The organism is Streptomyces sp. NPDC090088 (genome assembly GCF_044747345.1).
In the GTDB taxonomy this organism is placed as follows: Bacteria; Actinomycetota; Actinomycetes; order Streptomycetales; family Streptomycetaceae; genus Streptomyces.
The window spans coordinates 514,679-571,751 of the sequence record NZ_JBIVDZ010000006.1 but is presented as its reverse complement, the minus strand read 5'-3'; the positions used below and the strand labels follow the sequence as shown (position 1 = coordinate 571,751).

Annotated in this window: 49 protein-coding genes, 1 tRNA gene and 1 pseudogene; 22 read left to right on the top strand and 29 right to left on the bottom strand. The window is 71.4% G+C overall.

Translation table 11 applies throughout. From position 1 onward, the window contains the following. Window positions 1-93 precede the first annotated feature (93 nt). Window positions 94-1,425 (bottom strand): sensor histidine kinase, encoded by a 1,332-nt coding sequence (locus ACIPSJ_RS30440; protein WP_401350835.1) that lies wholly within the window; start codon window positions 1,423-1,425, stop codon window positions 94-96. 304 nt (window positions 1,426-1,729) lie between these two features. Here ACIPSJ_RS30440 and ACIPSJ_RS30435 point away from each other — a divergent pair. The 6 genes from ACIPSJ_RS30435 (at window position 1,730) to ACIPSJ_RS30410 (ending at window position 6,541) form a co-directional block, all read left to right on the top strand. After that, window positions 1,730-1,801: transfer RNA gene (locus ACIPSJ_RS30435), tRNA-Gln, on the top strand. A gap of 116 nt (window positions 1,802-1,917) precedes the next feature. After that, the gene (gene glmU, locus ACIPSJ_RS30430; protein ID WP_401350834.1) at window positions 1,918-3,366 is read left to right on the top strand and encodes a bifunctional UDP-N-acetylglucosamine diphosphorylase/glucosamine-1-phosphate N-acetyltransferase GlmU; all 1,449 of its coding nucleotides are present in this window, start codon (window positions 1,918-1,920) and stop codon (window positions 3,364-3,366) included. A 141-nt stretch (window positions 3,367-3,507) separates the two neighbouring features. Further along, on the top strand, window positions 3,508-4,488 hold the full coding sequence (locus tag ACIPSJ_RS30425) for a ribose-phosphate diphosphokinase (protein ID WP_355716178.1): 981 nt from the start codon (window positions 3,508-3,510) through the stop codon (window positions 4,486-4,488). 199 nt (window positions 4,489-4,687) lie between these two features. Then, complete coding sequence (locus ACIPSJ_RS30420; protein WP_359212846.1) at window positions 4,688-5,284, top strand: 50S ribosomal protein L25/general stress protein Ctc; 597 nt, start codon at window positions 4,688-4,690, stop codon at window positions 5,282-5,284. 74 nt (window positions 5,285-5,358) lie between these two features. After that, window positions 5,359-5,976 carry an aminoacyl-tRNA hydrolase gene (gene pth, locus ACIPSJ_RS30415; protein ID WP_401350831.1) on the top strand — a complete coding sequence of 206 codons (618 nt, stop codon included), beginning with the start codon at window positions 5,359-5,361 and terminating at the stop codon, window positions 5,974-5,976. A gap of 64 nt (window positions 5,977-6,040) precedes the next feature. After that, complete coding sequence (locus ACIPSJ_RS30410) at window positions 6,041-6,541, top strand: hypothetical protein (RefSeq protein ID WP_359212840.1); 501 nt, start codon at window positions 6,041-6,043, stop codon at window positions 6,539-6,541. Between the two features lie 56 nt (window positions 6,542-6,597). Here ACIPSJ_RS30410 and ppc read toward each other — a convergent pair whose 3' ends face one another. Continuing rightward, entirely contained in the window at window positions 6,598-9,348 is a 2,751-nt protein-coding gene (gene ppc, locus ACIPSJ_RS30405) for a phosphoenolpyruvate carboxylase (protein ID WP_401350830.1), read from the bottom strand. A gap of 308 nt (window positions 9,349-9,656) precedes the next feature. Here ppc and ACIPSJ_RS30400 point away from each other — a divergent pair, with 308 nt between their 5' ends. Both ACIPSJ_RS30400 and ACIPSJ_RS30395 read left to right on the top strand, forming a co-directional pair. Then, window positions 9,657-10,670, top strand: a complete 1,014-nt coding sequence (locus ACIPSJ_RS30400) for an acyl-CoA desaturase (protein ID WP_401350828.1) — start codon at window positions 9,657-9,659, stop codon at window positions 10,668-10,670. Continuing rightward, window positions 10,667-11,344, top strand: coding sequence for a TetR family transcriptional regulator (locus ACIPSJ_RS30395; RefSeq protein WP_401350826.1), 678 nt, complete (start codon window positions 10,667-10,669; stop codon window positions 11,342-11,344). The genes ACIPSJ_RS30400 and ACIPSJ_RS30395 overlap by 4 nt, the downstream gene beginning before the upstream one ends. On the opposite strand, the gene ACIPSJ_RS30390 is transcribed toward ACIPSJ_RS30395, so the two are convergent. Then, window positions 11,341-11,703 (bottom strand): VOC family protein, encoded by a 363-nt coding sequence (locus ACIPSJ_RS30390; RefSeq protein WP_401350825.1) that lies wholly within the window; start codon window positions 11,701-11,703, stop codon window positions 11,341-11,343. The two genes, ACIPSJ_RS30395 and ACIPSJ_RS30390, sit on opposite strands and share 4 nt — an antisense overlap. Continuing rightward, window positions 11,703-12,518 carry a trans-aconitate 2-methyltransferase gene (locus tag ACIPSJ_RS30385; RefSeq protein WP_401350824.1) on the bottom strand — a complete coding sequence of 272 codons (816 nt, stop codon included), beginning with the start codon at window positions 12,516-12,518 and terminating at the stop codon, window positions 11,703-11,705. The genes ACIPSJ_RS30390 and ACIPSJ_RS30385 overlap by 1 nt, the downstream gene beginning before the upstream one ends. A gap of 89 nt (window positions 12,519-12,607) precedes the next feature. On the opposite strand from ACIPSJ_RS30385, the gene ACIPSJ_RS30380 reads away from it, so the two are divergent. Then, complete coding sequence (locus tag ACIPSJ_RS30380; RefSeq protein WP_359212824.1) at window positions 12,608-13,105, top strand: MarR family transcriptional regulator; 498 nt, start codon at window positions 12,608-12,610, stop codon at window positions 13,103-13,105. Window positions 13,106-13,202: 97 nt separating this feature from the next. Here ACIPSJ_RS30380 and ACIPSJ_RS30375 read toward each other — a convergent pair whose 3' ends face one another. Beyond that, entirely contained in the window at window positions 13,203-13,976 is a 774-nt protein-coding gene (locus ACIPSJ_RS30375) for a response regulator transcription factor (protein ID WP_355708682.1), read from the bottom strand. Between the two features lie 261 nt (window positions 13,977-14,237). Here ACIPSJ_RS30375 and ACIPSJ_RS30370 point away from each other — a divergent pair, with 261 nt between their 5' ends. Next, window positions 14,238-14,696, top strand: a complete 459-nt coding sequence (locus tag ACIPSJ_RS30370) for a GNAT family N-acetyltransferase (protein ID WP_359213121.1) — start codon at window positions 14,238-14,240, stop codon at window positions 14,694-14,696. Between the two features lie 3 nt (window positions 14,697-14,699). On the opposite strand, the gene galK is transcribed toward ACIPSJ_RS30370, so the two are convergent. From galK to galT, 3 genes are read right to left on the bottom strand one after another with little or no spacing between them, the layout of a single operon-like run. Continuing rightward, window positions 14,700-15,854 carry a galactokinase gene (gene galK / locus ACIPSJ_RS30365; RefSeq protein ID WP_401350822.1) on the bottom strand — a complete coding sequence of 385 codons (1,155 nt, stop codon included), beginning with the start codon at window positions 15,852-15,854 and terminating at the stop codon, window positions 14,700-14,702. Continuing rightward, window positions 15,855-16,823, bottom strand: coding sequence for a UDP-glucose 4-epimerase GalE (gene galE, locus ACIPSJ_RS30360; protein WP_359212817.1), 969 nt, complete (start codon window positions 16,821-16,823; stop codon window positions 15,855-15,857). It abuts the gene before it with no gap. After that, a complete protein-coding gene (galT, locus tag ACIPSJ_RS30355) occupies window positions 16,823-17,881 on the bottom strand; it encodes a galactose-1-phosphate uridylyltransferase (RefSeq protein ID WP_401350820.1) in 1,059 nt (352 codons plus the stop codon). The genes galE and galT overlap by 1 nt, the downstream gene beginning before the upstream one ends. Before the next feature lie 136 nt (window positions 17,882-18,017). Here galT and ACIPSJ_RS30350 point away from each other — a divergent pair, with 136 nt between their 5' ends. Together ACIPSJ_RS30350 and ACIPSJ_RS30345 are read left to right on the top strand one after the other, a co-directional pair. Continuing rightward, on the top strand, window positions 18,018-19,754 hold the full coding sequence (locus tag ACIPSJ_RS30350; RefSeq protein ID WP_401350818.1) for a sodium:solute symporter family protein: 1,737 nt from the start codon (window positions 18,018-18,020) through the stop codon (window positions 19,752-19,754). 27 nt (window positions 19,755-19,781) lie between these two features. After that, window positions 19,782-20,108: a hypothetical protein gene (locus tag ACIPSJ_RS30345; protein ID WP_401350817.1), complete on the top strand. Its 327-nt coding sequence runs from the start codon at window positions 19,782-19,784 to the stop codon at window positions 20,106-20,108. A 79-nt stretch (window positions 20,109-20,187) separates the two neighbouring features. Here ACIPSJ_RS30345 and ACIPSJ_RS30340 read toward each other — a convergent pair whose 3' ends face one another. The 10 genes from ACIPSJ_RS30340 to rsmI all read right to left on the bottom strand — a co-directional run bounded on the left by ACIPSJ_RS30340 (window position 20,188) and on the right by rsmI (window position 33,392). Further along, entirely contained in the window at window positions 20,188-20,880 is a 693-nt protein-coding gene (locus tag ACIPSJ_RS30340) for a response regulator transcription factor (RefSeq protein WP_359212808.1), read from the bottom strand. Between the two features lie 202 nt (window positions 20,881-21,082). Continuing rightward, window positions 21,083-22,831: a PQQ-binding-like beta-propeller repeat protein gene (locus ACIPSJ_RS30335; protein WP_401350815.1), complete on the bottom strand. Its 1,749-nt coding sequence runs from the start codon at window positions 22,829-22,831 to the stop codon at window positions 21,083-21,085. An 81-nt stretch (window positions 22,832-22,912) separates the two neighbouring features. Beyond that, complete coding sequence (locus ACIPSJ_RS30330) at window positions 22,913-24,733, bottom strand: hypothetical protein (RefSeq protein WP_401350814.1); 1,821 nt, start codon at window positions 24,731-24,733, stop codon at window positions 22,913-22,915. Window positions 24,734-25,111: 378 nt separating this feature from the next. Next, the gene (locus ACIPSJ_RS30325) at window positions 25,112-26,914 is read right to left on the bottom strand and encodes an ABC-F family ATP-binding cassette domain-containing protein (protein WP_359212800.1); all 1,803 of its coding nucleotides are present in this window, start codon (window positions 26,912-26,914) and stop codon (window positions 25,112-25,114) included. Window positions 26,915-27,227: 313 nt separating this feature from the next. Further along, complete coding sequence (locus ACIPSJ_RS30320) at window positions 27,228-28,142, bottom strand: 4-(cytidine 5'-diphospho)-2-C-methyl-D-erythritol kinase (RefSeq protein ID WP_401350812.1); 915 nt, start codon at window positions 28,140-28,142, stop codon at window positions 27,228-27,230. Further along, window positions 28,139-29,017 carry a 16S rRNA (adenine(1518)-N(6)/adenine(1519)-N(6))-dimethyltransferase RsmA gene (rsmA, locus tag ACIPSJ_RS30315; protein ID WP_359212795.1) on the bottom strand — a complete coding sequence of 293 codons (879 nt, stop codon included), beginning with the start codon at window positions 29,015-29,017 and terminating at the stop codon, window positions 28,139-28,141. The genes ACIPSJ_RS30320 and rsmA overlap by 4 nt, the downstream gene beginning before the upstream one ends. A 62-nt stretch (window positions 29,018-29,079) precedes the next feature. After that, a complete protein-coding gene (locus ACIPSJ_RS30310) occupies window positions 29,080-30,627 on the bottom strand; it encodes a ubiquitin-like domain-containing protein (protein ID WP_401350810.1) in 1,548 nt (515 codons plus the stop codon). 157 nt (window positions 30,628-30,784) lie between these two features. Beyond that, entirely contained in the window at window positions 30,785-31,699 is a 915-nt protein-coding gene (locus ACIPSJ_RS30305) for a TatD family hydrolase (protein ID WP_359212789.1), read from the bottom strand. A 47-nt stretch (window positions 31,700-31,746) separates the two neighbouring features. Continuing rightward, window positions 31,747-32,172: a hypothetical protein gene (locus ACIPSJ_RS30300; RefSeq protein ID WP_401350808.1), complete on the bottom strand. Its 426-nt coding sequence runs from the start codon at window positions 32,170-32,172 to the stop codon at window positions 31,747-31,749. A gap of 371 nt (window positions 32,173-32,543) precedes the next feature. Beyond that, entirely contained in the window at window positions 32,544-33,392 is an 849-nt protein-coding gene (rsmI, locus tag ACIPSJ_RS30295; RefSeq protein ID WP_359212783.1) for a 16S rRNA (cytidine(1402)-2'-O)-methyltransferase, read from the bottom strand. A 133-nt stretch (window positions 33,393-33,525) separates the two neighbouring features. On the opposite strand from rsmI, the gene ACIPSJ_RS30290 reads away from it, so the two are divergent. From ACIPSJ_RS30290 to ACIPSJ_RS30280, 3 genes are all read left to right on the top strand, one after another. Further along, complete coding sequence (locus ACIPSJ_RS30290) at window positions 33,526-35,316, top strand: dolichyl-phosphate-mannose--protein mannosyltransferase (protein WP_401350806.1); 1,791 nt, start codon at window positions 33,526-33,528, stop codon at window positions 35,314-35,316. Window positions 35,317-35,459: 143 nt separating this feature from the next. After that, window positions 35,460-37,073: a penicillin-binding transpeptidase domain-containing protein gene (locus ACIPSJ_RS30285; protein ID WP_401350804.1), complete on the top strand. Its 1,614-nt coding sequence runs from the start codon at window positions 35,460-35,462 to the stop codon at window positions 37,071-37,073. A gap of 103 nt (window positions 37,074-37,176) precedes the next feature. Beyond that, window positions 37,177-38,847, top strand: a complete 1,671-nt coding sequence (locus tag ACIPSJ_RS30280; protein WP_401350802.1) for a penicillin-binding transpeptidase domain-containing protein — start codon at window positions 37,177-37,179, stop codon at window positions 38,845-38,847. Between the two features lie 22 nt (window positions 38,848-38,869). On the opposite strand, the gene ACIPSJ_RS30275 is transcribed toward ACIPSJ_RS30280, so the two are convergent. Next, window positions 38,870-39,217 carry an SsgA family sporulation/cell division regulator gene (locus tag ACIPSJ_RS30275; protein ID WP_355708643.1) on the bottom strand — a complete coding sequence of 116 codons (348 nt, stop codon included), beginning with the start codon at window positions 39,215-39,217 and terminating at the stop codon, window positions 38,870-38,872. Window positions 39,218-39,391: 174 nt separating this feature from the next. On the opposite strand from ACIPSJ_RS30275, the gene ACIPSJ_RS30270 reads away from it, so the two are divergent. From ACIPSJ_RS30270 to ACIPSJ_RS30245, 6 genes are all read left to right on the top strand, one after another. Further along, entirely contained in the window at window positions 39,392-40,420 is a 1,029-nt protein-coding gene (locus tag ACIPSJ_RS30270; RefSeq protein WP_401350801.1) for an energy-coupling factor ABC transporter permease, read from the top strand. Window position 40,421: 1 nt separating this feature from the next. Continuing rightward, the gene (gene cbiQ, locus ACIPSJ_RS30265) at window positions 40,422-41,213 is read left to right on the top strand and encodes a cobalt ECF transporter T component CbiQ (RefSeq protein WP_401350799.1); all 792 of its coding nucleotides are present in this window, start codon (window positions 40,422-40,424) and stop codon (window positions 41,211-41,213) included. Continuing rightward, a complete protein-coding gene (locus ACIPSJ_RS30260) occupies window positions 41,201-41,968 on the top strand; it encodes an energy-coupling factor ABC transporter ATP-binding protein (protein ID WP_401350797.1) in 768 nt (255 codons plus the stop codon). The genes cbiQ and ACIPSJ_RS30260 overlap by 13 nt, the downstream gene beginning before the upstream one ends. 53 nt (window positions 41,969-42,021) lie before the next feature. After that, the gene (locus tag ACIPSJ_RS30255) at window positions 42,022-42,498 is read left to right on the top strand and encodes a MarR family transcriptional regulator (protein ID WP_355708635.1); all 477 of its coding nucleotides are present in this window, start codon (window positions 42,022-42,024) and stop codon (window positions 42,496-42,498) included. Between the two features lie 175 nt (window positions 42,499-42,673). Further along, a complete protein-coding gene (locus tag ACIPSJ_RS30250) occupies window positions 42,674-43,078 on the top strand; it encodes an organic hydroperoxide resistance protein (RefSeq protein ID WP_393539214.1) in 405 nt (134 codons plus the stop codon). 103 nt (window positions 43,079-43,181) lie between these two features. Further along, a complete protein-coding gene (locus ACIPSJ_RS30245) occupies window positions 43,182-44,351 on the top strand; it encodes a serine hydrolase domain-containing protein (protein WP_401350975.1) in 1,170 nt (389 codons plus the stop codon). A gap of 40 nt (window positions 44,352-44,391) precedes the next feature. Here ACIPSJ_RS30245 and ACIPSJ_RS30240 read toward each other — a convergent pair whose 3' ends face one another. The 10 genes from ACIPSJ_RS30240 to ACIPSJ_RS30195 form a co-directional block, all read right to left on the bottom strand. Then, window positions 44,392-44,667, bottom strand: a complete 276-nt coding sequence (locus ACIPSJ_RS30240; RefSeq protein WP_089102439.1) for a DUF1876 domain-containing protein — start codon at window positions 44,665-44,667, stop codon at window positions 44,392-44,394. 92 nt (window positions 44,668-44,759) lie between these two features. Next, window positions 44,760-45,641: an NAD(P)-dependent oxidoreductase gene (locus ACIPSJ_RS30235; RefSeq protein ID WP_359212757.1), complete on the bottom strand. Its 882-nt coding sequence runs from the start codon at window positions 45,639-45,641 to the stop codon at window positions 44,760-44,762. A 131-nt stretch (window positions 45,642-45,772) separates the two neighbouring features. Beyond that, window positions 45,773-48,526 carry an alkaline phosphatase family protein gene (locus ACIPSJ_RS30230; RefSeq protein WP_401350796.1) on the bottom strand — a complete coding sequence of 918 codons (2,754 nt, stop codon included), beginning with the start codon at window positions 48,524-48,526 and terminating at the stop codon, window positions 45,773-45,775. A gap of 13 nt (window positions 48,527-48,539) precedes the next feature. Beyond that, window positions 48,540-49,901 (bottom strand): ABC transporter permease, encoded by a 1,362-nt coding sequence (locus ACIPSJ_RS30225; RefSeq protein WP_401350795.1) that lies wholly within the window; start codon window positions 49,899-49,901, stop codon window positions 48,540-48,542. Then, window positions 49,898-50,026 (bottom strand): hypothetical protein, encoded by a 129-nt coding sequence (locus tag ACIPSJ_RS30220; RefSeq protein ID WP_401350794.1) that lies wholly within the window; start codon window positions 50,024-50,026, stop codon window positions 49,898-49,900. Before ACIPSJ_RS30220 ends, ACIPSJ_RS30225 begins: the two co-directional genes overlap by 4 nt. Beyond that, window positions 50,023-50,964, bottom strand: coding sequence for an ABC transporter ATP-binding protein (locus tag ACIPSJ_RS30215; RefSeq protein WP_359213112.1), 942 nt, complete (start codon window positions 50,962-50,964; stop codon window positions 50,023-50,025). The genes ACIPSJ_RS30220 and ACIPSJ_RS30215 overlap by 4 nt, the downstream gene beginning before the upstream one ends. 172 nt (window positions 50,965-51,136) lie before the next feature. Beyond that, on the bottom strand, window positions 51,137-51,982 hold the full coding sequence (locus ACIPSJ_RS30210; protein WP_359212746.1) for an EamA family transporter: 846 nt from the start codon (window positions 51,980-51,982) through the stop codon (window positions 51,137-51,139). Continuing rightward, window positions 51,979-52,500, bottom strand: a complete 522-nt coding sequence (locus ACIPSJ_RS30205) for a YbaK/EbsC family protein (protein ID WP_401350792.1) — start codon at window positions 52,498-52,500, stop codon at window positions 51,979-51,981. Before ACIPSJ_RS30205 ends, ACIPSJ_RS30210 begins: the two co-directional genes overlap by 4 nt. Window positions 52,501-52,637: 137 nt before the next feature. Continuing rightward, a complete protein-coding gene (locus ACIPSJ_RS30200; protein ID WP_401350791.1) occupies window positions 52,638-54,884 on the bottom strand; it encodes an MMPL family transporter in 2,247 nt (748 codons plus the stop codon). 124 nt (window positions 54,885-55,008) lie between these two features. After that, window positions 55,009-55,608, bottom strand: a complete 600-nt coding sequence (locus ACIPSJ_RS30195) for a TetR/AcrR family transcriptional regulator (protein ID WP_401350789.1) — start codon at window positions 55,606-55,608, stop codon at window positions 55,009-55,011. 167 nt (window positions 55,609-55,775) lie between these two features. Here ACIPSJ_RS30195 and ACIPSJ_RS30190 point away from each other — a divergent pair. Then, window positions 55,776-57,073 (top strand): annotated as a pseudogene (locus ACIPSJ_RS30190) (peptidase S41); the annotation flags it as partial.

Genomic DNA, 57,073 nt, shown 5'->3' with positions numbered 1-57,073 from the left:
CACGTGACGATCCACGGCTGACCACTCACGCCTGACCGGACCGGCGGCCCACGCCCCACCGGACCGGCGGCCCACGCCCCACCGGACCGGTTTTCAGGCCGCCGGGATCACCGCCGACACCCGGAAGCCCCCGGCGTCCGTCGGCCCCGACACGAACACCCCGCCGAGCCCCAGCACCCGCTCACGCATCCCCACCAGACCGTTCCCGCCCGACGGCAGCCCCGCCGACGCGGCCGACGCGGGCTCCGGCGGCGGTTCGTTCTCCACCTGCATGGCGATCTCGGCCACCCGGTGCGCCAGCCGTACATGCGTCTTCGCGCCCGCCGCGTGCTTGTGCACGTTCGTCAGCGCCTCCTGCACCACCCGGAACGCGGTCTGCTCGATCTCCACCGTGTACGAGCGGACCTCCCCCTCCACCGACAGATCCACCACCATCCCGGCCGCCGCCGACTGCCCGATCAGCACGTCCAGCTCCGACAGCCAGGGCCCGTCCTCCTCGACCACCCGCGAGGCGGCCGCCGCGGCCGCCACCCCGACCGCCGCCAACGGCACCGCGGCGGACGCCGGAGCGGACGCCGAGGCCGGGGCCGTACGACCGGCCATCCCCTCGCCCGAGCGCAGCACGCCCAGCATCTCGCGCAGTTCCGTCAGCGCCTGGCGCCCCATGTCGCCGACGAGCGCCGCGTTGCGCACCGCCTTCTCCGGGTCCTTGCGCGCCACCGCCTGCAGCGCCGCCGCGTGCACCACCATCAGGGACACCCGGTGCGCCACGACGTCGTGCATCTCCCGCGCGATCCGGGTCCGTTCCTCGCCCCGCGCCCACTCGGCGCGTTCCTCGGCCCGCTCCGCGAGCAGCTGGAGCTCCCGCTCCAGGCTGTCCGCCCGCTCCCGCAGGCTCTCCATCAGCCGGCGCCGCGCCCCCACGTACAGGCCGAGCAGCACCGGAGGGGCGGTCAGCCCCAGCGAGGTGGTCACCGCCGCGAAGGGCACGAACCAGTCGCCGAGCGTCAGATCCCCGCGGGCCATGTCCTGCTTCACCCGCACGAACGTCACGATCAGCATCCCGACCAGCGACATGCCCGCCAGCGCCACGATGATCCGGCGCGGCAGCTCCGCCGCGGCCAGCGTGTACAGGCCGACGATGCCCATCAGGAAGCCCATCTGGGCCGGCGTGATCGCGATCGAGACCAGGACGACGGCGATCGGCCACTTCCGCCGCAGCAGGAGCACGGATCCGGCCAGCAGCCCGAACACGATCCCCGCCGACAGCGGGACCCCCGCGTCCCGCGCGAACGGGATCCCCTCCGCGCCGCACTCCAGCGCCGACACCAGGGCGAGCGCCCCGTCCAGAACCGCACTGCGCCACCGCGACCACCACCACGGCCCGGTCAAGGCCGTCGCGTGGTCTGCCCCCGTCGTGGTCATGCGTCCAGCCTACGGGCGTGGGGGTGGGCTTTTCCGGTGAGTTTCGTCTACTGGCCTACACCACACTCCGTAACCGAACAACACCGAAACCCACCGGTATCCCTCGAACCGCCGAACCCCGCACGTTCGACCCCGGAATCGGCCATTCCACTCGGGAGTCCCGGGAGTTGGGAGGGAAGGGGGACGCGGCGGCCGCCGTCCCGCTGTGTACGGATCTGTACCGTCGCATCGAGGGCACCCGGTACGGCATAGTAGGGAGCGCCACTCGGCGGCCTGGCTGAATGTCCGGTTCCGTCACTCTTATTCCCCCGTGGTGTAATTGGCAGCACCGTGGCTTTTGGTGCCATTTGTCCGGGTTCGAGTCCTGGCGGGGGAGCAACACCCGGTCCGGGCCCTGACAGCACCGTCAGGGCCCGCTCCCATGTCCCCCACGAAACGCCCCGGTATCCTGCGGATGTCACCCCCACCATCCAAAAGCCGAAGGGCAACTCCGTGAGCGCCATTCGCCCGGCAGCCGTCGTCGTTCTCGCAGCGGGTGAGGGCACCCGTATGAAGTCGGCCACACCCAAGGTCCTGCACGACATCTGTGGCCGTTCCCTGGTGGGTCATGTGCTCGCCGCCTCCCGTGAGTTGGACCCCGAGAACCTGGTCGTCGTCGTCGGGCACGCGCGTGAGCAGGTCGCCGCGCATCTCGGCGAGGTCGACGCCGACGTCCGCACCGCCGTGCAGGAGCAGCAGAACGGCACCGGGCACGCCGTGCGGATGGCGCTGGAGGAGCTGGGCGGCGCGGTCGACGGCACCGTGGTCGTGGTCTGCGGGGACACCCCGCTGCTGACCGGGGAGACGCTGAAGGCGCTCGCCGGGACGCATCACGCCGACGGCAACGCCGTGACCGTGCTGACCGCGGAGGTCCCGGACGCGACGGGGTACGGCCGGATCGTGCGCGACGACGCCTCGGGGGCCGTGACGGCCATCGTCGAGCACAAGGACGCCTCCGCGGAGCAGCGGGCGATCCGGGAGATCAACTCCGGCGTGTTCGCCTTCGACGGGCAGCTGCTCTCGGACGCGCTGGGCAAGGTGCGGACCGACAACAGCCAGGGCGAGGAGTACCTGACCGACGTGCTCGGCATCCTGCGGGAGGCCGGGCACCGGGTGGGGGCCTCCGTGGCCGTCGACCACCGGGAGATCGCCGGCATCAACAACCGGGTGCAGCTGGCGGAGGCCCGCCGGATCCTCAACGACCGGCTGCTGGAGCGGGCCATGCTCGCCGGCGTGACGGTCGTGGACCCGGCGACGACCTGGATCGACGTGACGGTGACCTTCGAGCAGGACGCCGTGGTGCACCCGGCGACGCAGCTGCACGGCGCCACGCATCTGGGGCAGGGCGCGGAGGTCGGGCCGAACAGCCGGCTGAAGGACACCCGGGTCGGCGCCGGGGCGCGGGTCGACAACACGGTGGCCGATTCCGCCCATATCGGTCCGGACGCGACCGTGGGACCGTATGCCTACCTGCGGCCGGGGACCCGGCTGGGGGCGAAGGGCAAGATCGGCACGTACGTCGAGACGAAGAACGCCACGATCGGGGAGGGGACGAAGGTTCCGCACCTCTCCTACGTGGGCGACGCGACGATCGGCGACTACTCGAACATCGGTGCGGCCAGCGTGTTCGTGAACTACGACGGCGAGAACAAGCACCACACCACCGTCGGGTCGCACTGCAAGACGGGTTCGGACAACATGTTTGTGGCGCCTGTCACGGTCGGGGACGGTGCGTACACCGCCGCCGGGTCCGTGATCACGAAGGATGTGCCGCCCGGTTCGCTGGCCGTGGCCCGCGGTCAGCAGCGGAATATCGAGGGTTGGGTGGCCCGGAAGCGTCCGGGGAGCGCGGCGGCGAAGGCCGCCGAGGCGGCGTCCCGGCAGGGCGCGAGCGAGGACTGACCGGAAACAGGTGCGCCGAAGACGTCGTACCGTGATAAGTGCACACCCGCACCTAACCAGCTGATTCGGCCTCTCGCGCCCAGCCGAGAGGTCGCTGGACAGCCTGCTGTACGGCTGACACACCTCTGAGGAGACAGTGCTGTGACCGGGATCAAGACGACCGGCGAGAAGAAGATGATGTTCTTCTCCGGCCGCGCCCACCCCGAGCTTGCCGAGGAGGTCGCCCACCAGCTGGGTGTCGGGGTCGTCCCGACGAAGGCCTTCGACTTCGCGAACGGCGAGATCTACGTCCGGTACCAGGAGTCGGCGCGTGGAGCCGACTGCTTCGTGATCCAGAGCCACACGGCTCCGATCAACCAGTGGATCATGGAGCAGCTGATCATGATCGACGCGCTGAAGCGCGCGTCGGCACGGTCCATCACCGTCATCGTGCCGTTCTACGGTTACGCGCGGCAGGACAAGAAGCACCGGGGCCGTGAACCGATCTCGGCGCGTCTCATCGCCGATCTGATGAAGACGGCGGGCGCGGACCGGATTCTCACGGTCGACCTGCACACGGACCAGATCCAGGGCTTCTTCGACGGCCCGGTGGACCACCTGTTCGCGCTTCCGCTGCTCGCGGACTACGTGGGCCGGAAGGCGGACAGGGACAAGCTGACGATCGTGTCCCCGGACGCCGGCCGGGTGCGGGTGGCGGACCGTTGGTGCGACCGGCTCGGTGCGCCGCTGGCGATCGTGCACAAGCGGCGCGACAAGGACGTGGCGAACCAGGTGACCGTCCACGAGGTCGTGGGTGAGGTCAAGGGGCGCGTGTGTGTCCTGGTCGACGACATGATCGACACCGGTGGCACCATCTGCGCGGCGGCCGACGCGCTGTTCGCACACGGCGCCGAGGACGTCATCGTGACCGCCACGCACGGCGTGCTCTCCGGCCCTGCGGCGGACCGGCTGAAGAACTCGCGGGTGAGCGAGGTCGTGCTGACGAACACGCTGCCGACGCCGGGTGAGCTGAGCCGGGATCTGGACAAGATCACGGTGCTGTCGATCGCGCCGACGATCGCGAGCGCGGTGCGCGAGGTGTTCGAGGACGGTTCGGTGACGAGCCTGTTCGACGAGCAGTGAGCTGTAAAAACGCTTCTGCATGATCATCAGCGCCCGGCGGGCAGCGATGATCGATTTCTCCGTGGCCTCCCGCGCCGAGTAGACTTCCCCAGTTGCTCGGCGAGGGAGGCCACGCCTCCGTTATCGACGCGCTCTTCGTAGCAGGCCGTTCGTGGCCGGGTGACCACGTCCGTACCTACCTCTACGAGGAGTGATCAACATGGCCGAAGTTAAGATCGCCGCCGAGTCGCGCACCGAGTTCGGCAAGGGCGCCGCGCGCCGCATCCGCCGTGACAGCAAGGTCCCCGGTGTCCTCTACGGCCACGGCTCGGACCCGCTGCACCTCACCCTCCCGGGCCACGACCTGCTGCTCGCGCTGCGCACGCCGAACGTCCTGATCTCCCTGGACATCGACGGCAAGACCAACGAGCTGGCGATCCCGAAGTCCGTGCAGCGCGACCCGATCAAGGGCTACCTGGAGCACGTCGACCTGCTGCTGGTCAAGCGCGGCGAGAAGGTCACGGTCGAGATCCCGGTGCACACCGAGGGCGAGCTGGCCGCCGGCGGCAACCTGCTGGAGCACGTGCTCAACGCGCTTCCGGTCGAGGCCGAGGCCACCCACATCCCCGAGGCCGTCACCGTCTCCGTCGAGGGCCTGGAGGCCGGCGCCTCCGTCCTCGCCAAGGACATCACCCTGCCGTCCGGCGTGACCCTGGCCGTCGAGGAGGACGCCGTCGTCCTCCAGGTCCTGGCCGCGCAGGCCGAGGAGGCCCCGGAGGGCGAGGCCGCCGAGGGCGACCAGGCCGCGGAGGCCTGATCCTCACCTTCGTTTCATCGTTCGTCAGCCGCTGCTTCCTCCCGGGAGCGGCGGCTGGCGCGTATCAAGGAGACATGGACGTGACCACCCCCGCAGGGGCCTCCCCCGCCAACGCCCCCTGGCTGATCGTCGGTCTCGGCAACCCCGGGCCCGAGTACGCGGCGAACCGGCACAACGTCGGCTTCATGGTCGTGGACCTGCTCGCCGGGCGGATCGGCGGGAAGTTCAAGCGGGCCGGGAAGGCGCAGGCCCAGGTCGTGGAGGGGCGGATCGGGGCGCCCGGACCGGCGAACCGGCGGGTGATCCTGGCCAAGCCGATGTCGTTCATGAACCTGTCCGGCGGGCCGGTGAACGCCCTGCGGGACTTCTACAAGGTGCCGCTCACCAACGTCCTCGCGATCCATGACGAGCTGGACATCGACTACGGCGTCCTCCGGCTGAAGCTGGGCGGCGGGGACAACGGGCACAACGGGCTGAAGTCGATGACGAAGGCGATGGGCCCGGACTACCACCGGGTACGGTTCGGGATCGGGCGCCCTCCGGGCCGGATGCAGGTCGCCGACTTCGTGCTGAAGGACTTCTCCTCGGCCGAGCGCAAGGAGCTGGACTACTTCGTGGACCGGGCCGCCGACGCGGTGGAGGCGTTGGTGACCGAGGGCCTGGAGCGGGCGCAAAGCACGTACAACTCCTGACTTGTCACCTGTTCGTACCCTGCCCGTCCCCCACGGCAGTTGACCGACCGTAGGGAAATGGCCAATGATCCCGGCCATGCCTGCTGCCTCCGCCGCCTCCTCCCGTACGGCTCCGGTCGACGCGCTGCGTGTCGTGACGATGGGCGCGGTCGCCGTGCTGATCCTGGTCGCCGGGGTGTGGGGGTCCTGGGGCACGGCGCAGCACGTGATGCTGACCAAGGGCAAGGAGCGGGGCACGATCGAGGTGTCCGCGTGCGGTGCGGACACCTGCACGGGCCCGTTCACACCGGTCTCGGCCGGGGCGTCGAAGCGCGCCGGCGTCGTCATCGACAAGTCGGTCGCGGTGCGCAAGGGGCAGACCTACGACGTGATCGTGAAGCCCGGCACCGACGAGGTGGTCCGGTCGGGCCCCGCCGGGGTCCTGTACTCCTGGGTGCCGCTGGGCGGCGCGCTGCTGCTGGCGTCGGTGGTGGTGGCCGGCGGGCTGCGCCTGACGCGGGTGGCGTGGATCCTCGGCGGTACCGGGATCGCACTGCTCACCGCGGCGTTCGCCGCCCTGCAGTGAGACGACGGGTGCCCCCGGGGTTCACGACCCCGGGGGCACCGCCGTGCTGAGAACGGTCAGCCGGTGTTGCGCAGGCCCGCCGCCACACCGTTGACGGTGAGGAGCAGGGCGCGGGCGAGCAGCGGGTCGGGTTCGGTGCCCGCCGCCGCGGCGTCCCGCTGGCGCTTGAGCAGGGTGACCTGGAGGTAGGAGATCGGGTCCAGGTAGGCGTCCCGGATGGTGAAGGTCTGCTTCAGGGCCGGGGTGGCGTCCAGCAGCTCGCTCTCGCCGGTGATCTTGAGGACCTCGGCGACGGTCAGCGCGTGCTCCTCACGGATCGTGTCGAAGACGTGCTTGAGCTCGTCGGGGACGAGGGTGTCCACGTAGTGCTGGGCGATCCGCAGGTCCGTCTTGGCGAGGGTCATCTCGACGTTGGAGATGAAGTTGCGGAAGAAGTGCCACTGCTCGTGCATCTCGTCCAGGACGCCCTCTCCTCCCAATGTTGCGGTCAGGCCCGCCTCGCGCAGCGCCTTCAGGCCGGAGCCGACGCCGAACCAGCCGGGGACGATCTGCCGGGACTGGGTCCAGCCGAACACCCAGGGAATGGCCCGCAGCCCGTCGAGCGAGACGCCGGAGCCGGGGCGGCGGGAGGGCCGGGAGCCCAGGTGCAGGTCGGCGAGCTGGTCCACCGGCGTCGACGCGAGGAAGTACGTCGGCAGGTCCGGGTCCTCCACCAGGCGGCGGTAGGCGGCGTGGGCCGCGTCCGAGACCACGTCCATCGCCGCGTCCCAGCGGGCCAGCGCCTCCACCGACTGGCGGGGGGAGGTGTGCAGGGCCGAGGCCTGCAGCGTGGCCGCGACCGTCAGTTCCAGGTTCTCCCTGGCCAGGGACGGGATGAGGTACTTGTCGGAGATGACCTCGCCCTGCTCGGTGACCTTGATCTCGCCCTCCAGGGTGCCCCAGGGCTGGGCGAGGATGGCGTCGTGGGAGGGGCCGCCGCCGCGGCCGACGGTGCCGCCGCGGCCATGGAAGAGGCGCAGGCGGACGCCGTAGCGGTGGGCGACGTCGCGCAGCCGGCGCTGGGCGCGGTGGATCTCCCACTGGCTGGTGGTGATGCCGCCGAACTTGGAGGAGTCGGAGTAGCCGAGCATGACCTCCTGGACGTCCCCGCGCAGCGCCACCAGGCGGCGGTAGGACGGGTCGGAGAGCATGTCCTCCAGGATGGTGTCGGCGGCCTTGAGCTCGTCGGTGGTCTCCAGGAGCGGCACGATGCCGACCTTGGCCCAGCCGGCGTGCAGGTCGATCAGGCCGGCCTCACGGGCCAGGACCGCGGCGGCGAAGACGTCGTCGGCGCCCTGGCACATGGAGATGATGTAGGACTCGATGACCTCGGGTCCGAAGACCTCCAGGGCCTTCTTCACGGTCTGGAAGACACCCAGGGTCTTCTCACCCGCCGCGTCCACCGGCGCCGGGGTCGGCGCGAGCGGACGGCGCGAACGCAGTTCCTTCGCGAGGAGCTTGGCGCGGTACTCGCGGGGCATGTCGGTGTAGCGCCAGGACTCCTCGCCGAGGCGGTCGAAGAGCTGGCCGAGGGCGTGGTGGTGGGCGTCGGCGTGCTCGCGGACGTCCATGGTGGCGAGCTGGAGGCCGAACGCGGCCAGCGTGCGGATCGTACGGGCCAGGCGGCCGTCGGCGAACAGGCCGCCGCGGTGCTCGCGCAGGGAGGCCTGGATCAGGCGCAGGTCGCTGAGGAGTTCGGCGGTGCCGAGGTAGTCGTGGCCGGGCTGGTGCGGGGTGCCCTTGGCCAGGCGCTGCTTGGTGTTGGTCAGCTTCTGCCGGATGCAGGTGGCCTTGAGCCGGTACGGCTCCTCGGCGTTGAGGCGCTTGTAGCGGGGGCTGATCTCGGGGAGGAGTTCCAGGTCCGCGCGGAGGGACTCCAGGAGTTCCTCGGTGGCGCCCGTGTAGCGGATGGAGTTGGAGAGCAGGCCGCGCAGCTCGTCGATGGTCTGCAGGGCGTCGTTGATGCCGTGCTCGTGCTGGAGGATCAGGACGTCCCAGGTGACCTGGGGGGTGACGTTGGGGTTGCCGTCGCGGTCGCCGCCGATCCAGGTGCCGAAGGTGAGGGGCCGGGTGTCGTCGGGGAGCCTCACCCCGACCCGCTCCAGCTCTGCGGTCAGGTCCTCCAGGACGTCTCCGACCGCGTCGGCGTGCAGCTCGTCCAGGTAGTAGATGGCGTTGCGGGCCTCGTCGGCGGGCTCCGGGCGGACCACGCGCAGCTCGTCGGTCTGCCAGACCAGGTCGATGTTCTCCGCGAGGCGGATGTCGTGGCGGCGGCGGTCGGACTCGATGACGGGCGTGTCCAGGAGCGCGGCGATGCGCCGGAGCTTGTTCAGGACGGAGCGGCGCGCGGCCTCGGTGGGGTGGGCCGTGAACACCGGGCGGACGTTGAGGTTCTGGACGCTCTGGCGCAGGTGGTCGGGGTCGGCGTCCTTCAGCCGGTCCGCGGTGCGGGCCAGCAGGCCGCCCTCGGCGGCGCGGCGGGCGCGCAGTTCCCGGCCGCGGTGGACCTGCTCGGTGACGTTGGCCAGGTGGAAGTAGGTGGAGAAGGCGCGGACCAGCTTGGCGGCGGTCTCCAGTTCGGTGCCGCGCAGCAGGTCGGCGGCGGCCTCGCCGTCCTCGCGGGTCAGGCGGCGGACCCGCTCGACGAGTTCCAGCAGCTCCGGGCCCTCCTGCCGGACGAGGGTCTCGCCGAGGAGGTCACCCAGTCGGCGGATGTCGGCGCGCAGCTCACTGCTGGTCGTGGTGGTCTGGTCGTCGGCACTGCTCACAGGTGCGGCTCCTTGCAGTGGTGAAGCTCGTCTGGAGGGGAACCCGGCCGTCGGCCGCGCGGTGGCGTGCGTGCCCCGCATACGGGCCGGACATCCGGGAAGGAAACAGAGCGGACCGCGCTGTCCGACCGACTCCAAGGATAGGTGTCCATGAGGACGCGCAGGCTCTCGGGCTCTTGCTGTGAGACGCCTCGCTGCCATACTTACGTCGCCGTAGGTTACGGAACCGTAGGGAAAGACCTCTATCGTCCCGTTCGGTCGCCGCGGATCGGCACCTCTCTCAACCCTCGACCCCACAGGGGACGCGCATGACCTCGTCTAGTTCCGATGTGATCGAAGACCCCCGGAAGGCGACCGACGGCCCGGTCCCGTCCGCCACCCTGGGCGGCGAGCGGAAGGGATCGCTCGAACAGATCACCCTGCTGCTGTTCATCGTCGTGCCGTTCCTCGCGCTGCTGGCGGCGGTGCCGCTGGCGTGGAGCTGGGGAGGGGTGAGCTGGCTCGACCTGGGCCTGCTGGTGTTCTTCTACTACCTGGGCTGTCACGGCGTGACGATCGGTTACCACCGGTACTTCACCCACGGTGCCTTCAAGGCGAAGCGGCCGCTGCGGATCGCGCTGGCCGTCGCGGGCTCGATGGCGGTGGAGGGGCCCCTGGTGCGGTGGGTGGCCGATCACCGCAAGCACCACAAGTTCTCGGACGCGGAGGGCGACCCGCATTCGCCATGGCGGTACGGCGAGACGGTGCCGGCGCTGCTCAAGGGCCTCTGGTGGGCGCACATCGCGTGGATGTTCGACGAGGAGCGGACCCCGCAGGACAAGTACGCGCCCGACCTGGTCAAGGACCCGGCGATCCGGACGATCTCCCGGCAGTTCATCTACTGGACGATGCTGTCGCTGGCGCTGCCCCCGCTGATCGGCGGACTGGTGACGATGTCCTGGTGGGGCGCGTTCACCGCGTTCTTCTGGGGTTCACTCGTGCGGGTGGCGCTGCTCCACCATGTGACCTGGTCGATCAACTCGATCTGCCACGCGGTGGGCAAGCGGCCCTTCAAGTCGCGCGACCGTTCGGGCAACGTGTGGTGGCTGGCGGTGCTGTCCTGCGGCGAGTCCTGGCACAACCTGCACCACGCCGACCCGACCTCGGCGCGGCACGGTGTGGAGCGGGGCCAGGTGGACTCCTCCGCGCGGATCATCCGCTGGTGCGAGCAGCTGGGCTGGGCGTACGACGTGCGCTGGCCGTCACGCTCACGTATCGATTCGCGCCGCAACACCGGGGACAGCGGCTCCCGGCAGGGGGCGGAGGCCGCGAAGGCGGCATGATTGACGGCGTGGCGACCGACTCCAGCACCCCCAGTCCCGACAGCAAGCAGCGGCGGACGCGTCGCACCCGTATGACCGGGGCGGAGCGCCGCCAGCAGCTGTTGGAGATCGGTCGCACCCTCTTCGCGGCGAAGGGGTTCGAGGGCACGTCGGTGGAGGAGATCGCGGCGAAGGCCGGAGTCTCCAAGCCGGTGGTGTACGAGCACTTCGGCGGCAAGGAGGGGCTGTACGCGGTGGTGGTCGACCGCGAGATGCGCCGGCTGCTGGACATGGTGACCAGCTCCCTCACCGCCGGGCATCCGCGGGAACTCCTGGAACAGGCCGCGTTCGCCCTCCTCGACTACATCGAGGAGTACACGGACGGCTTCCGGATCCTGGTCCGGGACTCGCCCATCCCCCAGTCGACCGGTTCCTTCGCGTCCCTCATCTCGGACATCGCCACCCAGGTGGAGGACATCCTGGGCCGCGAGTTCAAGTCCCGCGGCTTCGACCCCAAGCTGGCCCCGCTGTACGCGCAGGCGCTGGTGGGCATGGTCGCGCTGACCGGCCAGTGGTGGCTGGACGTGCGCCGCCCGAAGAAGGCGGAGGTCGCCGCCCACCTGGTGAACCTGTCCTGGCACGGTCTGGACGGCCTGGAGCAGAAGCCGCGGCTGATAGGCCACCGGAAGGCCTAGGCGAGGGGTTCCAGGAACTCCAGGCGGTTGCCGGCGGGGTCCTCGGAGTAGAAGCGGCGGTGGCCGGGGAGGTCGTGGTCCCAGATGACGGGTGCGCCGCCCGCTGCGAGCCGGTCGGCGTAGGCCCCGATGTCCGTGACGCGAAGCCCGGGATGGGCCTTGCGCGCAGGACGGAAGTCGCTCTCGATCCCCAGGTGCAGGTGCACGGCCCCCGCCCGGAACCAGCAGCCGCCGCGCGCCGCGAGCGCGGGCGGTTTGGGCACCTCGGTCATGCCCAGTACGCCGACGTAGTACGCGCGCAGCAGGTCCTCGCAGCCCGGTGGCGCTGCCAGCTGGACGTGATCGAGGGCGGTGAGCATCAGCGCTCCCCCTTCCGGGCCACGGCGAACACCCGCCGGAACGGGAACGGGGTGCCGTGCGGACCGGCCGGGTAGGCCTCGCGCAGGGCGGCCCGGTACTCGGCGAGGAACGCGTCACGGGCGGCCGGATCGTCGGCGAGGGCGGTGAGGACCGGGCGCAGTCCGGTGCCCTTCACCCAGTCGAGGACCGGGTCCTCGCCGGTGAGCAGGTGGATGTACGTGGTCTCCCAGACGTCGGCGGTGCAGCCGAGGGCGGTCAGCCGCTCCAGGTAGGCCTCGGGGGTGAGGACGGCGTCGTCGTGGCGGAGGGTCTCGGCGAGGCGGTCGTGCCAGCGGGCGGAGTGGGCGAGGGTGCGCATCAGCCGGTGGCTGGGGGCGGCGAAGTTGCCGGGGACCTGGAAGGCGAAGGTTGCGCCGGGGGCGAGGGCGTCGATCCAGTCGGCGAAGCGCTCGGCGTGCCCGGGGACCCACTGCAGCGTGGCGTTGCTGATGATCAGGTCGTACGGCCGCTCGGGCGCCCAGGTGCGGACGTCGGCGTGGGAGAAGTCCAGCCGGCCGCCGCCGGCCGTGGGGCCCTCGTACTCGACGAGCGCCTTGTCGAGCATCTCCGGCGAGTTGTCGTAGCCGGTGATGTGCGCGGCGGGCCAGCGGTCGGCGAGCAGGGCGGTCATGTTGCCGGGGCCGCAGCCGAGGTCGGCGACGACCGGGGGCCGCCCTGGCAGGTCGGGGACGCGGGCGAGGAGGTCGAGGAAGGGGCGGGCGCGGTGGCCGGCGTGCCGGAGGTACTGGGCGGGGTCCCAGGCGGGAGTCGTCATGTGTTCCACCTTCCCCGGAGAATTATCTTGATGTCAAGAGACTCGATATCAAGAGACTTCACGTCGACACAACCACTACACTGATCGTCATGGAGGACGAGGTCGATCGGCTGGTGGCTGCGTGGCGCCGGGAGCGCCCGGACCTCGACGTGGAACCGCTTGAGGTGCTCAGCCGGGTGAGCCGGCTGGCCCGGCACCTGGACCGGGCGCGTCGGCTGGCCTTCGCGGAGCACAGCCTGGAGCCCTGGGAGTTCGACGTGCTGACCGCGCTGAGGCGCGCGGGCACGCCGTACCAGCTCTCCCCCGGGCAGCTGCTGACGCAGACCCTGGTGACCTCGGGCACGATGACCAACCGGATCGACCGGCTCGCCAAGAAGGGCCTGGTGGAGCGGTTGCCGGACCCCAGCGACCGGCGCGGTGTGCTGGTACGGCTGACCGAGGAGGGCCAGGACCGCGCGGACCAGGCCCTGGCCGGACTCCTCACCCAGGAACGGGCGATCCTCGCGGAACTCTCAGGCGCCCAGCGCGCCGAACTGGCGGGACTGCTCCGCCAGTTGACGGCGCCGTTCGACAACATCCCCGGCTAGGCAGGTCCGGCGCCCCGAAGGGGCGCGGGGAACTGCGCGACCAGCCACGACGGCGCCGCAGTCGACAGACGCCGTACTGCGGCATTCTCAGCACCGGTCAGGCGCTGCTGCTCTCCTCCGACATGATCCGCCCGGTGGGCCCGAGGTCGACCGGACCCACCCCGGCGCGCCGCGCGAGCGCCACCGCCGCCAGCGTCGAGTGCACGCCCAGCTTGCCGAGGACGTTCTGCATATGGGTGCGGACGGTGTGCGGGGACAGGAACAGGCGCTCGGCGACCGCCTTGCGCCCCAGGCCCGCCACCATGCACCGGAGCACTTCCCGCTCTCTCGGCGTGAGGGACTCGACCAGCCGTTCGCTCTCGGTGCGGTGCTTGCGGGCGGCCGTCAACTCCCGCAGGACGCCCGTGAGCAGGGCCGGCGGCAGATGCGTCTCGTCGCGCAGCACGCCCCGGATGACGTTCAGCAGGCGGGAGAGCGAGCAGTCCTTGGCGACCCAGCCGGAGGCGCCTGCCTGTAGCGCCAGGGCCGCGCGCCGGGGATCGTCCTTCTCGGCGAGGACCACGATCCGGACGGCGGGCTGGGCCGAGCGGACGCCCGCGACCAGCGATATCCCGTCCACGATGCCGTCCTCGTTGCCCTCCTGCACCGGCACGGCCGGGCGGCCGACGGGCAGTTGGCCGCCCAGGTCGGCGTCGACGAGCAGCACGTCGTAGCGACGGCCCTCGGCGACCGCGCGCTCCAGGCAGCGCAGCGCGGCGGGACCACTGCCCGCCGCGGAGACGTCGACGTCCGGCTCCGCGGCCAGGGCCGCGGCGAGCGACTCGGCGAAGATGCGGTGGTCGTCGACGACCAGAACTCGGATACGAACCACGAAACCCCCTTCCCCAGTGCTCCTTACGAGCAGGGGATACCCCAAGGTCCTCAGAACGGCCAACCACGCGGATACGACACCCACGGGAGGACGGAACCGCACGACCGCCGCCGTGCCTGAACTGCTACCCCCACCGCGGGCGTCGTACCCGACTTGTCTCGCCCCCTGATCAGCACCGGCCCCCACCGGTACCGCTCCTCAGAGTACGGCCGGGGGCCCGGAGCGGAAGGCAATTTGCAGAACTGCCCGGCCGACGCGTTTATGGTGTGCCGCATGTTTCGTATTGAGGCGGAAGTAGACAAGGAACGGCGAGATCTCCTCCGCACACGGTTGCGGGACACGAACACAGCGGCGTCCCCGGTCCTCGCGGCCCTGCGGGGCACGCCCGGCGAACGCGAAGTGCCGTTGCACGTCTGGGCGATGGACGAGCGCTCGGGCGAACTGGCGGGCGGACTGGTCGGCCACACCTGGACGTCCTGGCTGCATGTCACGTACCTGTGGGTGGACGGCCGCCACCGCGGCGCGGGGCTGGGCGGCCGCCTGCTGTCCCGGGCGGAGCGCGTCGCCGTGCGGAACCGCGGCTGCACCGCGGCCCGGCTGGAGACCTGGGACTTCCAGGCCCCGGAGTTCTACCGGAAGCAGGGCTACGAGGTGGTGTGCGTGATCCCCGACTATCCGCCGGGGATCACCGAATACACGCTGACCAAGCGCCTGGGCTGAGGCTCAGACCTCCTGGCGGGCGCCCGCCGACGGCACCGCCTCGAACGTCCTCGGCGCCTGGAAGCCGGCGGCCGCGAAGGCCTCTTCGACCGCCTTGGTGATCGTGTCCACGTCGGCCGCCTCGGCGAGGACGATCGCCGAGCCGCCGAAGCCGCCGCCGGTCATCCGGGCGCCCAGGGCGCCGGAGGCCAGGGCGGTGTCGACGACCAGGTCCAGCTCCGGGCAGGAGATCCGGAAGTCGTCGCGCAGCGAGGCGTGGCCCGCGGTGAGGACCGGCCCGATCGCGCGGGTGTCGCCCGCCTCCAGGAGGGCCACCACCTGCTCCACCCGCTGGTCCTCGGTGACGACATGGCGGACCAGGCGCCGTACCTCCTCCTCGTCGCCGAGGCGGTCGAGCGCGGAGTCCAGCTCGTCGTAGGGGATGTCCCGCAGGGCGTCGACCCCGAGCAGGGCCGCGCCCTTCTCGCAGCCCGCGCGGCGCTTGCCGTACTCGCCGCCGCTGTGGGCGTGCTTGACCTGGGTGTCGACGACCAGCAGCCGCATGCCCTCGGCCGCGAGGTCGAAGGGGATCTGCTTCTGCGAGAGGTCGCGGGTGTCCAGGAACAGGGCGTGGCCCTGCTCGCAGCACGCCGACGCCGTCTGGTCCATGATGCCGGTCGGTGCCCCGACGTAGACGTTCTCCGCGCGCTGGCACAGGCGGGCCAGCTGCCAGCGCTGCAGGCCCAGTTCGTACAGGTCGTTGAGCGCGAGGGCGATCACCACCTCCAGGGCCGCGGAGGAGGACAGGCCGGCGCCGGTCGGGACCGTGGAGGCGAGGTGGACGTCGGCGCCGGTGACCGGGTGGCCTGCCTCGCGCAGCGCCCAGACCACGCCCGCCGGGTACGCCGTCCACTCCTGGTCGGTGCCGGGCTCCAGGGCGTCCAGGGCGAGTTCGACGACCCCGCCCTCGATGTCCGAGGAGTGCAGGCGCAGCACGCCGTCGGTGCGGCGGGCGACCGCGGCCGTCGTCACGTGCGGCAGCGCGAACGGCATCACGAAGCCGTCGTTGTAGTCGGTGTGCTCGCCGATCAGGTTGACCCGGCCGGGCGCCGACCAGACGCCGTCGGGCGCGGTTCCGTACAGCTCCACGAAACCGTCGTGCACCTGCTGTGCCCCCACTTACTGCTCCCTTGCTGCGCTGATGTGCTGCGCGAACTCCCAGGCGTCCGCGACGATCCCCGCGAGGTCCGCGCGGGTCGGGTTCCAGCCCAGCTTCTCGCGGGCGGTGGCCGCCGAGGCGACCAGGACGGCCGGGTCGCCGCCCCGGCGGGGGGCCACGACCTCGGGGATCGGGTGGCCGGTGACCTGGCGGACGGTCTCGATGACCTGGCGGACGGAGAAGCCCTCGCCGTTGCCCAGGTTGCAGATCAGGTGCTCGCCGGGCCGCGCGGCCGCCACGGCCAGCAGGTGGGCGTCGGCGAGGTCGGCGACGTGGATGTAGTCGCGGACGCAGGTGCCGTCGGGCGTCGGGTAGTCGTCGCCGAAGACGGAGATGGCCTCCCGGCGGCCCTGGGCGACCTGGAGGACCAGCGGGATCAGGTGCGACTCGGGGTCGTGCCGCTCGCCCTGCGCGCCGTACGCCCCGGCCACGTTGAAGTAGCGCAGGGAGACCGCGCCCAGGCCGTGGGCGGCGGCCTCGCCGGTGATCATGTGGTCGACGGCGAGCTTGGTGGCGCCGTACGGGTTCGTCGGCTGCGTCGGGGCGGTCTCGACGATCGGGACCTGCTCCGGCTCGCCGTAGGTGGCCGCCGTGGAGGAGAAGACCAGCTTGCGGACGCCGGCCTCGCGCATCGCGGCGAGCAGCGCCATGGTGCCGCCGACGTTGTTGTCCCAGTACTTCTCGGGCTTCACGACCGACTCGCCGACCTGGGAGAAGGCGGCGAAGTGCAGCACCGCCTCGTAGGAGGAGTCCAGCCACTTGGCGGCGTCGCGGATGTCGCCCTCGACGAAGGCGGCGCCCGCGGGGACGCCCTCGCGGAAGCCGGTGGAGAGGTTGTCGAGGACGGTGACCTCGTGGCCCGCCTCCAGCAGGTGCTGGGCGACCACACTGCCGACGTAACCCGCTCCGCCCGTCACCAGGTACTTCATCAACTCGCTACCTCTCGCAGTCGCTCGGCCGCGCGCTCCGGCGGCACGTCGTTGATGAACACGCTCATGCCGGACTCGGAACCCGCGAGAAACTTCAGCTTGCCGGACGTTCGGCGGATGGTGAAAAGCTCGAGGTGGAGCGCGAAGTCGTCGCGCGTGACACCGTCGAACTCCTCCAGCGTCCCGAACGGCGCCTGGTGCCAGGCGGCGATGTAGGGCGTGGGAGGTTCACCCTCACCGAAGATACGGTCGAAGCGCCTCAAGAGTTCCAGATAAACCTGGGGGAACTCTGAGCGCGCCGCCTCGTCGAGGCCGAGCAGGTCGGGGACGCGGCGCCGCGGGTACAGGTGGACCTCGTAGGGCCAGTGCGCGGAGTAGGGCACGAAGGCGACCCAGTGTTCACTCTCAAGGACGACCCGTTCGCCGGCGAGTTCACGCGCCAGCACGGCGTCGAACAGGTTCTCCCCGCCGGTCGCCTCCTTGTGGGCCGCGAGTGAGCGCAGCATCAGGGCGGTGCGCGGGGTGGTGAAGGGGTAGGCGTAGATCTGGCCGTGCGGGTGACCGAGCGTCACGCCGATCTCCTCGCCGCGGTTCTCGAAGCAGAACACCTGCTCGACGGAGGGGAGATGCGACAGTTCCGAGGTCCGGTCGGTCCACGCCTCCAGGACCAGGCGCGCCTGCTCCTCGTTCAGGGAGGCGAAGGACGCGTCGTGGTCCGAGGTGAAGCAGACCACCTCACAGCGCCCGGAGTCGCCCGCCAGCGAGGGGAAACGGTTCTCGAAGACCACCACGTCGTACGAGGAGTCCGGGATCTCGCTCAGCCGGTCGCCCTGGGTCGGGCACAGCGGGCACTGGTCGGCCGGCGGGTGGTAGGTGCGGCCCTGCCGGTGCGAGGCGATGGCGACCTGGTCGCCGAGCAGCGCGTCGCGGCGGATCTCCGAGGTGGTGTGCGTCCGCTCCAGCGGGCGGCGGTCCACCGCGTCCCGCACGGTGTCGTCGCGCAGGTCGTAGTAGATGAGCTCGCGACCGTCGGCCAGCCGGGTCGAGGTCTTCTTCACTGCGGACTCCCGAAATTCGAGCGTTGTTCGAGTCAGCCAACCATCAAACAGAACCGAACACACCAAAACACAACTCACCAGGTCAGTCAACATCGCAATCAATCAAGGTGAGACAACGAAAGTGTTGAATTACTGGGTGCAGAACCCCACAAATGCCCCCGTATCCCCCACATACCTCGCGACAGGCCTCCCGGCAGACCTCACGACGGACCTCGCGACGGAGCTCCGGCTCCCCACCAACGGCCTGGACTACACGATCCTCGCGATCTACTTCGTCGTGGTCCTGGGCATCGGCTTCGCGGCCCGCCGCTCGGTGAAGACCAGCCTCGACTTCTTCCTCTCCGGACGGTCGCTGCCCGCGTGGATCACCGGCCTCGCGTTCATCTCGGCCAACCTGGCCGCCACCGAGATCCTCGGCATGGCCGCGAACAGCGCGCAGTACGGCGCGTACACCGTGCACTGGTACTGGATCGGCGCCATTCCGGCCATGGTCTTCCTCGGCCTGGTGATGATGCCCTTCTACTACGGCAGCAAGGTGCGCTCGGTCCCCGAGATGCTGCTGCTCCGCTTCGACAGAGCCGCACACCTGCTGAGTTCGATCCTGTTCGCCTTCGCGGCCATTCTGATCGCCGGTGTGAACCTGTACGCCCTCGCGATCGTCGTCGAGGCGCTGCTCGGCTGGCCGCAGTGGGTGGCGATCGTGGTGGCCGGCGCGTTCGTGCTGGCGTACATCACCCTCGGCGGCCTCTCCTCTGCCATCTACAACGAGGTGCTCCAGTTCTTCGTGATCCTGGCCGCCCTGATCCCGCTGTCCGTGCTCGGCCTGAAGAAGGCCGGCGGCTGGGACGGTCTGGTCGACAAGCTCACCGCCACCCACGGCCACAACTTCACGACCGCCTGGGGCGGCACCGGCATCGGCACCGTCAACCCGCTCGGCGCGAACTGGCTGACCATCGTCCTCGGCCTCGGCTTCGTGCTCTCCTTCGGCTACTGGACGACGAACTTCGCGGAGGTCCAGCGCGCCCTGTCGGCGAAGAACCTGTCCGCCGCCCAGCGCACCCCGCTGATCGCCGCCTACCCGAAGATCTTCATCGTCTTCCTGGTGATGATCCCGGGCCTGGTCGCCGCCGCGCTGGTGCCGAACATCGGCACGTCCGCCTCCGGCCTCCAGTACAACGACGCGATCCCCTACCTGATGTCCCAGCTGCTGCCCAACGGCGTGCTCGGCATCGCGGTGACCGGGCTGCTGGCGGCCTTCATGGCCGGCATGGCGGCCAACGTGTCGTCCTTCAACACCGTGTTCACCACCGACATCTGGGCGAAGTACGTGGTCAGGGGCCGGGAGGACGCGTACTACGTGCGCTTCGGACGGCTCATCACCGTGATCGGCGTCTGCGCGTCCGTCGGGACGGCGTTCCTCGCGTCGTCGTTCTCGAACATCATGAGCTACCTCCAGACGCTGTTCTCCTTCTTCAACGTGCCGATGTTCGTCGTCTTCATCGTCGGCATGTTCTGGAAGCGCGCCTCGGCGAAATCCGGCTTCTGGGGACTGCTCGCGGGGACGGTGACCGCGATGGTCAACTACTTCGTCCTCTACAAGAAGGACATCATCGGCATCCCCTCCGACCAGGGCGCCAACTTCGTCTCCGCGATCGCCGGCTTCGTCGCCGGCGCGGTGGTGATGGTGATCGTCTCCCTGTTCACCGCGCCCAAGCCGGACGCGGAGCTCGCGGGGCTCGTCTACGGCACGACGTCCCCGGGGATGACCGAGGCGCCCGCGCCCGGCGACGAGGCCTGGTACCGCCGGCCGGCGCTGCTCGGCTGGGGCGCCGTGATCATCGCCGCCCTCTGCTACATCCCGTTCTCGTTCTAGTCCCGGTCGCGGGAGGATGGAGAAACCATGACCGACGACTCCGGGCACTCCGGGTTCCACTACTCCGAGCAGGACGTCCAGCGGGAGGTCACCGAGCTGGAGGGCAGGTCCGTGACCGCCGCGCGGATCTTCGACCTGCGGCGGATCATCGGCGGGCTGTTCGTCGTGTACGGGATCATCGTCACGATCGCCGGGATCACCGACTCGCAGGCCGAGATCGACAAGGCGCAGGGGATCAACATCAACCTGTGGACGGGCATCGGGATGCTGTTGCTCGGGGTGTTCTTCCTGGTGTGGCTGTGGTTGCGGCCTACTCCGCCGCCGGTACCTCCGGTGGAGGGGGCCGAGGAATAGGTCGTTTTTCGGCTGCGGGTGTGTGGGGGCTGGTCGCGCCCACGCGGCGGTAGCCGCACATCGATACAGCCCCGCGCCCCTATCGGGGCGCTTCAGTTCCGCCGTTAAAAGGTCCAGCCCGGTCCAGTAGGCCTGTCCTGGCCGCCAAAGCCGCCGCTTCCAGCCTCGATCCCACGCCCAGTTTCATCAGGACCCTCTGCACATGGGTGCGGGCCGTGCTGGGGGCGATGCCCATGCCGGCGGCGATGAGGCGGGTGTCCTCGCCGTCGGCGACGCGGACGAGGACCTCGACCTCCCGCGGGGTGAGCATCTGGAGGAGGCGCTGGCCCTCGTCGTCGGGCTGGGCGGCCGGGTTGAGGAGTTCGCCGAACGCGCCCTGGAGCAGGGCGGGGGCCACGGCGGCCTCCCCGGCCCGCGCCTTCATGATGGCCCGCTCGACGCCCTCTATCCGCTCGTCGTGCCGTACGTATCCGGAGGCGCCCGCGGCGAAGGCCGCCGCGATGCCGCGCGGGGACGGCACCGGGCCCAGCACCAGCACCGCGACCTGCGGCCGCTCCTTCTTGATCCGCACCACCGGGTCGAAGATGCCCGGCTCGGCCGGTGCCGCCGTACCGAGCAGGCACACCTCGGGTGCCCGTGTGATCACCAGCTCCGCCGCGCCCGCCGCCGGCGCCGCCGCGGCCAGCACCCGGTGGCCGCGCAGTTTCAGCGCCGAGGCCAGCGCCTCCGCGAGCAACCGGTGGTCGTCGACCACCATGAGCCGCACTCCCATAGAGCAACCCCCCAGTCCCCCCAATGGATGCCCCACTATGGATGCCCACTGGTCCGCATGGACAGAGGGCCCCCCGGCACCTCGTCCTTCATGCCCCCGGAAGCTACACGCTTGTTCGACGTCGCGCTGCCCCTACTGGTGAGAAGTGCCCCGGATCGGAGGAATCTCTTGCTTTTCTGGTATTCGCGCGCTTGACGTGGCGTCAGCCGCCCGCGCCGAACGCGACGACCAGGTATGACTTCCCCGAGGACGACGAGCCGGCGGTGTGGGCGTACTCGGCGGACATGTACAGGTGCCCCTGGGAGTAGAGGACCTCCGCGTACTCCGGCGCCATGCTGGTCTCCACGGCCTTGACCGCCTCGGTCGCCGGGTTCTCCAGCAGCTTGGTCTCCTTGAACGAACCGCCGTCGATGCTGACGATCTGACCGCCCTTGTCGTACGGAGGGTTCTTGTACGCGATCACGTTCGGACCGTCCATGCGCAGCGGCGTGATCGTGTAGTTGTCACCGGCGTCGGCGCGCTGACCGGTCTGCTTGCCGGTGGCGAGGTCGAAGGCGACGATCTCGTTGGTCTTGGCGAAGTCCCCGTCGCCGTCGTGCTCCTCGGTCGCCAGGTACAGCCGGTCGTTGCCGACCGCCAGTCCCGTGCACTTCTCCACCTGGTAGATGTTGTCGCAGCGGACCGCGTACGAGCTGCCCGGCGTGGAGATGCGGGTGCGCAGCGCACCGGTCCTGTTGTCGATGGAGAAGACGTCGGAGAAGCCGCTGCCGTCGCCGGCGCTGTTGTTGACGTCGGCGGCCACCACCAGCGGGTCGGTCGAGACGACGCTGGCGTAGTCGATGCCCGAGGTCATCCTGTACTCGGAGACCACCTTGCCGGAGACCGGGTCGAGGGTCTGGATGTGCAGCTGGCCGGAGTCGCCGCTGCCGCACTTGCGGACCGCGACCAGCTTGGCGCCGCCGCCGTACCCGGCGTCGTAGCAGCTGTCGGCCGGCTTCGGCTGCCAGCGGATCTTGCCGGAGGAGAGGTCGAAGGCGGCGCCGCCGCTGGTGCCGCCGACCGCGACGGTGTGCTGGGAGACCGTCACATTGTTGAAGTTGACCGGTACATCACCGGACTTGACCGTCTGCGTCCACAGCTTCTTACCGGCGTTCAGGTCGATCGCGGCGATCCGGGTGCAGCCCGCCGTGGAGCCCTTCGGGGGCATCTTCGGCTGGAAGACGACCGCCGTCCTGCCGTCCTCGCTGACGTGCCCGCTCGCGTAGCAGACCGGGCCGGACAGCGGGACCGTCCACAGCTTGGCGCCCGAGTCGGGGTCGTAGCCGGTGATCTCGGCGATGCCGCTCTTGGCGTACACCTTGTCGGTGAGCCAGGAACCGGAGGTGACGGTGGTGTCCTTCGCCGCGGGCAGCGGGACCTGGAAGAGGAGCTTGGAGGCGGGGTCGGCGGGCACCTTCTCGCTGCCCTTGCCGCCGTCCGTGTCCTGGCCGCCGGTGGTGCCGCCGGTCGTGCCGGAGCTGGAGTGCGCGGTGTCGTTCTTCTTTCCGTCGTCGCCGGAGGAACCGGAGGACTTGGAGTACCAGATGCCGCCGCCGACGATCAGCGCGATCGCGGCGACCGCGGCGACGACGATGAGCAGCGTGGCCTTGTTGCCACCGGAGTTGCCACCGGAGCCGCCCTGCTTGCCCGGCTGGGCGGGGTAGCCGGGCGGGGGCTGCTGCGGGTAGCCGTAACCGGGCTGCTGGGCGTAGGGGTTGGCGGCCGCGGGGGGCTGCTGGGTGTACGGGTTGGGGCCGGCCGGCGGCTGCGCGGGGTAGCCGTAGCCCGGCGGGGGCGGGGGCTGCTGCGGGTAGCCGTAGCCCGGCTGGGGCTGCTGCGGCGGGCCGGCGGGGGCGCCGAAACCGGGCTGCTGCGGGGGCTGGTTGGGCGGCGGCGGGGGCGGCTGAGTCATGGCGGAGGTACCTCGGAGGACGGCGCGTGGGACGGCTGGGGACGACGCGGGCTGATGGAGGACGGCAGGGAACGGGCGCGCTCAGTCACCGAAGGCCATCATCAGCTTCTCCTTCGCGTCGTCGCTGCCGGTGAGCCGGGTGGAGGAGAGGTAGAAGCGACCGTCGGCCCAGGCGATCGCGCCGTCGTAGAAGCCGTCCTCGATGTCGGCGGTGTGCTGCGGGTTCTGCAGCAGCGTGGTGGTGCCGTGGGCGGAGCCGGCGGTCGGAACGGACACGACCCGGCCGCCCGCGTCGTACGACGGTTTCACGTACGCGACGAGCTTGCCGCCGTCGACCTCGACCGGGTACATCGACTCGTCCGTGGGGGACTTGACGCGCCACTTGGCCTTGCCGTCGGCGAGGCTGATCGCGACGATCTCGTTGGCGCCGCCGCTGGTGTCCGTCGGCAGGTAGAGGGTGTTCGCGTCGACCGCGACACCCTGGCAGCCCTGCAGGTCACGGGCGAGGAAGGCCCAGCCGCACTCGGGCGCGAACTTCTCGTCGACCTTCACCTCGGAACGGAATACGCCCTTGGCGTCCAGGGTGGAGATGTTCCAGGCCTTCTTCGTCTCGTTGGTCATGTAGACCACGAGGGGGTCGACGGAGTAGGTCCGCTCGACCGTCCAGCCCTTCTTCACCGGCCGGGTCCACCTGACCTTGCCGGTGGCCGGGTCGAGTTCCGAGATCTCGTCGTGCTCGGTGCCGGTGCCGGCCGCGCAGGAGGCCACCTCGATCAGCCGGTTCGTGCCGCCCGCGAAGGCCGTGGGGAAGCAGGCCGCGCCGTACTTCTCCTTGTCGTACAGCTTGTCGCCGCTGGCGAGGTCGTACGCCGTGCCCGACTGGGAGCGGCCCACCATCAGGGTCTTGCCGCTGATGGTCAGCTCGACGCTGATCGCGCTGTCGAAGAGCCCGCCGTCGGCGACGGTCGCGGTCCAGCCCTTCTTGCCGGTGTCGAGGTCGATCTCCTGCAGCTGGTTGCACTTGGCCCGGTCGCTGGTGCCGTTCATGTACGCCACGACGACCTTGTCGTCCGAAGACTTGCCCGAGGTGACCGCGCAGATCTTCTGCGGGAAGGTGATCGGGGCCCAGGCCGGGTCGCCGTCGCCCACGCGGTAGCCGAAGACCTGCTTGTACGCCGCCTTCACCGCCGTCTTCCCGGTGATCCACATGCCGGGTGCGTCGGCGCCGGACGCGGGCGCGTCGGGCGCCGACTTGTACCAGAGCACCTTGGCCTCGCCGGACTTGCGGCCCTCGTTGAGGTTCTCCGGGTCCGCGCCACCGCCGCTGCCGTCACCGAGGTCGGCCGGGGTGTCGGAGCCGGAGGCTTTGGGGTCGTCGGAGGGCTGGGCGACCGGCTTCTTGCCGCCGTCCCCGTTGCCGGTCACGGCGTACACCGTGCCGCCGACGACCAGCAGGCCCGCCACCGCCACCGCGACGATCAGCGCGGGCCTCCCCTTGAACGGGCCGCCGCCTCCGCCGCCGGGCGGCGGGGTCATGCCGGGCCCGCCCGGGTACTGCGGCGGCTGCTGGGGGTATCCGTAACCGGGCTGCGGGGGCGTGGGCTGCTGCGGGGAGCCGTACGGTCCCGGGGCGCCGTAGGGACCTGGTGCGCCGTAGGGACCCGGTGCGCCGTAGGGGCCGGGCGGCTGCTGCCCGTAGGGGCCGCCGGCGCCGGGCTGCTGCGGGTAGCCGTAGCCGGGCTGGGGCGGCTGGGCGGGCGGCGGAGGCGTGCCCTGCGGCGCGCCGAACCCCCCCTGCCCCGGCTGCTGTTGCGGTGCGCCGAAGCCGCCGCCCGGCGGCGGCTGGTCCTGTGGTGCTCCGTAACCGCCCTGCTGCGGCGGCTGATTGGGCGGCTGGCTCATCAGCGGTCTTTCCCCCGTTCACTGATTTCTGGCCACATCCCGAGGCCCGTGACGGACTCAGGGCGCTCTCAGAGTGTTCTCAGACCGACCTTTCTACCACTCGGCACCGACAGCCCACGGGGCCGTCCAAGCCCCCGTTCCCAAGGGAGAACCGCCCCGTGATACCTCCGTTACGCGCCTTCACGCCCCCTTCACCACCCGCACGCAAGGCAATCGCGCACGGCTGATTCACGCCGGTCGGCGGCTTGGCGCCGTCAGGGCAGCGCCCCTTTAGGGGCGCGGGGCTGTGTCGACATGCGGCTACCGCCGCGCGGGCGCGACCAGCCCCCACCCGCCCGCAGCCGACCGACGACCCATCACGGCGCGCCCAGCGGAGCGCTACGCGTCCTCCGCCAGCTCCAGCCAGCGCATCTCCAGGTCCTCGCGCTCGCCGGCCAGGTCGCGCAGCTGGGCGTCGAGTTCGGCGACCTTGGCGAAGTCCGTGGCGTTGGCGGCGATCTGGTCGTGCAGCTTGGTCTCCTTCTCGGAGACGCGGTCCAGCTGCCGCTCGATCTTCTGGAGTTCCTTCTTGGCGGCACGCTGGTCGGCGGCGCTGCGCTCGGCCGTGGGGGCCTTGGGGGCGACGGCGGTGGCGGCGACCGTCTCCTCCATGCGCTGGCGTCGCTCCAGGTACTCGTCGATGCCGCGCGGCAGCATCCGCAGGGTGGCGTCGCCGAGGAGGGCGAAGACGCGGTCGGTGGTCCGCTCGACGAAGAACCGGTCGTGGGAGATGACGATCATCGAGCCGGGCCAGCCGTCGAGGACGTCCTCCAGCTGGGTGAGGGTCTCGATGTCGAGGTCGTTGGTGGGCTCGTCGAGGAAGAGGACGTTCGGCTCGTCCATCAGGAGCCGCAGCAGCTGGAGGCGGCGGCGCTCACCGCCGGAGAGGTCGCCGACCGGCGTCCACTGCTTCTCCTTGCTGAAGCCGAACGTCTCGCACAGCTGCCCGGCGGTCATCTCGCGCCCCTTGCCGAGGTCGACGCGCTCGCGGACCTGCTGGACGGCTTCCAGCACCCGGGTGGCGGGGTTCAGCTCGGCGACCTCCTGGGAGAGGTAGGCGAGCTTGACGGTCTTGCCGACGACGACCTGACCGGCCGCCGGCTGTGCCTCGCCGTCCGTCCGCGCGGCCTCGGCCATGGCGCGCAGCAGCGAGGTCTTGCCGGCGCCGTTGACGCCGACCAGGCCGATGCGGTCGCCGGGGCCGAGCTGCCAGGTGACGTGCTTGAGCAGCACCTTGGGGCCGGCCTGGACGGTCACGTCCTCCAGGTCGAACACGGTCTTGCCGAGCCGGGACGAGGCGAACTTCATCAGCTCGGAGGTGTCGCGCGGCGGCGGCACGTCCTTGATCAGCTCGTTGGCGGCCTCGACGCGGAAGCGCGGCTTGGAGGTACGGGCGGGGGCGCCGCGGCGCAGCCAGGCCAGCTCCTTGCGGACCAGGTTCTGCCGCTTGGTCTCCTCGGTGGCCGCGATCCGCTCGCGCTCGGCGCGGGCGAAGACGTAGTCGGAGTAGCCGCCCTCGTACTCGTAGACGTCGCCCCGCTGGACGTCCCACATGCGGGTGCAGACCTGGTCGAGGAACCACCGGTCGTGGGTGACGCAGACGAGGGCCGAGCGGCGCTCGCGCAGGTGCTTGGCCAGCCAGGAGATGCCCTCGACGTCGAGGTGGTTGGTGGGCTCGTCCAGGACGAGCAGGTCCTGCTCCTCGATGAGCAGCTTGGCGAGCGCGATGCGCCGCCGTTCGCCGCCGGAGAGCGGGCCGATGACGGTGTCCAGGCCCTTGGGGAAGCCCGGCAGGTCCAGGCCGCCGAAGAGGCCGGTGAGCACGTCGCGGACCTTGGCGTTGCCGGCCCACTCGTGGTCGGCCATGTCGCCGATGACCTCGTGCCGGACGGTGGCGGCCGGGTCCAGGGAGTCGTGCTGGGTGAGGATGCCGAGGCGCAGCCCGCCGGAGTGCGTGACGCGGCCGGTGTCGGCCTCCTCCTGCTTGGCGAGCATCCGGATGAGGGTGGTCTTGCCGTCGCCGTTACGGCCGACCACACCGATGCGGTCGCCCTCCGACACGCCGAGCGAGACGCCGTCCAGCAGGGCACGGGTGCCGTAGACCTTGCTGACGTTCTCGACATTGACCAGGTTGACGGCCATTTCACTCCTGCGCACGGGGACGGTCAGCCTCCCAGCCTAATGCGCGCCGGGAGGCCGCCCGGCCGGGAGCTGCTTTCCGCCCGCCCGCGCGCGCCCTGGTCGACGAGGGTGCCGAGGAGGGCGATGCCGAGGTTGCCGGAGGTCTGGAAGGCGGGGATGCCGTCGTCGCTCGGTCGTCCGGATGCTCGATTGGAACGTCGAGCGAACAGGTCAGTTCCCGGTGGAGATACGCACTCGTTGTGAACGCCACGCGAAAGCGCGGCCCGCACCGGCCCGGGGACGCCCCGCTCGTGCGCCGGAGTGCGGGCCGCGGTCAGGCTCCGGCGGGTGCCGGGGTGAGGACGGTGGCGCCCGGGGCGGGGGACGTCGTGGTGCGGGCCGTGCGGCAGGTGCCGGAGGCGAGGAGGGCTTCGGCGACCTTCTCGGCGGCGGCGGCGTCGCGGACGAGGAACGCCGTGGTCGGGCCGGAGCCGGAGACCAGGGCGGTGAGGGCGCCGGCCTCGCGGCCCGTGTCGAGGGTGGCCGCGAGTTCGGGGAAGAGGGAGAGCGCGGCGGGCTGGAGGTCGTTGGAGACGGCGGCGGCGAGCGCGTCGGGGTCACCCTTGGCGAGCGCGTCGAGGAGGTCGGCGGAGGCGACGGGTTCCGGGATGTCCCGGCCCTCGGCGAGCCGGTCGAACTCGCGGAAGACGGCCGGGGTGGACAGCCCGCGCCCCGCCATCGCGAAGACCCAGTGGAAGGTGCCGCCGACTTCCAGGGCGGTCAGCCGCTCACCGCGCCCGGTGCCGAGGGCGGCGCCGCCGACCAGGCTGAAGGGCACGTCGCTGCCCAGCTCGGCGCAGATGGCGAGGAGTTCGGCGCGGGAGGCGCCCGCCTGCCAGAGCTCGTTGCACGCGAGCAGCGCGCCCGCCCCGTCCGCGCTCCCCCCGGCCATGCCGCCGGCGACGGGGATGTCCTTGGCGATGTGCAGGTGGACGGCCGGTTCGATGCCCCGGCGCCCGGCGAGCGCGATCGCGGCGCGCGCGGCGAGGTTGGTGCGGTCCAGGGGGACCTGGTCGGCGTCCGGGCCCTCGCAGGTGATCGTCAGCTCGTCGGCGGGGGTGACCGTGACCTCGTCGTGCAGGCCGACGGCGAGGAAGACGTTGGCGAGGTCGTGGAAGCCGTCGGGACGGGCGGCACCCACCGCGAGCTGGACGTTGACCTTGGCGGGGACGCGTACCGTGACGCTCACTGACCGGACTCCCTGTGCTCGGCGTGCTCGGCGATCCTCGCGAACTCCTCGACCGTCAGCGACTCCCCGCGGGCCTGCGGCGAGACCCCGGCCGCGACCAGCGCGGCCTCCGCGGCCGCCGCGGACCCGGCCCAGCCGGCGAGCGCCGCCCGCAGGGTCTTGCGCCGCTGCGCGAACGCCGCGTCGACCACCGCGAAGACCTCCCTCTTCGAGGCCGTCGTCTTGAGCGGTTCCGCGCGCCGCACGAGGGAGACCAGTCCGCTGTCGACGTTCGGCGCGGGCCAGAAGACGTTGCGCCCGATGGCACCGGCGCGCTTGACCCCGGCGTACCAGTTGGCCTTGACGGAGGGCACGCCGTACACCTTGTTGCCGGGTGCGGCGGCGAGCCGGTCGGCGACCTCGGACTGCACCATCACCAGCGTCCGCTCGATGCTCGGGAAGGTGTCGAGCATGTGGAGCAGGACGGGGACGGCCACGTTGTAGGGGAGGTTCGCGACGAGCGCGGTCGGCGGCGGGCCGGGCAGCTCGGTGACGTGCATCGCGTCGGAGTGCACCAGCGCGAACCGGTCGGCGCGCGCCGGCATGCGCGCCGCGATCGTGGCGGGCAGCGCGCTCGCCAGGACGTCGTCGATCTCGACGGCGGTCACCCGGTCGGCGACCTCCAGCAGGGCCAGGGTGAGGGACCCCAGTCCCGGGCCGACCTCGACGACGACGTCGTCCGGGCGGACCTCGGCGGTGCGGACGATACGGCGGACCGTGTTGGCGTCGATCACGAAGTTCTGGCCGCGCTGCTTGGTGGGGCGTACACCGAGCGCGGCCGCGAGTTCGCGGATGTCTGCGGGGCCGAGAAGGGCGTCGGGGGTGGGGCTGCTCACGGGACAAGGGTACGGGCCGCCGGGAACGCCTCGGCCGGTCACCTGTGCCAGGCGCGCTCCGCTCACCTGTGCAGGCGCGCCCCGCAGTGCGGCCAGGGGGTGGAACCGCGGGTCAGATAGAGCTTCTTCGCGCGGAACGTCTGCTCCTCGGCGGGCGCGTCCTGCGGGCGCCCGCTGCCGCCGAGGCTGTGCCAGGTGCGGGAGTCGAACTGGTACAGCCCGCCGTACGTCCCGGAGGCGTCCACCGCGTGCGGGCGGCCGCCGGACTCGCAGGCGGCGAGGCCGTGCCAGTTCAGCCCGTCGGCGCCCTTGACGGAGTCCGGATGCGGCTTGGTGCCCACCATCACCAGCTGGGTGCGCGGCTCGCGCACCAGCTCGGACGTCTGGCGGCGCGGCTTCTGCCGGACCCCGTTGACGGTCCGCAGGTAGTAGGTGACCCGGCGCAGGCCGGGCCGGCCCGCCTGCTCGATCACCTCGGTCCCCTTGAAGAGGGTGGGGTCGGCGGTCCGCCGCACCTCGAACGGGATCACCTCCTCGCGCACCTCCCTGCTGCCGGTGACGCGCAGCACGGTCACCGTCTGCCCGTCGCGCGGGAAGCCGTCGAGGGGTGTGGAGGTGGTGTCCTGGCCGTGCAGGGAGATCCCGGCCTCCTCGACGGCCTCGCGGACGGTCGCGGCGTTGGTGCGGATGGTGCGGGTCCGGCCGTCGGCCAGGATCGTGACGGTGCGCTCGGTGCGGACGTCGAGCGCGAGCCCGGCGCGGCCGATGTTCCGGGAGCGCGAGGCCGAGAGATACGCGCCCTCGGCACGCACCCCCAGCTGGTCGAGCGCCCCCTGCACCGTGTGCGCCGTGGTCCACACCTCGCGCCGTTCGCCGTCCAGCGTGAGCCGTACGGGGCGGCCGTAGCGCACCGCGACCTCGTCGCCGCTGGCCAGTGCCGTGCCGGGGGCGGGCGCCACCACGTCGTGCGCCCCTACCGGTACGCCCTCCTCGGTCAGCAGCTCGGTCACGTCGTCCGCGAAGGTGTGCAGGGTGCGCGGGCGGCCGTCGACGGTCAGCTCGATCGCCTTGTCCTTGGCGAGGAACGCGGTGGTGCCGCCGGCGAGGAAGGCGACGACCAGTGCCTGCGGCAGCAGCCGGCGCACGGCCGACTCCGAGCGGGTGCCGTACCGCGTCTTCCGCCGCCGTCCGGCCCGCCGGCCCACCGCCTCGCGCCCGTCCGCCCCGGGCGATCCGCCCTCCGGCGTCCGCCCGCCGCCCTGCCGCGGCAGCGCCGGTTCGCCCGCCCGCCCGGGAGCCGCGCCCGCCGCGACCTCGTACGCCGGCCGGTAGGTGTCGTTCCCGTACGGCGTGGCGTAGGCCAGCGTCTCGGCGTCGTGCACGCCCGGCGCACGGTGCGTACCGTGCGCACCCGGCGCACCCGGCGCACCGCGCACACCTGGCGCACTTGGCGCACCACGCGTACCCGGCGCCCCGTAGGCTCCCGGCATGCCCTGCGCGCCAGGCGCGCCCTGCGTGCCGTGCGCCCCGTGCGCGCCACTCGCGCCGTGCGCCCCCGGCGCGGTGTAGGGGCCGTACGCCTCAAACGTCTCGTACTGCGGTGTGCTCACGCCGACACGCTCCAGAGGGCCAGACGGGTCCGGATCGGGCCCCCAGAACCTAGCGGAGCACCGGTCACTCTCCAAAGCGGCACGACTACGCACGGTCGCGATCGGACCCGGGGTGCACCGCCGCGAGCGTTATACGCCAGTTATGATCGCTATACCCTCAGTAACCAAAGGCGCGGGCCGTGTTGGCGCCCAGCGCCGTCGCCAGCGCGTCCTCCTCGATGCCACGTACGGCGGCCATCGCGCGCACCGTGACCGGAACGAGATACGGGGCGTTGGGCCGTCCGCGGTACGGCGCCGGGGTCAGGAAGGGCGCGTCGGTCTCCACGAGGACCAGCTCCAGCGGGGCGACGGCGAGCGCGTCCCGCAGATTCTGGGCGTTCTTGAAGGTGACGTTGCCGGCGAAGGACATGAAGTAGCCCTCGCGGGCGCACTCCTCGGCCATCCCGGCGTCCCCGGAGTAGCAGTGGAACACGGTCCGCTCGGGGGCGCCCTCCTCCTTGAGGACGCGCAGCACGTCGGCGTGGGCGTCCCGGTCGTGGATGACCAGGGCCTTGCCGTGCCGCTTGGCGATCTCGATGTGGGCGCGGAAGGAGCGCTCCTGGGCGGCCTTGCCCTCGGGCCCGGTGCGGAAGTAGTCGAGGCCGGTCTCACCGACGCCCTTCACCTGGGGCAGTCCGGCCAGCCGGTCGATCTCGGCGAGCGCGTCGTCGAGTGCCGCGTCACCGCCGCCCGCGCGCGCCCCCTGCCGGGACCACCCGTCGGGGTCGCCGTGCACGATGCGCGGGGCCTCGTTGGGGTGCAGGGCGACGGTCGCGTGCACGTTCGCGTGCGCGGCGGCGGTCTCGGCCGCCCACCGCGAACCCTTGAGGTCGCAGCCGACCTGGACGACGGTCGTCACGCCCACCGACGCGGCCTTCGCGAGGCCTTCCTCGACCGTGCCGGACTGCATGTCGAGGTGGGTGTGCGAGTCGGCGACCGGCACCCGGAGGGGTTCCGGGAGCGGCGGTGCCGCGTTCTTGCCGGCCGTGCGGGAGGCAGAGCCGGAGGCCGGTCCTGAGGCGTTCGAAGGCATGCCCCGATCCTACGAAAGGGGCATGCCCCGCCGGACCCGCGCCCGGGTCAGCTCGCCTTGCGCTGGAACGCGTGCAGCAGGTCGGACAGGTGCCAGTGGTGCGGCTCCCCGACCTCGGCGCCGGCCTCCGTCGCCGTCGCCTCCTCCGGCTCCGCACCGGCCGGACGGCCCTGCGCGGACGGCCGCGACGACCGCTGCGCCGCGCTCCGCACCGACGAGACCTGTCCCGCGCGCATGATGCGCACGACCTGGCCGTCGCAGTTCTGGCACGAGGGCCTGCTCAGCGGCGACGGGACGACCCGGCCGTCCGCCACGTACGTGACGAACTCGTGGTTGTCCGCGTCGGTGTGGTGCTCTATCTGGAACGACTGCTCCCAGCCGTGCCCGCATCGCATGCAGGCGAACGAATACGACTCGTGAACGACGGCTGTGGCTGCACCGCGGAGGCCCGTCTGCCCTGCGATCTCACTCATGCCAGCTCCTGCTGTCCGCTGGACAAGCGTCCCCGGCGCGGGAATTCCCCCCGGAATCCCCTGGGGACGAGGGACGGGTGCGTCCCTGCTGACCAGTGGACGCCTTCGCCGACGCGAATGCGACAGGCCTGCCGAGTGTTGGAGCCGTTTTGGACTTTGCTTGCCAAATCGGCCTCGCGACGGGGGGTTCGGCTTTGCCTTTCCCCGCCTGCCTTTACCCACCCGTGGGGCGCCCGCTCATGAGAGATGCGCCCTGCTCAGAGGACACATCCCCGCAGGTCAACGCCGGGAACCACAGCGCCCCGAAAGGGCGCGGGGCTGTGTGCGCCCGACTGCACAAAAGCAACCACGACGGCGCTACGAAACCGACCTCATCCCTCAACACGCTTCGCGGCGACCACCGCGTCGAACACCACCCGCTTGGGAATCCCGGCCTCCACCGCCACCGCCGCGATCGCCTCCTTGCGCCGCTCCCCGGCCTCCTCCCGCACCCGCACCCGCCGCACCAGTTCCTCCCCGTCGAGTTCCTCGGGCCCCTTCTCGGGCGCGCCCTCGACGACCACGGTGATCTCGCCGCGCACCCCCTCGGCCGCCCACACCGCCAGCTCGGCCAGCGGACCGCGCCGTACCTCCTCGTACGTCTTGGTCAGCTCACGGCAGACGGCGGCCCGCCGCTCCGCGCCGAACACCTCGGCCATGTCGGCGAGGGTGTCGTCGAGGCGGTGCGGTGCCTCGAAGTAGACGAGGGTGCGGCGCTCCTCGGCGACCTCACGGAGCCGCCCGCGCCGCTCGCCGGCCTTGCGCGGCAGGAAGCCCTCGAAGCAGAACCGGTCGACGGGCAGCCCGGACAGCGCGAGCGCGGTGAGCACCGCGGACGGTCCCGGGACGGCGGTGACCCGGATCTCCTTCTCCACGGCGGCCGCGACCAGCCGGTAGCCGGGGTCGGAGACGGACGGCATCCCCGCGTCGGTCACGAGCAGCACGCGCGCGCCGCCGACGAGCTCCTCGACCAGCTCGGGGGTGCGGGCGGCCTCGTTCCCCTCGAAGTAGGAGACGACCCGGCCCTTGGGCGTCACCCCCAGCGCCTGGGTGAGCCAGCGCAGCCGCCGGGTGTCCTCCGCCGCGATCACGTCGGCGCCGGTCAGCTCGGCCGCGAGCCGGGGCGGCGCGTCCGCGACGTCGCCGATGGGGGTGCCTGCCAGGACAAGGGTTCCAGTCACCCCTCCATCCTCGCAGCCGCTACTGACAGCGCCGTCCCCGGAACCGGGACCCCTCTCGCCCCTATCGCAAAGGAACCCACCTCTAAGACCCATTGCACGGGACTCACACAGAACGGTTCCCTACGATGGCGCGGTGACCAGTACCGCGTCCTCCACGGACACCCGGCAGGGCCAGGCAGCGCTCGACGAGCGGCCGACGTGGCAGCAGCGGCTGCGTCGGTTCGGCTACCCGGCGAGCACGGCGCACCCGGCGCCCACGGCCGGCGGCAGAGGCACCGCGGGCCCTGGCGCGCGGGCCGACGTCGTCGACCGCCTGGTGCCGCCGTACGCCGAGCCCAGCCCCCGGCTGTGGCTCGCCCTCGGCGTGCCGCCGGTGCTCGCCGAGCGGATCACGCGGTGGTCGGGCTGGGGCGGGCCGCTGCTTGTGACGCTGATGGCGGGCGTGCTGCGGTTCTGGAACCTGGGCAGCCCGAAGGCGGTGATATTCGACGAGACGTACTACGCGAAGGACGCGTGGGCGCTCGTCCACCGCGGTTTCGAGGTCAACTGGGACAAGAACGCCAACGATCTGATCCTGCAGGCCAACGGCCATGTCGCGGTGCCGGCGGACGCCGCCTACGTGGTGCATCCGCCGGTCGGCAAGTACGTCATCGGGCTGGGCGAGCTGATCTTCGGCTTCAACCCGTTCGGCTGGCGGTTCATGACGGCGCTGCTCGGCACGCTGAGCGTGCTGCTGCTGTGCCGGATCGGGCGCCGGATCTTCCGGTCCACGTTCCTGGGCTGCCTGGCGGGCGGGCTGATGGCGGTGGACGGGCTGGCGTTCGTGATGAGCCGCACCTCGCTGCTCGACGGCGTGCTGATGTTCTTCGTGCTGGCCGCGTTCGGCTGCCTGGTGATCGACCGGGACCGGTCACGGGAGAGACTCGCCGCCGCGCTCCCGCCCGACGCGGACGGCCGGGTGCGCCCCGACGCGCGCGTGGCGGACTCGTTCCGCTTCGGCTGGCGCCCCTGGCGCTGGGCCGCGGGTCTGCTGCTGGGGCTCGCGATCGGCACCAAGTGGAACGGCCTGTACATCCTGGCCGCGTTCTGCCTGATGGCGCTGCTGTGGGACGTCGGCGCCCGCAAGGTGGCCGGTGCGGCGCACCCGTACAAGGCGGTGCTGGCGCACGACACGGGGATCACGTTCCTGGCGACGGTCCCGGTGGCGATCGCCGTCTACCTGACCTCCTGGATCGGCTGGATCCTCTCCCCCACCGACGGCACCGGCGGCTACTTCCGCAACTGGGCGGCCACCGACGGCAGGGGCGGCAGCTGGACGTTCCTGCCGGACTGGCTGCGCAGCCTGTGGCACTACGAGCACGAGGTCTACCTCTTCCACGTCGGCCTGTCCTCGCCGCACACGTACATGTCGAACCCGTGGTCCTGGCTGGTGCTGGGCCGCCCGGTGTCGTACTTCTACGAGTCGCCCTCCCCCGGCGCGGACGGCTGCCCGTCGGACGCCGGTGAGAAGTGCGCGCGGGAGGTGCTCGCGATCGGCACCCCGCTGCTGTGGTGGGCGGCCTGCTTCGCGATCCTCTACGTCCTGTGGCGGTGGGCGTTCCGCCGGGACTGGCGGGCGGGGGCCATCGCCTGTGGCATCGCGGCCGGTTACCTGCCCTGGTTCATGTACCAGGAGCGCACGATCTTCCTCTTCTACGCGGTCGTCTTCGTGCCGTTCCTGTGTCTCGCGGTGGCGATGATGATCGGCGCGATCATCGGCCCGCCGGGCTCCAGCGACACCCGCCGGCTGATCGGCGCGTCCGGCGCGGGCGTGCTGGTGCTGCTGATCGCCTGGAACTTCATCTACTTCTGGCCGCTGTACACGGGCACGGCGATCCCCATCGACTCCTGGCGTTCACGGATGTGGCTGGACACCTGGGTCTGAGCCACATCCCTGATCTCCGTTCGGACAACAATCGGTCAACACCTGCCACAGGGACCCCACAACCGCCTACAGTGCGAAGCACAAGAGGCTTTTGAACGCGTTCACAAAATGCGGCGAAGGCTCGCGGGGAGGGGATTCGCGCGATGCGCAAGGGGGCCAAGGCGGCCATCATCGGCGGCGTCTGCACCGTGCTGGTGGGCGGGGCCGGATACGGCGCCTACAACGTGCTGGCGGCGGTGCGGGGAGACGGCGGCACACCGGCCGTACGGACCGGGCCGCCCACGAAGGACGAGATCAAGGACACCACGGGGAAGTTCTTCGCGGCCTGGGAGAAGGGCGAGTCGGTCACCGCGGCCTCCTACACGAACGACTCCGCCGACGCCGAACCCGTCCTGACCTCCTTCACCGACGTCGCCCACATCAAGGACGTGCGCATCACGCCCGGCACGGCGACCGGGGCCACCGTGCCGTTCAGCGTGAAGGCGACGGTGTCCTACGACGGGAAGTCGAAGCCGCTCGCCTACAAGAGCTCGCTGAAGATCGTGCGCGGCGAGACCACGCACCGCGCGCTGGTGGACTGGCAGCCGTCCGTGGTCCACCCGGAACTCAGGCGCGGCGACACCCTGTCCACCGGTGAGGCGGCGAGCCCGCCGATCGCGGCCGTGGACCGCAACGGCAAGGTGCTCACCAAGGAGAAGTACCCGTCCCTGGGCCCGATCCTGGACGAACTGCGCAGCCGCTACGGCGACAAGGCGGGCGGCACCCCGGGCGTGGAGCTGGTCATCCGGCACGCGTCGGAGGAGTCCGCCGACACCACGCTGCTGACCCTCGCGGAAGGGAAGGCGGGCAAGCTCCCCACGACGCTCGACGCGCGCGTGCAGGCCGCCGCCGAGACCGCGGTGACGAAGTACGCCGAGTCGTCGGTGGTGGCCGTCAAGCCCAGCACCGGCGAGGTGCTCGCGGTCGCCAACAACCGGGTGGACGGCTTCAACGCGGCCTTCCTGGGCGAGCTGGCACCCGGCTCCACCATGAAGATCATCAGCGCCGCCACCCTCATCGACACCGGTCTGACGACGTCGACCGGACCGGCGCCCTGCCCGCCGACCGCGACCTGGCAGAGCCAGACCTTCGGCAACCTGGAGGGGCTCAAGCCCGACCTGAACGCCACCCTGTCGGACAGTTTCGCGAGGTCCTGCAACACGGCGTTCGTGAAGTACGCGGACTCGGTCCAGGTGGACTCGCTCACCAAGGAGGCCGAGGACGGCTTCGGACTGGGCAGGAACAACTGGAAGGTGGGCATCCCGAGTTTCGACGGGCGCGTCCCCGCCTCCGGCGGCCCGGACACCGCGGCCAACCTGATCGGCCAGGGCCAGGTGCAGATGAGCCCGCTGAACATGGCCTCCGTGGCGGCGACCGCGTCGACGGGCGCCTTCCGGCAGCCGGTGCTCGTCCCGCCGAAGCTGGACGGCCGTGAACTGGCCACCGCGAAGGGCCTGTCGGCCGGTACGGCCGCCCAGCTGCAGGCCATGATGAACCGCACCGCCACCAGCGGCACCGCGGCCGGTGTGATGAGCGGGCTGAGCGGCAGGATCGGCGCCAAGACGGGGTCGGCGGAGGTCGACGGACAGTCGAAGTCGAACAGCTGGTTCGCCGGTTACCGCAACGACATCGCGGCCGCGGCCATGGCCCAGGACGGCGGTCACGGCATCGACGCGGCCGGGCCTATTGTCGCAACCGTGCTACGGAACGGTGGCTGATGTCACTCCCACAGGCCGGGACTCTAGGCTGGTGCCGTCGTTGGGGAGCGTGAGGGCTACGGGGCGGCGGGGACCCTGGGGAAGTGCGCGGAGGAACTGAGCTGTGGGCAAGAGAAGGCGCGTCGTCGAGCGACGGAAGAAGAGACCCGCCGTCATCGGCGGGATGATCGCCGCCGCGGTCGTCGGCGGCGCGGGCTTCGCCGTCTACGCGCTGTATGGCGGCGGTGCGGCCGACGCGGCGTCGTCGAAGCCCGACCACAAACCCGTCAAGACCGGCCCGGTGTCGGCGGCCGAGGTGCAGACCACCGCCCGGACCTTCCTGACCTCCTGGCAGCAGGGCAAGCCCACCCGGGCCGCCGCCGTCACGGACGACGCCGCGGCCTGCATCCGGCTGCTGACCGGCTACTCCAAGGACGCCCACATCAAGGACGTCACCCTCACCGAGGGCAAGCGCACCGGCGCCGAGGTCCCGTTCTCCGTGAAGGCGACGGTGTCGTACAAGGGCGTCAGCAAGCCGCTGTCGTACGACTCCTCGTTCACCGTCGTCCGCCGCAAGAGCGACGGCAAGCCGCTGGTCGACTGGCACGCCTCGGTCGTCCAGCCGGACATGAAGGACGGCGACACCCTGGTCACCGGCGAGTCCGGGACCCCGCCCGTCAAGGCGCTGGACCGGGACGGCGGGGAGATCACCACCGCCAAGTACCCCTCGCTGGGCTCGGTCCTGGACGGGCTGCGCGAGAAGTTCGGCAAGAAGGCCGGCGGCAAGGCGGGCGTCGAACTGCGCGTGGTGCGCGGCACGGCGTCCGAGAAGGCGAAGCTCTCCGACAAGACGCTCGTCGAGCTCAGCAAGGGCACGCCGGGCACGGTGAAGACCACGCTCAGCCCGACCCTGCAGGCGGCCGCCGAGAAGCAGGTCACCACGCAGAAGAACGCCTCGGTCGTCGTGATGCGCCCGTCGACCGGCGAGATCTACGCCGTCGCCAACTCCAGCCACGGCTTCAACGTCGCCTTCCAGGGCTCGCTCGCCCCGGGCTCCACGATGAAGATCGTCACGTCCACGATGCTGTTCGAGAAGAACCTCGTCACCCCGGACGCCTCGCACCCCTGCCCCAAGACGTACAAGCTGGCGGGCTGGACGTTCCACAACGACGACGACTCCGAGATCAAGCAGGGCACGTTCAAGCTGAGCTTCGGCGCCTCCTGCAACAACGCCTTCATCGACTTCGCCCCGAAGCTGTCCGACAGCGACCTGACCACCGAGGCCCAGCAGGTCTACGGCCTCGGCATGAACAACTGGGCGATCGGCGTCCCGACCTTCGACGGCTCGGTCCCGGTGCAGAGCGGCGCGCAGATGGGCGCCTCGCTGATCGGGCAGGGCGGGGTGCGCATGAACCCGCTGAACATGGCGTCGGTGTCGGCGACCGTGGAGAGCGGCTCCTTCCACCAGCCGTACCTGGTCGACCCGAGCGTGGACAACCGGACGATCGCCAAGGCCTCGCGGACGATGTCGTCGAAGACGCAGTCCGAGCTGAAGGAGGTCATGACCTACACGGCCGGGTACGGTACGGCGGCCAAGGCGATGTCCGGTCTGAGTTCGAGCTGCGGCGCCAAGACGGGCTCGGCGGAGGTCGACGGCCAGAAGAAGCCCAACGGCTGGTTCACCGCGTACTGCGGCGACCTCGCCTCCGCGGGCGTGGTCCAGGCCGGCGGCCACGGCGGCGACACCGCCGGACCGATCGTGGCGGCGCTGCTGAAGCTGGGGTCGTCGCTGTGACGGCCGCCGCGGGACGGAGACGCTAGCCGGCCACCGGCGTGGCCATGTACGTCCGCCGCAGGAACCGCAGCAGCGCCTTCGACTCGAACTGCACCACCGACGTGCCGTGGTCGGAGTGGAACTCCACCACGGCCTGCACCCGCCCCAGCGGCCACACCCGTACGTCGCCGCTCTCCGCCGGCGCCCTCAGTCCCTGCTCCAGCAGCGAGCGCGAGAACGTCCACTCGTCCGTCCCGGGCAGCCCGACCCGCACCGACCGCGGGTCGGCGTCGGGGTCGTAGCGCAGGACGACGGGGACCGCTCCGGGGTCCACCGGCGCATCCTCGTCCGTGACGATGTGGGCTCGCGCGTACTGCTCGACTACAGACATCGGACTGCCCTTTACACTCCGTGACCTGTGCGAAAGCTATGCATCCGCTCCCTACCCAATGTCGCACATTTTCCCGATTTCGCCTGCGGCGACCGCAAGCTCCCGCCCTTCGTGTGCGACAAACAACTCTCTCGCTCTTGCAAAAGCTTCGCAACAAGACTCTAAAATCGAACGGTGCATGTACCTGACGGATTCATCGACGCCCCCACCTCTGCGGTCACCGCAGTCGTCGCGGCCGGTGCCCTCGCCGTGAGCCTGCGGGGCGCCCGCCGTGAACTCGACGAGCGGACGGCTCCGCTGGCCGGGCTGGTGGCGGCGTTCATCTTCGCCGTACAGATGCTCAACTTCCCCGTCGCGGCCGGAACAAGCGGCCATCTTCTGGGCGGAGCGCTGGCCGCGATCCTCGTCGGCCCCTACACAGGGGTCCTGTGCGTGTCCGTGGTCCTGCTGATGCAGGGCATCCTGTTCGCGGACGGCGGGCTGACCGCGCTCGGCGTGAACATCACCGACATGGCGATCGTGACGACCGTCGTCGCGTACGCCGTCTTCCGGGGCCTGCTGAAGGTCCTGCCCCGCACCCGGCGCTCGGTGACCGCCGCCTCCTTCATCGCCGCCCTGCTCTCCGTGCCGGCCGCCGCCGTCGCCTTCACCCTGCTCTACGCGGTCGGCGGCACCACCGACGTGTCCCTCGGCAAGGTCGCCACGGCGATGGTCGGCGTGCATGTGCTCATCGGCGTCGGCGAGGCCGTGATCACCGCGCTCACGGTCGGCGCCGTCGTCGCCGTGCGCCCGGACCTCGTGCACGGGGCGCGGGAGCTGCGGCAGGGTCTCAAGCTGCGGGTGAACGGCGTGCTGGTGGACGCGCCCACGGCGCCCGTGGCGGCGCGCACCTCCCGTCGCGCGCTGTGGGTCACCGGTCTGGTGACCTCGCTGGTGCTCGCCGGTTTCGTCAGCTTCTACGCCTCCGCCGACCCGGACGGCCTGGAGAAGGTCGCCCGCGACAAGGGCATCGACGTGAAGACGGCCGAACACGCCGCCGCCGACTCCCCGCTCGCCGACTACGGGGTCAAGGACGTCTCCGACGCCCGGCTCTCCGGCGGTCTCGCGGGGGTGATCGGCGTCGGTACGACCGTCGTCGCGGGCAGCGCGGTGTTCTGGGCGGTGCGCAGGCGCCGTACCGGCAGCCCGTCCGAGGCGCACTGACATGGGCGCGGGGCACGCCCACCGGCTCTACCGGCACGCGCACTCCCCCGTGCACGCGCTGCCGCCGCACACCAAGCTCGCGGCGGTCCTCGCCTTCGTGGTCGTCGTGGTCTCCACCCCGCGCGAGTCGATGTGGGCGTTCGCCCTGTACGCCGTCCTGCTCGCGTGCGTCGCGCACCTCGCGCGCGTGCCCGCCGGCTTCCTGCTGCGGCGGCTGCTGATCGAGGTGCCGTTCGTCGCCTTCGCCGTGCTGATGCCGTTCGTGGCGGAGGGCGAGCGGGTCGGCGTGCTGGGCCTCTCGCTCAGCGTGAACGGCCTCTGGGGCGCCTGGAACGTGCTCGCCAAGGGCACCCTGGGCGTCGCCGCCTCCGTCCTTCTGGCGGCCACCACGGAGCTCCGTGAGCTCCTCCTGGGACTACAGCGGCTGAGGCTCCCGCCGCTGCTCGTCCAGATCGCCTCCTTCATGATCCGCTACGGCGATGTCATCACCGACGAGATGCGCCGGATGCGGATCGCCCGGGAGTCGCGCGGGTTCGAGGCGCGGGGCGTGCGCCACTGGGGCGTGCTCGCGAAGTCCGCGGGCGCGCTGTTCATCCGCTCCTACGAACGCGGGGAGCGCGTCCATCTCGCCATGGTGAGCCGAGGGTACTCCCCCACTACTAAACGTGTGGGCGGTGCCCCCAGTTCCATGCCGGTCATCGACGAGGTGACCGCGTCCCGGGCCGAGTGGACCCGCGCCCTCGCGCTGCCCCTGTCCGCATCCGTCGTCTGTCTACTGGGATGGGCCCTGTGACTGCTTCTCTTGAGGTCTCCGGCCTCGCCTTCGCCTACCCGGACGGGCACCAGGCCCTGTTCGGCGTCGACTTCCGCGTCGCGCGCGGTGAACGGGTCGCGCTGCTCGGGCCGAACGGCGCCGGGAAGACCACGCTGGTGCTGCACCTCAACGGCATCCTGAGCGGCGGCACGGGCACGGTGACGGTGGCCGGACTGCCGGTCGGCAAGCGGCACATGGCCGAGATCCGGCGCCGGGTCGGGATCGTCTTCCAGGACCCGGACGACCAGCTGTTCATGCCGACGGTGCGCGAGGACGTGGCGTTCGGACCGGCGGCGGCCGGGCTGAAGGGCGCGGAACTGGAGGCACGCGTGCGGGCCGCGCTGGACCGGGTCGGCATGGGCGGCTTCGCCGAACGCCCGCCGCACCACCTGTCCTTCGGGCAGCGCCGCCGGGTGGCGGTGGCGACCGTCCTCGCCATGGAGCCGGAGATCCTCGTCCTGGACGAGCCCTCCTCCAACCTCGACCCGGCCTCCCGGCGCGAACTGGCCGACATTCTGCGCTCTTTGGACGTCACGGTCCTGATGGTCACGCACGACCTGCCCTACGCCCTGGAGCTGTGCCCGCGCTCCCTGGTCCTGAGCGAGGGCACGATCGCCGCCGACGGCCCCACCGGCGAACTCCTCTCCGACGAGGCCCTGATGCGCGCGCACCGGCTGGAACTTCCGTTCGGTTTCGACCCACGCGCGGCCACGGCGGCACGCGGGAGCGGGTGACGCGTTTCCGTGACGACCGTCCCGCACCTCGCCCGGTCCGTGACAATGGGCACGTGACGCATCACGAGGACACCGGGACCCCCACGGGGCCGCCACGGCTGGACGACCAGCTCTGCTTCGCGCTGTACGCGGCGCAGCGTGCCGTGACCGCCGCCTACCGCCCGCTCCTCGACGACCTCGGCCTCACCTACCCGCAGTACCTGGTGCTGCTCGTCCTGTGGGAGCGCGGCGAGACCACGGTGAAGGACCTGGCCGGGGCTCTGCGCCTCGACTACGGCACGGTGTCGCCGCTGCTGAAGCGGCTGGAGGGGGCGGGTCTGGTGCGCCGGGAGCGCTCGGAGCGGGACGAGCGCTCGGTGCTCGTCGCCTGCACCGGGCGCGCGGAGGAACTGCGGGAGCGCGCGGCGCGGGTACCCGGCGCCCTGCTCACCACGACCGGGCTCGGCGGCGCGGAGGTGGCACGGCTCCGGGAGGAACTGCGCGAGCTCGCGGAGCGGGCGGGCCGGGCGGCGGCCGCGCGGCCGGCGTAGCCGGTTCCTGTTACCCACGGTTTCCACCCCCCTGACCGTCCCAGGGCTTCCTACCGGTCGGTACCTTGTGCACGATGTGCTTGCACACTCCTGTGTTGCCCACCACCGTTTCCGTCCTGGGGGAGGTCCCGCCGTGTCCGAAGGCGCCACCGTCGACACCCGTCCGACGAAGATCATGTATGTCGCCGAGGCGACCGCGCACGGCGGCCGGAACGGATATGTCACCAGTCAGGACGGCCAGATCGAGCTCAAGGTGGCGATGCCGCCCCAGCTGGGCGGCGACGGCAACGGCACCAACCCGGAGCAGCTGTTCGCGGCCGGCTACAGCTCGTGCTTCCACAACGCGCTGATCCTCGTCGGCAACCGCTCGGGCTACGACCTGACCGGCTCCACGGTCGCCGCGAAGGTCGGCATCGGCCCCAACAAGCAGCGCGGCTACGGCCTCGCGGTCGCCCTCAGCGTCTCGCTGCCGGTGCTGGACGCGGACATCGCGGCGAAGCTGGTGGACGCCGCCCACGAGGTGTGCCCGTACTCGAACGCGACCCGCGGCAACATCGAGGTGTCGATCGTGCTCGGCTGAGCCCGGGAAACGTGCCGTAGACCACGCCGTACCGAGGAATCCGGGCCCCGGCGGCCATGTTTCACTCACTGTCGCGGGCGAGTGGAGGGATCCGGACGTGGACGTGCACGTGAACGGCACTGTGGCCGAGGGCTTCGAGCCGGTCAGGGACGCGTTCGCCGCGAACTTCGCGCTGCTCGGGGACCGGGGCGCGGCCGTGGCCGTGTACCGGGACGGGCACCGCGTCGTCGACCTGTGGGCCGGCGCCCGGGACGTCGACGGGGACGCCGGCACCGCGCCCTGGCAGCGGGACACCGCCCAGATCGTGCGCTCCGCCACCAAGGGCGTCGCCGCCGCCGTACTGCTGCTTCTGCGCCAGCGCGGCGAGCTGGACCTGGACGCTCCGGTGGGCGAGTACTGGCCGGAGTTCAAGGCGGCGGGCAAGGAGCGGACGCTGGTACGGCACCTGCTCGCGCACCGCGCGGGCGTGCCGGTGCTGGACCGGCCGCTCACGCCCGCCGAGGCCGCCGACCCCGATCTCGGCGCCGCCGCCGTGGCCGCGCAGGCGCCGGCGTGGGAGCCGGGCACCGACCACGGCTACCACGCGCAGACCTACAGCTGGCTGACCGGTGAGCTGGTGCGACGGGTGACCGGGCGGAGCATCGGCACGTGGATCGCGGACGAGATCGCCGGGCCGGCCGGCGCGGGGCTATGGCTCGGGCTGCCGGCGGCGGAGCAGGCACGGGTGGGGCGCGTCGGCCCCGTCGAGCCACCGCCCGCCGCCGGCGCACTGCGCACCCGCCCCAAGCGCGCCGTCTCCGAGGCGTACGCCGACCCCGCGTCGCTGACCCGGCGGGCGTTCGGCGCGATCGACCCGCTCCCGGACGAGAACGACCCCGGCTACCGCGCGGCCGTCCTGCCCGCCTCCAACGGCATCGCCACCGCCGACGGCCTGGCCCGCTGCTACGCCTCCCTCATCGGCGAGGTCGACGGCGGCAGACGGCTGTTCACCCCGGAGACCGTGGAGCTGGCCCGCACCGAGCAGTCCGCGGGCCCCGACCGCGTCCTGGTGGTCTCCACCCGCTTCGGGCTCGGCTACATGCTGCACGGCAGCGCCTCTCCGCTGCTCTCCCCCACCTCCTTCGGCCACCCCGGCCGCGGCGGCGCGCTCGGCTTCGCCGACCCCGAGTCGGGGATCGCCTTCGGCTATGTCACCAACGGCTTCCGCAAGAGCGTCACGGCGGACCCGCGGGCGCAGGCGCTGGTGCGGGCGGTGCGCACGGCGCTGTCCTGAGCGCCGTACGCGCCCCGCGTACGCCCGCGCCGCGCGTTCCTCACACGTTGATCGGGTGCGAGTGCCGCCCCGACAGCGCGTCGATCTCGCCGTGCGCCTTGCTCAGCAACTGCATGGCCAGTTCGTTCAGGGCACGGGCACCGGCGATCTCCTCGCCGACTCTGGGCTGGTTGCTGTCGGACTCGTGCCGGCTCGCGTGACCGTGTGCCCGTACCTCGGTGCCGTCGGGCAGACGGACCAGGGCGACCGCGCGGGTGTGCGTGTCGTCCTCCAGGAACTCCATCTCCACATGCCATCCCACAGCGGTTTTCATCATGGCGGACCACCTCCGGAATCACTGTTTCCAGGGTGCTCCTCGGGAGCCCGGACCGTCACGTCGGCGGACCGGAGCGGACCGGACCGGACCGGCTACCGGTCCTCGAAGCTGGCGAAGTACGCGGCGGCCATGTCCTCGTCGGCGTGGCCCTGGGCGGCGGCCCGCGCGAAGCGTTCGGCGGCCGCCTCGGCGACATCGAGGCGCACCCCGTGGCTCTTCCCGGCGGCGACGATCAGCCGGGCGTCCTTCCCGGCGGTGTCCACCGCGAAGGACGGCGGGGTCAGTCCGCCGTCGAGGATCAGTCCGGCCTTGGCCCGCAGGTAGCCCATGTCGAGGGGGCCGCCGGCGATCAGGCCGAAGAAGTCGTGCGGGTCGACGCCGAGTCCCTGGGCCAGGGCCACCACCTCGCCGGTCGCCGCGGTGGCCGCGAGGACCCAGCTGTTGGCGACCAGCTTGAGCCGGGTCGCGGCGGCCGTGGAGCCGTCGTCGCCGGTCCACAGGGTGCGGGCGCCGATCGCGTCGAAGACGGGCGTGGCGGTCTCCCGGCCCTGCTCGGGTCCGGCGGCGAGGACGGTGAGCTGTCCGGCCTCGGCGGGCTGGCGGGTGCCGAGGACCGGGGCGTCGTAGAAGACCAGGCCGTGCTCGCGGGCGAACGCGGCCAGTTCGGGGAGCTGGTCGAGGCCCGCGGTGGTCGACTGGATCCAGACGGCCCCGGGCCGCAGCGCGCCGGCCGCCTCGCGCAGGGTCTCCAGGGCGCTGGCGCCGTCGTAGAGCATGGTCAGGACGGCGTCGGCGCCCTCGACGGCCTCGGCCGGGGTGTCGGTGACCTGGGCGCCGTCGGCGGCGAGGGGTTCGGCCTTGGCCCGGGTGCGGTTCCAGGCGCGGACGGTGTGCCCGGCCCGCAGGAGGTTGCGGGCCATCGCGGCGCCCATGATGCCGGTGCCCAGCACGGCCACGGTCGGCTTGTCGGTCATGACGTCTCCCTGTCCTCGTACGTTCCGCAGACAGCTTGGCGTACCGCGCGGCACCCGGCGCGCGGCATCGCGCGGGAGACGACGGGGGACCCCGGCCCGAAGGCCGGGGTCCCCCGGTGTGCGCGGGCCGGTCAGCCGTCGTTCTCCGCGGACGGGAGGTACGCGCCGGGGACGTCGTTCGGCGCGTAGATCTTCTTGTCACCGGGGTACGGCTTGGTCCAGTTGTGGGTCTGGTACCAGGTGTAGCGGTTCATCTGGGTGGGGTTGGCGTAGTCCGGCACCGCGTTCGCACCGGTCAGCCGCTGGTGCGAGGCCCACGTCTGCCACTGCGCGGCCAGGGTCTTCTCGGCCGCGGGCACGGAGACGGTGGTCGGCGCGGGCGCCGCCTGGGCGTCCTGGGCCGCCGGGGTGTCCGAGCCGCAGGACGGCTGCGGGCTCACCCCGAGGGTCAGCGAGGTCCGGTTGGGCACCGCCGTGAACGGGGTGGTGTCGGCCTTCGACGTGAACGCCCCGTACATCGGGGTGGCCGCGCTGTCGAGCTGGTTCATCGGGTGGATCCCGAGGATCTGCTCGATGGTGCGGACCATGGTGATCTGCGAGTAGTAGTGGTTGTCGACCGTGCCGTGCTTGGCGTACGGGCTGATGACCTGCACCGGGGCGCGGTGGCCGTCGACGTGGTCGAGACCGGCCTGGGAGTCGTCCTCGACGACGAAGATCGCCGAGTCCTTCCAGTACTTGCTGTGGGTGATCTTGTCGACCATCCGGCCGACCGCGAGGTCGTTGTCGGCGACCTCGGCGGCCGCGTTCGCGGGGCCGCCGGTGTGGTCGTTGGAGAACCAGAACATGTTCAGGTTCGCCGGACCGTTCTTCTCGAAGTCCTGCTGCCAGATCTGCTCTTTGTAGATGTCCGGGACGTTCAGGTCGAACAGCGGGAAGCCCTGCACCGAGACGTCGTTGAGCGAGGGGATCGCCGAACCCGTCTTGATCGGGTACTGGGTCTGGGCGCCGGTCGCGGCCATGGTCTTGCTGTCGCAGTACAGGTTCTGCCAGGTCGCGTCGGCCGGCTTGGTCTCCAGCGACTGGAACTCGCCGAAGTCCTTCACCGACTTGCCGGCCGCCTCCGCACCGGTCCAGATGAAGCCGGACTTCTGGTGGCCGAGGACGTCGTTCTCGGTGTCGTAGCTGCGCGTGTACTCGCCGGCCGACGACTCGGTGTACTCCGGGTTGTCGGACTGCATCAGCCAGTTGTGGCCCTCGGCCGAGTTGGTGCCGATGTCGTAGAAGTTGTCGTACAGCCCGAACTGCTCGGCCAGCGCGTGCTGGTTGGGCGTCACGTTCGCGCCGAACTGGGTGAGCGAGGAGTCGCCGTTGCCCTGCGGCATGTCACCGAAGACCTGGTCGTAGGTCCGGTTCTCCTTGACGAGCAGGAAGACGTGCTTGATCGTCGACGGGTCGCCGATCCGGGTCGGCACCGGGACGGCCTTCGTGTGGCCCCCGCCCTTCGCCGTCCTGACCGAGCCCGGCGTCCAGCCGTTCTGCTTGAACACCTTGGCCGTCAGGGACCTGACGACCTGGTCGCTCGGCAGCGTGAACTGGGTGAGGCTCGACGTCGTGTCGTGCGTGTTGTGGCCGGCGCTGTCGGGGCGCAGGGCGTCCACGCCACGGGTGTTGGCGACGACGATCTTCTTGCCGAGGGCGGTGATCCCCGACGGGAAGTAGTCGGTGGGGACCAGGCCGACATAGCGGGCCGGCATCTGCGCGGACGTGTAGCGGTAGACGGCGACGGCGTTGGCGCGGCCGAGGGTGACCAGGAGCCGGCCGTCGTCGGTGAGGGTGACCGCGTTGGGCTCGTAGCCGACGGACGCCTCCGGCCACGGCTGGGTGGAGATGGTCTGGACGACCCTGTCCTTGCGGGAGTCGATCACCGACACGCTGTTGTCGGCGGTGTTGGTGACGAACACCGCGCCCCTGCTCGCGTACACCGCGGTCGGGTGCAGGCCCACGGCGATGGTGCCGACGGCGGCGGACGGGTCGGTGGTGTCGATGACGCTGACCGTGCCGGTGGTGCTGGCGCCGGTCTTCGGGTTCGCGACCACGTCGGTGCCGTAGGAGTTGATGGTGGTGTCGCCGGCCTTGGCCGGGCGCCCGCCCTCGTTGCTGACGTAGAGCTTGCCGCCGACCAGGGCGATCCCGCGCGGGGCGTTGCCGACCGCCCAGGTCTGCTCGATCGTGCCGGTCGCCGCGTCTATCGCGACCACCTTGTTCTGACCGTTGACCGCGGAGTACACGGTGGAGCCGTCGGCGGAGAACACGGCCGCGCCCACCAGCGCCTGCTTCGAACCGTCGGCCGCGATCGGTACGGCCGTGGGGTTCGCGAGGGTGCCGTCCGCGTTGACGGTGAACTTCGTGTAGCCGTTGGCCTGTCCCAGCCACAGCTGCTTGCCGTCGGGCGAGTAGGCCGGGCCTTCCTGGCCGACCGCGCCGCTGCTGATGCGCAGGTCGTCCGCCGTGCTGGTGCCGACCTTCTGCTTGACCTGACCGGTGCTCAGGTCCACGACGACCAGCGAGGCGTCGCCGTCGGCGACCGAGGCCGCGAGGTGGCCGCCGTCCGGGCTGACCGTCGACGACATGATCTTGCCGTCGTTGATGACGGACCGGGTGCCGTACGGGTTGATGTACTGGTCGGCGGAGACGACCTGGCCGTCGGCCGTGGTCTGGCCGACCTGCTGGGTGCCGAACTGGTACGTCGAGGCGACCGCGGTGCCCGTGACCCCGAGGGCGACGGCGATACCGGCCGTCACCATCATGGCCCGGCGGCCGACGCGGTGCCCGAAGAGATTGACCTGTCTTTTCTCGCTGATCCGGCGCTGGCGTGTTACCTGCACGGAACTGTTCCCTTCACTGGGTGTCGAGCAGGTCGACGTTGCCGTCGAACTGCCACAGCGGGTTCGGGGCGTCGCCGGTGGCGGTCCGTACGAGGAAGTAGCCGTTGACTTCCTTGGGACCGTCGCCGTCGGCCACGAACCGCCCGTCCGAGGTGATGTCGAGCTGGTAGACCGCCGTCCCCGTCACCGAGACGCCGGGGAGGTGCCAGCTCACTACGCAACGCCAGTCGTTCCCCGCGCCCTCCTGGGCGGCCTGGCCGTCGCTCTTGGTGCACGCCGCCGTGGCCCCCAGCTGTGTTTCGGTGACGGCGGGTCGGTGGAGTTCCTGCGTCTGCAGGCGGTAGAGGTGCGCGAAGACCGTGGCGAGGGACTTCTGCACCTTGTCCTGTTCGATGCCGGAGCCCGTCGAGGGGGTCGCCACGGCGACCGCTCCGACGGTGACGGCGGTCAGCGCGGCCAGCGGCAGCACGCCGAGGGTGAGCGCGCGGCGCCCGGAGCCGTCGTAGGCCGGGTTGGTGAAGTCCCGCCGTACGAACAGCAGATAGGCAAGGACGGTCGCGAGCACCGCCCAGGCCAGGCCGACCGCGACCCCGATGAGGAGCTGGGTGAGCTGGGCCGGGTCGGTGAACAGGCCGTTCCAGGAGACGAAGGCCGAGCCGGGCAGGGCGAGGCGCACGGCGACGGGCAGCGGCAGCATCTGGGCGACCGACATCGTGAGCGCGACGACCGGGGGCAGCAGCAGGCCCATCGGGGAGCGGCCCAGCGCGACCGAGCCGAGCAGGCCGATCGCGGCGAGGGCGAGGGTCGGGGCGAGGGCGGCGGCCCAGGAGAGCAGGACCCGGACGGCCGCGTCCCCGGGGGACAGCAGATGGCCGTCCAGTCCGACCAGGGGCTGGTCGCCGACCGCGACGAGCCCGCCGACCGCGCTGGACACGGCCAGCCCGGCCACCAGCAGCAGGATGACGGTCAGGCTGGCCAGCGCCTTCGCCAGGAAGATCCGCGCGGGTGAGCGGACCGCCACCAGCAGATGGCGCCAGGTGCCGAGCCGGTCCTCGGCGGCGAACACGTCACCGGCGACCACCGACGTCAGCAGCGGCAGCGCCCAGGTGCCCGCGAAACCGAGCAGCACCAGCGGCCCGGCCCAGCCGGTCGCGTGCATCCAGCGGCCGAACAGCGTGTCGGCGGGCAGCGTGCTCTGCCGGCTCACCCCGGCGACGAACAACGCCGGGGCGATCCAGCAGGCGAGCACCAGCAGCCGGATCCGCCACTGCGAGACCAGCTTGACCAGTTCGAAGCGGTAGCCGCGCGAGACCGGCACCCGGCGCGCGGCGGGGGCGCGTTCGGTGACGGCGGTGGCGGAGGTCGTGGCGGTCATCGGCCGGTCTCCTGCTGCTCGGTGGTCGTGGCGGTCGTCGGCCGGTCTCCCGCCGCCCGACGGTCACGGCCGTCGGCCGGCCCGCCGCGCCCGGTGCGGACGGCGCGCCCCGTGCGGACGGTCATCTGCCCGCCTCCTGCTGCTCGGTGAGGGCGAGGAACGCGGCCTCCAGCGGCGATACGACGGGGGCGAGTTCACGGACCGCGACGTCCGCCCGTACGACGTTCGCGACGAGGTCGTCGAGGGCGGGCACCAGGGCCCGTACGACGAGCACGTCGGCGTCCTGCCGTACACCGCTGTCGTCGACGACCCGGATGCCGTCGGTGCCGGCGGCGAGCCGGCGGGCGGTCTCCGGGTCGGAGGTGCGCAGCCGGTAGTCGAGTTCACGGTTCTCGGCGGCCAGCTTGGTCAGCGGGCCGGAGAAGACGACCCGGCCGGTGGCGAGGATGGTGACCTCGGAGCAGAGGGCCTCCAGGTCGTCCATCCGGTGGCTGGAGAGCACCACGCTGCTGCCCTCGGCGGCGAGCCGGGTGAGGACGCCGTGCACATGTCTCTTGCCGGCCGGGTCGAGGCCGTTGGACGGTTCGTCGAGCACGAGCAGCCGGGGCCGGGTCAGCAGCGCGGCGGCGAGGCCCAGCCGCTGCCGCATGCCGAGGGAGAAGCCGCGGGTCTTGTCGTCGGCGACGTCGGTGAGCCCGACCTCGCCGAGCACGTCGTCGATGCCGGCCGTGCCCGTGTCGAGGCCGCGGAGGGCGGCCAGCGCGGCGAGGTTCTGCCGGGCGGTGAGCGAGGGGTAGAGACCGGGCGCGTCCACGAACCCGGCGACACCGTCGGGTGCCGCGAGCGCCCGGTCGACCGGCGTCCCGAGGATCTCCAGCCGGCCGCCGTCCGCGACGGCCAGCCCCAGCAGCAGGCCGAGCAGTGTCGTCTTGCCTGCGCCGTTCGGTCCGACCAGGCCGTGGATCTGACCTTGTGTCACGTCCAGGTCGACGCCGTCCAGTGCGACGACCTCGCCGAAGCACTTGGTGATCCCGCGGGCCCGGACTGCGTGGAGTGTGTCCATGAGTCCCATGCGTCCCTTCTTCCGCAATCCGCAGGGACCTTATGGACGACACACAACCCGGGCACAGACGATTGCCTGAACGCCCGCCGAACGGTTCGTCAAGGCAACGGCAAGTCCGGTCGGGGCGAGACGACTTCCGGCCAAACCCGGACAACACCCGGACCGCTGCCGGTTACCCGGCGTGCAGCATCAGCCCGATCCCGATCACCAGCAGTCCCGCCGCCGCGATCCTGGGCGCCCCGAACCGCTCCTTGAAGAAGACCGCGCCGATGGCGGCGCCGACGATGATCGACGATTCGCGCAGTGCGGCGATGGGGGCGAGTTCGGCGCGGGTCTGGGCCCACAGGACCAGTCCGTAGGCGAAGACGGACAGGAGGGCGCCGAACAGGCCCAGGGCGGCGAAGGGGCGGGCGGCGGTGAGCAGTTCGCCGCGTCTGCGGTACAGGGCGTACGCCGGGATGACCAGGCCCTGCAGGGCCATCAGCCAGGCGATGTAGCCGACGGAGGAGCCCGAGGCGCGTACCCCGAGGCCGTCCAGGAGGGTGTACACGGCGATCGTCACACCGGTGGCGAGGGCGGCCCCGATCGCCGTCCAGTCCGGGCGGCGGCCGCGCAGCCCCCACAGCGCGACCCCGGTGAGTCCGGCGCAGGACACGGCGATCCCGGCGGCCGCCGCGGCGTCCGGCACCTCGTGCGCGAACACCGCGGCGAACAGGGTGACCAGCAGCGGCGCGGTGCCGCGCGCGATCGGATAGGCCTGCCCGAAGTCGCCGAGCCGGAAGGAGAGCATCAGCAGCGCGAAGTACGCGACGTGGACGACCGCGGAGGCGATCAGGTACGGCCATGCCCCGGCCGCCGGCACGGCGGAGAACGGGATCAGCAGCAGCCCGATCAGCACGCCCCCGGCAGCGATCAGCGAGGAGCCGACGAGCTTGTCGGTGATCCGGTGCGCGATGGCGTTCCAGCCGGCGTGCGTGACCGCGGCCAGCAGGACGGCCGCGGTGACGGCAGGGGTCACGCGGAGGGCTCGCGCACGTCCACGACGGTGGCGCCGGCGTGCTTCACCAGGTCGGCGGGTGCGATCGGGAAGACGGCGTGCGGGGTGCCGGCGGCGGCCCACACCACGTCGTGGCGGAGCAGCGCCCGGTCGGCGAGCACGCGGGTGCGGGTACGGTGCCCGAAGGGCGGCACGCCCCCGATGGCGTACCCGGTCGTCTCCCGTACGACGTCGGCCTTGGCCCGCGTCACCTTCCCGGCGCCGAGTTCCTCGCGGACCCGTTCCACGTCGACGCGGGAGGCGCCGTCCATCAGCACCAGCACCGGCACCCCGTCGGCCGCGAAGATCAGCGACTTGCAGATCTCGCTCAGCTCGCAGCCGACCGCGGCGGCGGCCTCGGCGGCGGTACGGGTCGCGTCCGGGAAGCGCCGGACCTCGGCGGTCAGTGCCCCGAGCCCCAGCTCGTCCAGCGCGGCGGCGAACCGGGGATGGGCTCCGGAGCCCTGGGCATCGGCGTCAGTGGCGGCTGTCGTCGTCATACGGGGCACGCTAGCCAAGAGTCCCCGGCGACTGCGAGCGGATAACCCGCCCATGGGACGCCCCCCGGGGACGAGGAAGCCGGTGAGGGCGCCCCGTCCCCACGGACCCTCACCGGCGGTCTGTCACGAGCGGTACGTCAGGCGCGTACCAGCTCCCGGTCCTCGTCCTCGTCGTCCTGCCCGGCCTTCGTGTCGGAGAGGGTGCGCAGGCCCTCGCCCTCTACGTCGACGTTGGGCAGGGCGCGGTCCAGCCACTTCGGCAGCCACCAGGCGCGCTTGCCGAGCAGGGCGAGCACCGCCGGGACGATCGCCATGCGGACGACGAACGCGTCGAAGAAGACGGCGATGGCGAGGCCGAAGCCGATCATCTTGATCATGGACTCGCTGGAGGTGATGAAGCCGCCGAAGACGGACATCATGATGATCGCGGCGGCGCCCACCACCCGCGCACTGTGCCGGAAGCCGGTCACCACGGCCTGGCCCGGGCTCTCGCCGTGGACGTACGCCTCGCGCATCCGGGTCACGAGGAACACCTCGTAGTCCATGGCGAGTCCGAAGACCACGCCCACCATGAAGATCGGCATCATCGACATGATCGGGCCGGTCTGCTCGACGCCGAGCAGGCCGCCGAGCCAGCCCCACTGGAAGACCGCGACGACGGCACCGAGCGCGGCGAGCACGCTGAGCAGGAAGCCGAGGGCCGCCTTCAGCGGGACCAGGACGGAGCGGAAGACCGCGATCAGGAGGAGGAAGGCGAGGCCGACCACCAGCGCCAGGTACGGGACCAGCGCGTCGTTGAGCTTCTGCGAGAAGTCGATGTTCATCGCGGTGGTGCCGGTGACCAGAACCCGCGCGTCGGTGTCCGCCTTGACCCCGGCGCCCTCGTCACGGATGGCGTGCACCAGGTCCTCGGTACGGACGGAGGACGGCTTGGACGACGGGACCACGGTGATCGTCGCGGTGTCTCCTGCCTCGTTGAACATCGCCGGGCTGACCGAGGCGACGTCCTTGAGGTCCTTGATGCCGTCGGTGACCGTGGTGGCCGCGGCCTTCGGGTCGGCGCTGTCCTTGGCGTCGACGACGATCATCAGCGGGCCGTTGAAGCCGGGGCCGAAGCCGTCCGAGAGGAGGTCGTAGGCGCGGCGCTGGGTGGTGGACGTGGGCTGCGAGCCGTCGTCGGGCAGGCCCAGTTCCAGCTGGGAGGCCGGCAGGGCGACCGCGCCGAGGCCCACCACGCCGAGCAGCAGGACGGCGGCCGGGCGGCGGACGACGAAGCTCGCCCAGCGCTCACCCAGACCGGGCTTGGCCGAAGCGGGCTTGGCCGAAGCGGGCTTGGCCGGAGCACCGGTGTCGCTCTTGCCGCGCTTCGCACCGGCCGCCTTGACCCGCTTGCCCGCGTAGCCGAGCAGGGCCGGGATCAGGGTCAGCGCGATCAGGACGGAGACCACGACGGTACCGGCCGCGGCGAGGCCCATCTTGGTGAGCATCGGGACGCCGACGACGGAGAGGCCGGCCAGCGCGATCACGACCGTGAGGCCCGCGAAGACCACCGCCGAGCCGGCGGTGCCCGCCGCGCGGCCGACCGCTTCCTCGCGGTCGCGGCCCTCGGCCAGCTCGCCGCGGTAGCGGGAGACGATGAACAGCGCGTAGTCGATGCCGACCGCCAGGCCGATCATCAGCGCCAGGGTGGACGTGGTGTCGCCGAGGTCGAGCGTCTTGGCGAGCGCGGTGATGGTGGAGACGCCGATGCCGACGCCGATGATCGCGGTCAGCAGCGGCAGTCCGGCCGCGACCAGCGAGCCGAGGGTGACGACGAGGACGACGGCGGCGATGGCGAGGCCGACGACCTCGCCGGCCGCGCCCGGTTCGGCCCCGGCCTGCAGGGCGTCACCGCCGATCTCGACAGTCAGCCCGGCCTTCTGCGCGTCGTGCCCGGCCGCCTCCAGCGCGTCGCGGGAGGAGTCCTTGAGCTCCATGCCGGAGACGTCGTAGCGCACCGAGGCGTAGACGACCGTGCCGTCCTCGCTGACGGCGTGCGTCTTGTAGGGGTCGGTGACGGAGGTGACCTCGGAGCCGTCCGCCAGTTCCTTCACGGTGGCCTTGACGGTGGCCTTGTTGAGCTTGTCCGTCATCTTCTCGCCGGCCGGCGCCTTGAAGACGACCCGCGCGGTGGCGCCGTCGGAGCTGGAGCCGGGGAAGCGCTGGTCCAGCAGGTCGAAGGCCTTCTGCGCCTCCGTGCCGGGGATCGAGAAGGACGTGGAGCCGGCGGCGGGCGCACTGGCCGCGCCGACGCCCGCCAGGGTCAGCAGGGCCACCCATATGAGGGCGACGAAGTGCCGTCGCCGAAAGGCGAACCGGCCGAGTTTGTAGAGGAACGTGGCCACGAGGGCGTACTCCCGGTCAGGTCGTGGGGTGTTCAGGGCAGGGTTGACCGACCCGGTGGGTGGCAGGGTCGATCGGCCCGACGACGTGAGCGGAGACGTCAGGTGGGCTGGCTGTGGGGAAGGGTCAGCGGGTGCCCGCGCCAAGGGCGGGGAGCACCACGGCGTCGATGTACTTCAGCAGGAAGGCCTGCGTGGGCGGCTGCTCGTCGATCAGCGAACGAGCGGCGAATCCACCGATCATCATGTGCATCACGAAGTCGATGGCCGGGTTGTCCGCACGGACCTCGCCCCGGTCGATCGCCCGCTGCAGCACCCGGTGGAACTCGGCCATCTCGGGCTCGATCAGATGCTCCTTGAACGCCGCCAGGAGCTCCGGGTTTCCATGGACCGCCATGGCGAGCCCCCGCATGAGCGCGGAGTTCTGCTCCATCTGGCAGTCGTCCGAGTTCAGGGTGAGGGCGTGCAGGTCGCCCCGGAGCGATCCGGTGTCGATGTCCGCGAAACCGCCCGGCTTGTTGTGCCGCACCGCCCTGGCCACCAGCTCGGCCTTGCCGCCCCACTGGCGGTAGAGGGTGGCCTTGCTGGACTTGGTGCGGGCGGCGACGGCGTCCATGGTCAGGGCGTCGTAGCCGACCTCGCGGAGCAGGTCGAGCACGGCCTCGTACAGCTCGGCCTCACGCTCGGGCGTGATCCGACTGCGACGCGCCGTTGCGACCTCAGTCATGCCACTCACCCTTCACTGCTCCCTCGGCACCTTCATGCTTACGTCTCGAAGATACCCTGCGATCTACAGAAACGAAACCGTTTCGTACGTGTGTTGTCTCACGTATGTGAAAGACATACCCGCTCCCACGAGTTGCTCGCCCCCTGCGACCGGAAAAGCATGGGGAGGTGAGCTATCTGCGCCTGCCGCATCTCAACGGCGACCTGTTGTGCTTCGTGGCCGAGGACGACCTCTGGCTGACCTCGATCGACACCCCGGGCCGCGCCTGGCGGCTCACCGTCGACCGCACCAAGGTCGGCCACCCGCGCTTCTCGCCCGACGGCCGCCGAGTCGCCTACACGAGCTGGCGCAGCCTGGTGCCGGAGATCCACCTGGCCGACGTGGACGGCGGGCCCGGACGGCAGCTGACGTACTGGGGCAGCGCCGACACCCAGGTCCGCGGCTGGACTCCCCCCGACAGGGAAGGCGACGCCGACATCCTGGCGGTCGCCTCGCACGGGCAGCCGTTCTCCTATTTCACCTGGGCCTACAAGGTCTCCCCCGACGGCGACCCCGGCCGCAAGCTGCCCTGGGGCCCGGTCTCCGACATCCAGGTCGCCGACATCGACGGCGAGCGCAGGACCCTGCTGCTCACCGGCACCCCGCCGCACGAACCGGCCGGCTGGAAGCGGTACCGGGGCGGCGCCATGGGCCGGCTGTGGCTGCACGGGCAGCGGCTGCTCGACGGCATCGGCGGCCATCTGGACTCCCCGATGTTCGTCGCCGGCCGGATCGCCTTCCTCTCCGACCACGAGGGCGTCGGCAACCTCTACTCCTGCGCCTACGACGGCTCCGACCTGCGCCGGCACACCGACCACGACGCCTTCTACGCCCGGCACGCCTCCAGCGACGGCTCGCGCGTGGTCTACCAGTGCGCGGGCGACCTGTGGCTCGTCGACGACCTCGGCCCGGACGCGGCGCCGCGCCGGCTGGACGTACGGCTGTCCGGGCCGCGCGCCGGACGCCGCCCCTACCAGGTGCCGGCCGCCCAGCACGTCGACGGCGTCTCCGTGGACGAGACGGGCCGGGCCAGCGCCGTCGTCGTCCGCGGCAGCCTGTACTGGCTCACCCACCGCGACGGCCCCGCCCGCACCATCGCCGACACCCCGGGCGTCCGGGTACGGCTCCCGGAGATGCTCGGCTCGACCGGCCAGATCGCCTACGTCACGGACGCCGGCGGCGAGGACGCCGTCGAGATCGCCCACCTGCCCCGCGCCAGCGGCGACCGCCCGCCGCGCCGGCTCGCCTCCGGGAGGCTGGGCCGGGTACTGGAACTGGTCTCCGACCCGCTCGGCGAACGGCTGGCGGTGGCCGCGCACGACGGACGGCTGCTGTTGATCGACGTGGCGGAGGAGGAGGTGGAGGGCAACGAGGACGACCAGGTCGTTGACGACGTTGACGACGTTGACGACGTTGAGGTCGTTGC

Bases quoted from the DNA above. Each gene is read 5' to 3' on its own strand.
- ACIPSJ_RS30220 (WP_401350794.1), bottom strand. From the start codon at position 50,026: ATGACCGTCCGCACGGGGCGCGCCGTCCGCACCGGGCGCGGCGGGCCG.
- ACIPSJ_RS30440 (WP_401350835.1), bottom strand. From the start codon at position 1,425: ATGACCACGACGGGGGCAGACCACGCGACGGCCTTGACCGGGCCGTGG.
- ACIPSJ_RS30260 (WP_401350797.1), top strand. From the start codon at position 41,201: ATGGGCCCTGTGACTGCTTCTCTTGAGGTCTCCGGCCTCGCCTTCGCC.
- ACIPSJ_RS30390 (WP_401350825.1), bottom strand. From the start codon at position 11,703: ATGCTCACCGCCCTCGATCACGTCCAGCTGGCAGCGCCACCGGGCTGC.
- ACIPSJ_RS30395 (WP_401350826.1), top strand. From the start codon at position 10,667: ATGATTGACGGCGTGGCGACCGACTCCAGCACCCCCAGTCCCGACAGC.
- ACIPSJ_RS30335 (WP_401350815.1), bottom strand. From the start codon at position 22,831: ATGACTCAGCCGCCCCCGCCGCCGCCCAACCAGCCCCCGCAGCAGCCC.
- ACIPSJ_RS30300 (WP_401350808.1), bottom strand. From the start codon at position 32,172: ATGAGTGAGATCGCAGGGCAGACGGGCCTCCGCGGTGCAGCCACAGCC.
- ACIPSJ_RS30195 (WP_401350789.1), bottom strand. From the start codon at position 55,608: ATGACTGAGGTCGCAACGGCGCGTCGCAGTCGGATCACGCCCGAGCGT.
- ACIPSJ_RS30330 (WP_401350814.1), bottom strand. From the start codon at position 24,733: ATGAGCCAGCCGCCCAATCAGCCGCCGCAGCAGGGCGGTTACGGAGCA.
- ACIPSJ_RS30285 (WP_401350804.1), top strand. From the start codon at position 35,460: ATGCGCAAGGGGGCCAAGGCGGCCATCATCGGCGGCGTCTGCACCGTG.
- ACIPSJ_RS30420 (WP_359212846.1), top strand. From the start codon at position 4,688: ATGGCCGAAGTTAAGATCGCCGCCGAGTCGCGCACCGAGTTCGGCAAG.
- pth (WP_401350831.1), top strand. From the start codon at position 5,359: ATGGACGTGACCACCCCCGCAGGGGCCTCCCCCGCCAACGCCCCCTGG.
- ACIPSJ_RS30410 (WP_359212840.1), top strand. From the start codon at position 6,041: ATGATCCCGGCCATGCCTGCTGCCTCCGCCGCCTCCTCCCGTACGGCT.
- ACIPSJ_RS30305 (WP_359212789.1), bottom strand. From the start codon at position 31,699: ATGCCTTCGAACGCCTCAGGACCGGCCTCCGGCTCTGCCTCCCGCACG.
- ACIPSJ_RS30370 (WP_359213121.1), top strand. From the start codon at position 14,238: ATGGTGTGCCGCATGTTTCGTATTGAGGCGGAAGTAGACAAGGAACGG.
- ACIPSJ_RS30215 (WP_359213112.1), bottom strand. From the start codon at position 50,964: ATGGACACACTCCACGCAGTCCGGGCCCGCGGGATCACCAAGTGCTTC.
- ACIPSJ_RS30250 (WP_393539214.1), top strand. From the start codon at position 42,674: ATGTATGTCGCCGAGGCGACCGCGCACGGCGGCCGGAACGGATATGTC.
- ACIPSJ_RS30385 (WP_401350824.1), bottom strand. From the start codon at position 12,518: ATGACGACTCCCGCCTGGGACCCCGCCCAGTACCTCCGGCACGCCGGC.
- ACIPSJ_RS30205 (WP_401350792.1), bottom strand. From the start codon at position 52,500: ATGACGACGACAGCCGCCACTGACGCCGATGCCCAGGGCTCCGGAGCC.
- ACIPSJ_RS30400 (WP_401350828.1), top strand. From the start codon at position 9,657: ATGACCTCGTCTAGTTCCGATGTGATCGAAGACCCCCGGAAGGCGACC.
- ACIPSJ_RS30345 (WP_401350817.1), top strand. From the start codon at position 19,782: ATGACCGACGACTCCGGGCACTCCGGGTTCCACTACTCCGAGCAGGAC.
- ACIPSJ_RS30225 (WP_401350795.1), bottom strand. From the start codon at position 49,901: ATGACCGCCACGACCTCCGCCACCGCCGTCACCGAACGCGCCCCCGCC.
- ACIPSJ_RS30275 (WP_355708643.1), bottom strand. From the start codon at position 39,217: ATGTCTGTAGTCGAGCAGTACGCGCGAGCCCACATCGTCACGGACGAG.
- ACIPSJ_RS30240 (WP_089102439.1), bottom strand. From the start codon at position 44,667: ATGATGAAAACCGCTGTGGGATGGCATGTGGAGATGGAGTTCCTGGAG.
- cbiQ (WP_401350799.1), top strand. From the start codon at position 40,422: ATGGGCGCGGGGCACGCCCACCGGCTCTACCGGCACGCGCACTCCCCC.
- galE (WP_359212817.1), bottom strand. From the start codon at position 16,823: ATGAAGTACCTGGTGACGGGCGGAGCGGGTTACGTCGGCAGTGTGGTC.
- ACIPSJ_RS30340 (WP_359212808.1), bottom strand. From the start codon at position 20,880: ATGGGAGTGCGGCTCATGGTGGTCGACGACCACCGGTTGCTCGCGGAG.
- ACIPSJ_RS30235 (WP_359212757.1), bottom strand. From the start codon at position 45,641: ATGACCGACAAGCCGACCGTGGCCGTGCTGGGCACCGGCATCATGGGC.
- ACIPSJ_RS30380 (WP_359212824.1), top strand. From the start codon at position 12,608: ATGGAGGACGAGGTCGATCGGCTGGTGGCTGCGTGGCGCCGGGAGCGC.
- ACIPSJ_RS30325 (WP_359212800.1), bottom strand. From the start codon at position 26,914: ATGGCCGTCAACCTGGTCAATGTCGAGAACGTCAGCAAGGTCTACGGC.